The organism is Mesorhizobium sp. WSM4822 (assembly GCF_055811155.1).
Map to the genome: position 1 here is coordinate 1 of NZ_JBVVQM010000019.1, position 57671 is coordinate 57671.

The 57671-nt window shown below is 63.8% G+C and carries 47 protein-coding genes, 1 tRNA gene and 1 pseudogene (1 of these 49 running past the window's edge); 21 read left to right on the forward strand and 28 right to left on the reverse strand.

Annotation, left to right across the window (positions count from 1 at the left end; genetic code table 11):
- From AC0L3E_RS30965 to AC0L3E_RS30980, 4 genes are all read right to left on the reverse strand, one after another.
- Positions 1-281: FAD-dependent oxidoreductase (locus AC0L3E_RS30965; protein WP_473565056.1), on the reverse strand; the 281-nt coding region annotated here is incomplete at its 3' end.
- Between the two features lie 29 nt (positions 282-310).
- The gene (locus AC0L3E_RS30970) at positions 311-1912 is read right to left on the reverse strand and encodes an ATP-binding protein (protein WP_473606435.1); all 1602 of its coding nucleotides are present in this window, start codon (positions 1910-1912) and stop codon (positions 311-313) included.
- Entirely contained in the window at positions 1903-2595 is a 693-nt protein-coding gene (locus AC0L3E_RS30975) for a response regulator (protein WP_473606436.1), read from the reverse strand. The genes AC0L3E_RS30970 and AC0L3E_RS30975 overlap by 10 nt, the downstream gene beginning before the upstream one ends.
- A gap of 3 nt (positions 2596-2598) precedes the next feature.
- On the reverse strand, positions 2599-4137 hold the full coding sequence (locus AC0L3E_RS30980; protein WP_473606437.1) for a DUF4153 domain-containing protein: 1539 nt from the start codon (positions 4135-4137) through the stop codon (positions 2599-2601).
- A gap of 535 nt (positions 4138-4672) precedes the next feature.
- Between AC0L3E_RS30980 and AC0L3E_RS30985 the strand changes: the two genes are divergently transcribed.
- From AC0L3E_RS30985 to AC0L3E_RS30995, 3 genes are all read left to right on the forward strand, one after another.
- Positions 4673-5548 carry an HpcH/HpaI aldolase/citrate lyase family protein gene (locus AC0L3E_RS30985; protein WP_473606438.1) on the forward strand — a complete coding sequence of 292 codons (876 nt, stop codon included), beginning with the start codon at positions 4673-4675 and terminating at the stop codon, positions 5546-5548.
- Positions 5549-5599: 51 nt separating this feature from the next.
- Positions 5600-5806 carry a DUF1737 domain-containing protein gene (locus tag AC0L3E_RS30990; protein ID WP_127267290.1) on the forward strand — a complete coding sequence of 69 codons (207 nt, stop codon included), beginning with the start codon at positions 5600-5602 and terminating at the stop codon, positions 5804-5806.
- 180 nt (positions 5807-5986) lie between these two features.
- A complete protein-coding gene (locus tag AC0L3E_RS30995) occupies positions 5987-6256 on the forward strand; it encodes a GIY-YIG nuclease family protein (RefSeq protein WP_127267291.1) in 270 nt (89 codons plus the stop codon).
- A gap of 115 nt (positions 6257-6371) precedes the next feature.
- On the opposite strand, the pseudogene AC0L3E_RS31000 reads toward AC0L3E_RS30995, so the two are convergent.
- The 3 genes and pseudogenes from AC0L3E_RS31000 to AC0L3E_RS31010 form a co-directional block, all read right to left on the reverse strand.
- A pseudogene (locus AC0L3E_RS31000) lies at positions 6372-6484 on the reverse strand (metallopeptidase family protein); the annotation flags it as partial.
- 53 nt (positions 6485-6537) lie between these two features.
- Complete coding sequence (locus AC0L3E_RS31005) at positions 6538-6963, reverse strand: hypothetical protein (protein ID WP_127267292.1); 426 nt, start codon at positions 6961-6963, stop codon at positions 6538-6540.
- 7 nt (positions 6964-6970) lie between these two features.
- Positions 6971-7393 (reverse strand): metallopeptidase family protein, encoded by a 423-nt coding sequence (locus AC0L3E_RS31010; protein WP_023763026.1) that lies wholly within the window; start codon positions 7391-7393, stop codon positions 6971-6973.
- A gap of 183 nt (positions 7394-7576) precedes the next feature.
- Here AC0L3E_RS31010 and AC0L3E_RS31015 point away from each other — a divergent pair, with 183 nt between their 5' ends.
- Genes AC0L3E_RS31015 through AC0L3E_RS31025 form a run of 3 tightly spaced genes read left to right on the forward strand, consistent with a single transcriptional unit; the run spans position 7577 to position 13375 of the window.
- Complete coding sequence (locus AC0L3E_RS31015; RefSeq protein ID WP_473606439.1) at positions 7577-8614, forward strand: ImuA family protein; 1038 nt, start codon at positions 7577-7579, stop codon at positions 8612-8614.
- Positions 8556-10031, forward strand: coding sequence for a DUF6504 family protein (locus AC0L3E_RS31020; protein WP_473606440.1), 1476 nt, complete (start codon positions 8556-8558; stop codon positions 10029-10031). Before AC0L3E_RS31015 ends, AC0L3E_RS31020 begins: the two co-directional genes overlap by 59 nt.
- Positions 10028-13375, forward strand: a complete 3348-nt coding sequence (locus AC0L3E_RS31025; RefSeq protein ID WP_473606441.1) for an error-prone DNA polymerase — start codon at positions 10028-10030, stop codon at positions 13373-13375. Before AC0L3E_RS31020 ends, AC0L3E_RS31025 begins: the two co-directional genes overlap by 4 nt.
- Before the next feature lie 106 nt (positions 13376-13481).
- On the opposite strand, the gene AC0L3E_RS31030 is transcribed toward AC0L3E_RS31025, so the two are convergent.
- The 4 genes from AC0L3E_RS31030 to AC0L3E_RS31045 all read right to left on the reverse strand — a co-directional run bounded on the left by AC0L3E_RS31030 (position 13482) and on the right by AC0L3E_RS31045 (position 16084).
- Positions 13482-13718, reverse strand: a complete 237-nt coding sequence (locus AC0L3E_RS31030) for a Trm112 family protein (RefSeq protein ID WP_127381787.1) — start codon at positions 13716-13718, stop codon at positions 13482-13484.
- A 9-nt stretch (positions 13719-13727) separates the two neighbouring features.
- Positions 13728-14399, reverse strand: a complete 672-nt coding sequence (locus tag AC0L3E_RS31035; protein WP_023810888.1) for an LON peptidase substrate-binding domain-containing protein — start codon at positions 14397-14399, stop codon at positions 13728-13730.
- Between the two features lie 101 nt (positions 14400-14500).
- Positions 14501-15502, reverse strand: coding sequence for a thioredoxin (gene trxA / locus AC0L3E_RS31040; protein WP_473606442.1), 1002 nt, complete (start codon positions 15500-15502; stop codon positions 14501-14503).
- A gap of 84 nt (positions 15503-15586) precedes the next feature.
- Positions 15587-16084, reverse strand: a complete 498-nt coding sequence (locus tag AC0L3E_RS31045) for a prolyl-tRNA synthetase associated domain-containing protein (RefSeq protein WP_127271756.1) — start codon at positions 16082-16084, stop codon at positions 15587-15589.
- Between the two features lie 245 nt (positions 16085-16329).
- Between AC0L3E_RS31045 and AC0L3E_RS31050 the strand changes: the two genes are divergently transcribed.
- The 5 genes from AC0L3E_RS31050 to AC0L3E_RS31070 all read left to right on the forward strand — a co-directional run bounded on the left by AC0L3E_RS31050 (position 16330) and on the right by AC0L3E_RS31070 (position 21126).
- A tRNA-Gly gene (locus AC0L3E_RS31050) sits at positions 16330-16404 on the forward strand.
- A 362-nt stretch (positions 16405-16766) separates the two neighbouring features.
- The gene (locus AC0L3E_RS31055) at positions 16767-18644 is read left to right on the forward strand and encodes an adenylate/guanylate cyclase domain-containing protein (RefSeq protein WP_127267589.1); all 1878 of its coding nucleotides are present in this window, start codon (positions 16767-16769) and stop codon (positions 18642-18644) included.
- Positions 18645-18780: 136 nt separating this feature from the next.
- The gene (locus AC0L3E_RS31060) at positions 18781-20112 is read left to right on the forward strand and encodes a gluzincin family metallopeptidase (protein WP_473606466.1); all 1332 of its coding nucleotides are present in this window, start codon (positions 18781-18783) and stop codon (positions 20110-20112) included.
- Positions 20113-20139: 27 nt separating this feature from the next.
- Positions 20140-20736, forward strand: a complete 597-nt coding sequence (locus tag AC0L3E_RS31065; RefSeq protein ID WP_127267587.1) for a hypothetical protein — start codon at positions 20140-20142, stop codon at positions 20734-20736.
- A gap of 42 nt (positions 20737-20778) precedes the next feature.
- Complete coding sequence (locus tag AC0L3E_RS31070) at positions 20779-21126, forward strand: hypothetical protein (protein WP_473606443.1); 348 nt, start codon at positions 20779-20781, stop codon at positions 21124-21126.
- A gap of 47 nt (positions 21127-21173) precedes the next feature.
- Here the strand turns inward: AC0L3E_RS31070 and AC0L3E_RS31075 are convergent, their stop codons facing one another.
- Positions 21174-21962, reverse strand: a complete 789-nt coding sequence (locus tag AC0L3E_RS31075; protein WP_473606444.1) for a SapC family protein — start codon at positions 21960-21962, stop codon at positions 21174-21176.
- A 142-nt stretch (positions 21963-22104) separates the two neighbouring features.
- Here AC0L3E_RS31075 and AC0L3E_RS31080 point away from each other — a divergent pair, with 142 nt between their 5' ends.
- Entirely contained in the window at positions 22105-22599 is a 495-nt protein-coding gene (locus tag AC0L3E_RS31080; protein ID WP_473606445.1) for a DUF6916 family protein, read from the forward strand.
- Positions 22600-22897: 298 nt separating this feature from the next.
- Here AC0L3E_RS31080 and AC0L3E_RS31085 read toward each other — a convergent pair whose 3' ends face one another.
- From AC0L3E_RS31085 to AC0L3E_RS31110, 6 genes are all read right to left on the reverse strand, one after another.
- Positions 22898-23428 (reverse strand): GNAT family N-acetyltransferase, encoded by a 531-nt coding sequence (locus AC0L3E_RS31085; RefSeq protein ID WP_281061727.1) that lies wholly within the window; start codon positions 23426-23428, stop codon positions 22898-22900.
- Between the two features lie 18 nt (positions 23429-23446).
- Positions 23447-24757: a DUF8189 domain-containing protein gene (locus AC0L3E_RS31090; protein ID WP_473606446.1), complete on the reverse strand. Its 1311-nt coding sequence runs from the start codon at positions 24755-24757 to the stop codon at positions 23447-23449.
- A gap of 29 nt (positions 24758-24786) precedes the next feature.
- Positions 24787-25311 carry a phage tail protein gene (locus AC0L3E_RS31095; protein WP_127267582.1) on the reverse strand — a complete coding sequence of 175 codons (525 nt, stop codon included), beginning with the start codon at positions 25309-25311 and terminating at the stop codon, positions 24787-24789.
- Positions 25312-25321: 10 nt separating this feature from the next.
- Positions 25322-25828, reverse strand: a complete 507-nt coding sequence (locus tag AC0L3E_RS31100; RefSeq protein ID WP_256747740.1) for a phage tail protein — start codon at positions 25826-25828, stop codon at positions 25322-25324.
- 12 nt (positions 25829-25840) lie between these two features.
- The gene (locus AC0L3E_RS31105; protein ID WP_127267580.1) at positions 25841-26341 is read right to left on the reverse strand and encodes a phage tail protein; all 501 of its coding nucleotides are present in this window, start codon (positions 26339-26341) and stop codon (positions 25841-25843) included.
- Between the two features lie 193 nt (positions 26342-26534).
- Positions 26535-38204 carry a beta strand repeat-containing protein gene (locus tag AC0L3E_RS31110; protein WP_473606447.1) on the reverse strand — a complete coding sequence of 3890 codons (11670 nt, stop codon included), beginning with the start codon at positions 38202-38204 and terminating at the stop codon, positions 26535-26537.
- A gap of 257 nt (positions 38205-38461) precedes the next feature.
- On the opposite strand from AC0L3E_RS31110, the gene AC0L3E_RS31115 reads away from it, so the two are divergent.
- Both AC0L3E_RS31115 and AC0L3E_RS31120 read left to right on the forward strand, forming a co-directional pair.
- On the forward strand, positions 38462-39028 hold the full coding sequence (locus AC0L3E_RS31115; RefSeq protein WP_473606448.1) for an invasion associated locus B family protein: 567 nt from the start codon (positions 38462-38464) through the stop codon (positions 39026-39028).
- Between the two features lie 68 nt (positions 39029-39096).
- Complete coding sequence (locus AC0L3E_RS31120) at positions 39097-40341, forward strand: M24 family metallopeptidase (RefSeq protein WP_473606449.1); 1245 nt, start codon at positions 39097-39099, stop codon at positions 40339-40341.
- A gap of 238 nt (positions 40342-40579) precedes the next feature.
- On the opposite strand, the gene AC0L3E_RS31125 is transcribed toward AC0L3E_RS31120, so the two are convergent.
- The 5 genes from AC0L3E_RS31125 to AC0L3E_RS31145 all read right to left on the reverse strand — a co-directional run bounded on the left by AC0L3E_RS31125 (position 40580) and on the right by AC0L3E_RS31145 (position 46480).
- A complete protein-coding gene (locus tag AC0L3E_RS31125) occupies positions 40580-42016 on the reverse strand; it encodes an amidase (protein WP_473606450.1) in 1437 nt (478 codons plus the stop codon).
- A 201-nt stretch (positions 42017-42217) separates the two neighbouring features.
- Positions 42218-43309: a Gfo/Idh/MocA family protein gene (locus AC0L3E_RS31130; RefSeq protein WP_473606451.1), complete on the reverse strand. Its 1092-nt coding sequence runs from the start codon at positions 43307-43309 to the stop codon at positions 42218-42220.
- 263 nt (positions 43310-43572) lie between these two features.
- The gene (locus AC0L3E_RS31135) at positions 43573-44736 is read right to left on the reverse strand and encodes an ABC transporter substrate-binding protein (RefSeq protein WP_292704246.1); all 1164 of its coding nucleotides are present in this window, start codon (positions 44734-44736) and stop codon (positions 43573-43575) included.
- Positions 44737-44807: 71 nt separating this feature from the next.
- Entirely contained in the window at positions 44808-45656 is an 849-nt protein-coding gene (locus AC0L3E_RS31140; protein ID WP_128309601.1) for an ABC transporter permease, read from the reverse strand.
- Entirely contained in the window at positions 45653-46480 is an 828-nt protein-coding gene (locus AC0L3E_RS31145; protein WP_027037522.1) for an ABC transporter ATP-binding protein, read from the reverse strand. The genes AC0L3E_RS31140 and AC0L3E_RS31145 overlap by 4 nt, the downstream gene beginning before the upstream one ends.
- A 337-nt stretch (positions 46481-46817) precedes the next feature.
- Here AC0L3E_RS31145 and AC0L3E_RS31150 point away from each other — a divergent pair, with 337 nt between their 5' ends.
- Both AC0L3E_RS31150 and AC0L3E_RS31155 read left to right on the forward strand, forming a co-directional pair.
- Positions 46818-47762, forward strand: coding sequence for a MurR/RpiR family transcriptional regulator (locus AC0L3E_RS31150; RefSeq protein ID WP_127329262.1), 945 nt, complete (start codon positions 46818-46820; stop codon positions 47760-47762).
- A gap of 114 nt (positions 47763-47876) precedes the next feature.
- The gene (locus AC0L3E_RS31155) at positions 47877-49727 is read left to right on the forward strand and encodes a flavin-containing monooxygenase (RefSeq protein ID WP_473606452.1); all 1851 of its coding nucleotides are present in this window, start codon (positions 47877-47879) and stop codon (positions 49725-49727) included.
- Positions 49728-49820: 93 nt separating this feature from the next.
- Here AC0L3E_RS31155 and AC0L3E_RS31160 read toward each other — a convergent pair whose 3' ends face one another.
- Both AC0L3E_RS31160 and AC0L3E_RS31165 read right to left on the reverse strand, forming a co-directional pair.
- Positions 49821-51053: an amidohydrolase/deacetylase family metallohydrolase gene (locus AC0L3E_RS31160; RefSeq protein ID WP_473606453.1), complete on the reverse strand. Its 1233-nt coding sequence runs from the start codon at positions 51051-51053 to the stop codon at positions 49821-49823.
- A gap of 28 nt (positions 51054-51081) precedes the next feature.
- Positions 51082-51447: a RidA family protein gene (locus tag AC0L3E_RS31165; protein WP_027037525.1), complete on the reverse strand. Its 366-nt coding sequence runs from the start codon at positions 51445-51447 to the stop codon at positions 51082-51084.
- A 221-nt stretch (positions 51448-51668) separates the two neighbouring features.
- On the opposite strand from AC0L3E_RS31165, the gene AC0L3E_RS31170 reads away from it, so the two are divergent.
- A complete protein-coding gene (locus AC0L3E_RS31170) occupies positions 51669-52154 on the forward strand; it encodes a hypothetical protein (RefSeq protein WP_473606454.1) in 486 nt (161 codons plus the stop codon).
- Between the two features lie 9 nt (positions 52155-52163).
- On the opposite strand, the gene AC0L3E_RS31175 is transcribed toward AC0L3E_RS31170, so the two are convergent.
- Positions 52164-52421 (reverse strand): hypothetical protein, encoded by a 258-nt coding sequence (locus tag AC0L3E_RS31175; protein WP_127383179.1) that lies wholly within the window; start codon positions 52419-52421, stop codon positions 52164-52166.
- Here AC0L3E_RS31175 and AC0L3E_RS31180 point away from each other — a divergent pair.
- The 3 genes from AC0L3E_RS31180 (at position 52420) to AC0L3E_RS31190 (ending at position 55422) form a co-directional block, all read left to right on the forward strand.
- Entirely contained in the window at positions 52420-53217 is a 798-nt protein-coding gene (locus AC0L3E_RS31180; protein ID WP_473606455.1) for a COG4705 family protein, read from the forward strand. The two genes, AC0L3E_RS31175 and AC0L3E_RS31180, sit on opposite strands and share 2 nt — an antisense overlap.
- 160 nt (positions 53218-53377) lie before the next feature.
- Complete coding sequence (locus AC0L3E_RS31185) at positions 53378-54055, forward strand: winged helix-turn-helix domain-containing protein (protein WP_473606456.1); 678 nt, start codon at positions 53378-53380, stop codon at positions 54053-54055.
- Entirely contained in the window at positions 54052-55422 is a 1371-nt protein-coding gene (locus tag AC0L3E_RS31190) for a HAMP domain-containing sensor histidine kinase (protein ID WP_473606457.1), read from the forward strand. The genes AC0L3E_RS31185 and AC0L3E_RS31190 overlap by 4 nt, the downstream gene beginning before the upstream one ends.
- A gap of 165 nt (positions 55423-55587) precedes the next feature.
- Here the strand turns inward: AC0L3E_RS31190 and AC0L3E_RS31195 are convergent, their stop codons facing one another.
- Positions 55588-56016, reverse strand: coding sequence for an Lrp/AsnC family transcriptional regulator (locus tag AC0L3E_RS31195; RefSeq protein ID WP_292337749.1), 429 nt, complete (start codon positions 56014-56016; stop codon positions 55588-55590).
- A gap of 115 nt (positions 56017-56131) precedes the next feature.
- Between AC0L3E_RS31195 and AC0L3E_RS31200 the strand changes: the two genes are divergently transcribed.
- Positions 56132-57235 (forward strand): saccharopine dehydrogenase family protein, encoded by a 1104-nt coding sequence (locus AC0L3E_RS31200; protein ID WP_473606458.1) that lies wholly within the window; start codon positions 56132-56134, stop codon positions 57233-57235.
- A gap of 233 nt (positions 57236-57468) precedes the next feature.
- On the opposite strand, the gene lpdA is transcribed toward AC0L3E_RS31200, so the two are convergent.
- Positions 57469-57671 carry the 3' portion of a dihydrolipoyl dehydrogenase gene (gene lpdA, locus AC0L3E_RS31205; RefSeq protein WP_473606459.1) on the reverse strand. 1195 nt of this gene lie beyond the right edge of the window, so the window shows 203 of its 1398 coding nt (coding positions 1196-1398); its start codon lies beyond the right edge, outside the window — the gene reads right to left on this strand; it ends in the stop codon at positions 57469-57471.

Here is a 57671-nt window from a genome sequence, read left to right on the forward strand (position 1 = left end):
AGGATGAGGTAGCCGCCTTCGCGAAAGCCGATATCGGCGTCGGCGCCGAACTCTTCCTTCAGCCGCCGGAACAGCTTTAGCGTGAACTGCGACAGGCGGATGTTTTCCGGGATCGAGAATTGCTGGCGGATCGAGGCCATGGACAGCGTCGTTGCCGCATGCGCGAATTGCGGATCACGCTCGACCAGCGCGATCGTGCCGGAAAACCCTTGCTCACGCAGGTAATAGGCGACCGAGGAGCCGACGATGGCTCCACCGATGATGACGATGTCGTAGCGCATGTTCTCTCCGATCCGGCCGATGGTGTCCTTCACGCCACCGGCAGAATGATCTCGAAGCGCGTGCCGCGTTCGCTGTCAACCAGCGCGATCATACCATCATGCGCTTTCAGGAGGGCCAGCACGATGCCGAGCCCCATGCCGGTGCCGCCCTGCTCGCGCCGCGTGGTGAAGAACGGTTCGAAGATGCGCGCCCGGTTGCTCGGCGAAATGCCGGCGCCGTCGTCGCTGACCAGGATGCTCGCCTTGCCGCCGGCGCTCGTAGCCGAGACAGAAACCGCCGTCGCGCCGTGCCTGGCCGAATTGTCGATGAGATTGGCCAGCACGATAGCCGCGTTCTCGGCCGATATGCGCAAGCCGATTTCGCCGCCGGCTCCGACGCGAACCGCCAGCCTGTTGTCGACGGGCAGCAGCGCCAGCGCCGCACCGAGCGATGTGCTTTCGCCGCTCGGCGCCAGGTTTTCGGCGCGCGCCAGGTCGAGCAGGCGGCGAACCAGCAGATTGAGCCGTCCCGCATCGGTGACGATATTGTCTGAAAAGCGCCGCCGCTCCGTATCGTCCATCGCGTCACCGGAATCGCGCAGCAGTTCGGCCGCGCCCTGGATCGCCGTCAACGGCGATTTGAGCTCATGCGAGACATGGGTGGCGAACGTCTGGATGCTGTCGGAACGCGCCTGCAGTTTTTCGGCCATGTCGAGGAAGGCGGCGGAAAGCTCCGCCATCTCTCGCGTGCCGTGATGGTCGAGCGGCCTGATCGCCGCGCGGTCGCCGGCGGCGATGCGCTCGGTTCGGTCGATCAGCGCATAGATCGGCCGGCTGACGGTGCGCAGGAAAACCAGGCCGATGAGCAGCGTGCCGCCGAGAATGGCGATCGCCGCCAACGTCACCTTGCCGCGTTCGCCATAGAGATGTTTGATGATGTTGTTGGGCGTCCGCGACACATAGACGACGCCGGCGACCTTGCCGCCGACAGCGACCGGCAGGGCGACGAAGACACGCACCTTGGTGCCGCGGCTGACCGAATAGAGCGGTGGCGTCGGCTGGTCGGGAATGCGCAGCCTGAGCGCGCTGGCATAGCTGCCGGCAAGTGCTGTGCGCACCTCTTCGGCCGCACTGAGCGACTGGCCGACCTCGCCGCGCCCGGCAATGACGACGCCCCGGGGATCGAGCAGCCGGAAGCCGGCCAGCGTGGTTTTCTGCGTGGCGTCGAGAATACCGGACAGGCGCGCACCGATCGCCGCGAAGGCAGGATCGGCGGTGGCAGCGATCGCCGCCGGCCGGGTCGGCAGCACATAGTCGGAGGCGAGATCGAGTTGCGGCTCGATCGGCTTGTACAGCGGGCCCGGATTGACGCTTCGGCTTGAATCCCCGCCTGGCCCCGGCATCGGCGCGCCGAGCTTGTCCGCCGCAATGCCGGCGTCGCGCACATCCTGCGCATAGATGGCGGCGATGGCCGCCCCTTGCGCGATCAGCTCCGCTTCGGTCTGGCGGATCAGCTGGTTCTCGTAGAGGCGGAAGAAGAACAAGCCGACCAATGGCAGGGCCATCACCATGATCAGGATGGCGACGACGACCGTGGCAAGCCGTGGCCGCCACTTGCGGCCGCTCCATTTGCCGGAAGTCGTCAGCCGCATCGGCCGAGCCGGAAGCCGACGCCATGCACCGTCTCGATAACGTCAGGGCAACCCACTGCTGCCAGCTTGGCGCGGATGTTGCGGATGTGGCTGTCGACGGTGCGGCCGGCGACATGGATATTTGCGGCATAGGCGCTGGCCATCACCGCGTCGCGGTCGAGCACATGCGCGGGCCGCGCCAGGAATCCCTTCAGGATCGAGAATTCGATCCCCGTCAGGGCAAGCGCCTTGCCGTCGAAGCTGGCAGCATGACTGGCCGGCGCCAGAGCCAATTTGCCATGCGAAAACTGCCTGTTGTCGACCGGTTCGGCCGCCGCCGGGCGGGCGCGCCGCAGGATGACGTTGACGCGGGCGACCAGTTCGCGCGGGCTGAATGGTTTCGTCACATAGTCGTCGCCGCCCATTTCGAGCCCGAGGATGCGGTCGATCTCCTCGTCGCGCGCGGACAGGAACAGCACCGGCACATCGGATGTGTGCCGCAGTCGCCGGCAGACCTCCAGCCCGTCCATCTCCGGCATGCCGATGTCGAGCACGACAAGGTCGGGCGTCCGGCGTCCGATCGCCTGCAAGGCGGCGGCACCGTCGGCCACCCCTGTCGTTTTCATGCCGGCCTTTTCCAGCGCAAAGCAGATCACCTCGCGGATGTGCGGGTCATCGTCGGCGACGAGGATGTGATGCGGCATGGATCAGCGGCCCGGCATGGAAGGTTCGATAGCGGAGGGAATCACGAACGGCCCCTTGGTGTCGAGATATCGAAGCAGCCGCCAGTCGCGAAAGCTCCAGGCCCGCCAGTTCTGCTGGATAGTTCGATACCAGATTTCATCGCTGCCGCGCACGCCAGCCAGTTCGCGGACAGTGCCGGCCGCCGCCGTCTTGCCCTGTTGCTCGAGGAAGCGATCGAGTGCGGGAAACGCGCCCGGACCGAGCGAGTGAAGATACCAGGCGTCTAGGGGAATGCCCTGGCCGGTCATTTCGAGGGAATGGTCGACATTGTAGTTGGCGATCGTCGCTGCAAAATTGATGAAACAGCCGGCATAAAGCGTCAGAGATAACGTCAGAAGATTGGCGGAGAGCAGCCATTCGTTGGATTTTCTAAGCGCGATGCGGGCAATGATCAGGGCAAGGCCTGCTGCCACCAGCCCCATCCAGACAAAGGCGGCGACGCGCCAGTAGGTCAATGCATAGATGCCGACATAGAGGTCGAGCCGCAGGATCGACGAAATGACCAGCATGATGTTCTGCGCCACCCAGGCATAGACCAGCCGGCGGATGAACGGATCGGCCGAGGTGTCGCTGCCTGGCCGCAGCGCTGCCAGCACGAAGCCGGCGGCAAGCAGCGCGGTGACGATCAAGGGATAGGCGCCACGATGCGCGTAGGCCGCGTAGCTCAGCCCGTCGGGAAGGGCGGCCCCGCCCCACAGATAGGTGGCGTCGAGCGCCGTCTGCAGCGCAAACAGGATGTTGAAGACGATCAGGGCGCGCAGGATGGCGGCCTTGCCGAACAGGATGTCTTCGAGGGTGGTGATGGTTTTGTCGGCTTGAGCGCTGACGGCCGGCGCCGCGCGCGGGGTGCGACGAACCAGGCGCGGCAGGCGCGGTCGCAGAAAAGCCCAGACAGCGGCGAGCACGAACAGCCAGAAGGCAATCCGCGCCAGCTGGATAAGATCGAGCAGCCTCACGAGGTCGATCAGCGACAGCCAGTAGTCGATCACCGGATTGGCGGCGCCGAACAGCGCCAGGAAGACCGCGCCCAGCGTCAGCGGCATCACCCAGACAGCGATCGCCGCCAGCCGGATGCGCCGCCGGCCGAACCGCCGCGCCGTCCTGCGCCAGCGGATGAAGTCATTGGCGAAGCGGAACGGCGCCGCCAGCCCGAACAGCACGATCTGCCCGGCAATACGGGCGATGCTGTGCCGCAGCCGCCCGCTCAGCGAAAGCGCAAAGACGGTCAGCGCCGCCAGCGCGATCGAAACCGACAGGGTGCTGACGTTTTCAGCCAGCGGCAACAGCGCGACAAGCAAGGCGATGGGCTTGAGCCACACCCGACCGTCGCTGAAAGCCGCCGGATGCACGGCGACAACCGCGGCGGCAATCAGCAGGGCGAACAGGAAAACGGTTATCCCGGCGGGCTGGCCGTAGAACAGGAAATCCGCAAGTGCCGCCAGCAGGATGGCGACACCGAAGCGGCTGCAATAGCTCGGCGCGGCGGAGAGCAACGCTGTCATGATCGGGCTTTCCTGATGGCGTCCCGGCGGGTTGCCGGCGGGCTCTTGCGAACAAAGGGAATGAGGGTTGCGACGGGACACACGCGCGGCGCATCGACCAGCCACCAGTCTTCGCGGCGCAGCCGGTAAGGCAGGGACCATCGGGGTTTTGCTCGGTTTTGCATGCCCTCTGTTTGTCAGGCCGGCGGGGAAAGGTTGAGGTGGATCGGAGGAGGTTTTCCGCAGGCCTGTGCAGTTTTCGTGCAGGCAATTGTTGAGGTCGAATTCGCCATCTTTCTAACGTCGGCGCTGCCCCTCACCTGCCTGCCGGCATCCTCTCCCCGTAAACGGGGCGAGGAACGCTCTTGTCGCCGGTTTCGCCAATCTCCAGCGTCGCAAGAAAGGCGCCGGCGTTGCCGCCAGCTCCTCTCGCCCCGTTTACGGGGAGAGATGTCCGGCAGGACAGTGAGGGGCAGCACCAGCTTTCGCGATTGGCTCGCCTCAGGCACAGCCCTGCGCGCTTGCCTCACCCACCTACAAGCGGCATAGATCACCCATGGAAACCTATCGCCCGCGCCGCTCGGTGCTCTACGTCCCGGCCTCCAACGACAAGGCCTTGGCCAAGATCGCGCAGCTTGCCTGCGACGCAATCATCCTCGACCTGGAAGACGCCGTCGCTCCGGCCGACAAGATCGCCGCTCGCGAAAAACTGGCCGGCATTTTCGCCGGCCATTCCGAGAGACGCTGCGAGATGATCGTGCGCATCAATGCTCTGGCAACCGAATGGGGCGCCGACGACTTGCTGGCTGCCGCAAGCTGTGAGCCCGACGGTATCCTTCTGCCCAAGGTCGACACGCCGCGCGACCTGCTCGAGGCCGGCGATGTGCTCGACGACAATTTCGCTCCCGACAGCGTGAAACTATGGGCGATGATCGAAACGCCCAAGGCGCTGCTCAACATCGGCGCCATCGCCGAGCTTGGCCGCGACCCGGCCTCGCGGCTCAATTGTTTCGTTTCCGGAACGAATGATCTGGTCAAGGAGACCGGCATTCTGGCAACGCCTGATCGACGCTACCTCGTGCCCTGGCTGATGCAGATGGTGCTGGCCGCACGCGCCGGCGGCATCGACATGCTCGACGGCGTCTCCAACGATTTTCGCGACCTCGACGCTTTTGCCCATGAATGCACCGAGGCGGCCGCCATGGGGTTCGACGGCAAGAGCCTCATCCACCCGGCCCAGATCGAAGCCGCCAACCGCACCTTCGCGCCGTCCACGGAAGCGGTGGCCGAGGCGCGCTCGGTGAAGGAAGCCTTCGCGCTCGCCGAGAATGCCGGCAAGGGCGTGATCGCGCTGAACGGCAGGATGGTCGAGCGGCTGCACTTGGCGCAGGCCGAAAAACTGCTGGCGAAGGCAGCCGCCATCGGGTCATAAATGCTCGATGGATGCGAGCGGGCTATGGCTACTCACGACAGGAATTGAACAATGAAACTCTACCGCTTTCTGTCCGGCCCGGACGATGCCAGCTTCTGCCATAAGGTGACGGCGGCGCTGAACAAGGGCTGGCACCTGTTCGGCTCGCCGACCTATGCCTACGACAAGAAGGCCAAGACGATGCGTTGCGGCCAGGCCGTGGTCAAGGATGTCGACGGCCAGGAATACGGGCCCGATACCAAGCTGAGTGACTGGTAGGGGACAGCGCTGAGGACTCTCTCTTTCTTCGTCATCCTAGGGCGGAGCAAGGAGCGAAGCGACGCGGCGCAGACCCTAGGATCCATGCCGTGACATTGGCCGTAGAATGCGGCGGATCAAAATGGCGCTTGTGCGCGCATCAACGCTCGCTACCCTGAAACCACGACCGGCTACGTCTATATGACCGCGAGTCAGAACCGCGGCACCATCTATATCGGCGTCACCAACGATCTCGGCCGTCGAATGCCTGAGCACAAGGCCGGCCAAGGCTCGCGCTTCACGAGTCGCTACAGCGTACAGCGGCTGGTGTGGTACGAGGAATATTTCGACATTACCGATGCCATCCAGCGCGAGAAGTCATTGAAGCGCTGGCCTCGACAATGGAAGATCGAGCTGATCGAAACGGCCAATCCGGAGTGGTTCGAGCTCTTTCGTGGAACCGGCTGGTAGCCGCTCGGGTTTCTTGCACCGCCGGAGCATAGCATCGCCGTCACGGCATGGATCCTAGGGTCTGCGCCGCGTCGCTTCGCTCCTTGCTCCGCCCTAGGATGACGAAGGTGTGGGGCTACTCGGCCGCTTCTTCGAACTTCTCCATATCATCGTCCGACAGGCCGAATGGTGACCGATCTCGTGGATGTCGCCCAGCGTCTCTTCGTTCTCGGACCAGTAGTCAAGGATATCGACGGTCAGGAATGAGGGCCAAATACAGCGCTTGGTCGATCAGTAACCAGCTACGCCAGATTTTCCCAGGCGGCTCTGATTTCGTTGAACCGTGCGTCTGCGCGGCCCTCGACGTCATCGCAGCCGAAATAGAGGATCGATAGCGCTGCAAGGAGACCGGGATAGCCGGAGACGGAATCCATTCTCGTAAGGATTTCAGGAACCGGCAACCGCTTGCGTTCAATCATGGAGATCGCGCATTCCGCTGTCATAGGTGCCATCGGGTGGTCGAATTCGGAGAGCCAGAAATCGACCAGGGCAACGAGAGTGGCCGGTTCGATGGCAGCACTTGCGGGCAGATGGCAAAGCTCACTAAGTGCGAGGAAAGCGGCATTCGGCGAAATCCCGATGGCGGTTGCGATCAGTTCCCGGCTTTGTGAAATGTCGTGGTACGGCCAATTGCAATCGATCAGGTCGGCAAATTCTGCTTCCGTCATCTGAGTGCTACTCGGCCGCCTCTTCGATCTTCTCCATATCATCGTCCGACAGGCCGAAATGGTGGCCGATCTCGTGGATCAGCACGTGGGTGACGATGTCGCCCAGCGTTTCTTCGTTTTCGGACCAGTAATCGAGGATGGCGCGGCGGTAGAGCGTGATGCGGTTCGGGCCTTCGCCGGTCTGCGGGTTCCAGCGCTCGGCGATGCCGCGTCCCTCGAACAGGCCGAGCAGGTCGAAGGGCGTTTCCAGCGACAGATCGTCCATGATCTCGTCGGTCGGGAACTCGGCGATCTGGATGACGATCTCGCCGGTCAGCTTGCGGAAATCCTCCGGCAGATGGGCGTACGCCTCCAGCGCCAGGAACTCCATTTCGTCCATCGAGGGCGAGAGTTCGTCGTGCCAGGTGCGGGTCTTGTAGATGCGGGCCATGCTTTGTCCTTTGATCCCGGCATATAGGCTTTCGCACCGGAATCGGCAAATGAACGGGCCGATGCGCCTGCGCCATCCCTGCCGAGAGGAATAAATTCCCCATGACTCTGCTTGACTCCTGGGTCACCCTCTGGAATCTATAGGGAACATAACAGGAACAATTGTGAGTGGAAGCTGACCGTCATGGCGATGACCGCCGTGGCGCGGGAGACTGTTTTTGCCCTGCGCCGCCAGATCGCGAAAATCGAGGGAACGCTGCCCGAGCGCTTGGCTGCGCCGGCCGCCGCGACCTCCGATGCTGACGCCAGCACCGATCTCACAATCGTCCGGCGTGGCATTGCCGCGGCGTTGCCGGATGCGTTCCTGCCTATCGGTGTCGAGCGCCTCGACGCCGCCCTGAGCGGCGGCCTGCCGAAGGCCGCCCTGAGTGAAATCCATGGGCTGGAAACCCGCGATGCTGGGGCCGTCGCCGGCTTCGCTTTGTCGCTCACCAGCCTGATCCTCAAGCAAACGCCGGGGCTGCCGGTGCTGTGGATCGGCACATCGGAGATTTTTCGCGAGGCCGGCTTTCCCTATGCAAGGGGGCTTCACGCCTCATTCGGCATCGAGCCGGAGCAATTGCTGTTTTCCGAGGCGCCAAGGCTTGTCGATGCGCTGTGGGTCGCCGAGGAGGCGGCCCGGATGACGGCGCTTGCCGCCGTCATCCTGGAAATCCGCGGCAATCCGCAGCGGCTGGACCTGACCGCGACACGCCGGCTGCATGCAAGGACGCAAGCGGCCGGCCGGCCGGTGTTCCTGCTGCGGCAGGCGGCCGAACCCGAACCCACGGCGGCACCCGTCCGCCTCATCGTCGCCTCGGCGCCGGCGGTGCCGCGCGACACCATCGCCGGACCGCTGGCCGGTTCGATCGGTCGCCCGGCCTTCACCCTCACCATCGGCAAGAGCCGCACGGCCCTGCCTGGACAATTCACACTGGAGTGGAACCCCGATGAACGCGCATTCGACGAAAGAGCGGGCGACGAAGGAGCAGGTGGGGAAAGAAACCGGCCAAAGAATCCTGTCCCTGTGGTTTCCCTATCTGGCGGCGGAAAGGGTCCTGCGCCAGCGTCTGGGGCGGTCCTGGCGTTCCCGGCCGTCGGATCACCCATCCCACCCGCCGCTCGTGATCAGCCATCGAGACCGCAACGCGCAGCGCATCTCGGCCCTCGACGAGCGGGCTGAGGCCCTGCACCTGAAGCGCGACATGGGCATTGCCGATGCGCGCGCCATGCATCCGTCGATCGACATCGTCGAGGCCGATCCGGAAGCCGACCGCCGACTGCTCGAAGGCCTTGCCGACTGGTGCGACCGCTACACCCCGCTGGTGGCGCTGGACGGGACAGACGGCCTGTTTCTCGACGTCACCGGCTGCACCCATCTGTTCGGCGGCGAGCGCGCCATGCTGGACGACATCCTGTCGCGCTTCTTCCATCAGGGTTTCGATGTCCGCGCCGGGCTTGCCGCGACACCGGGTGCGGCCTGGGCGGCGGCACGCTTTTGCGGCGACCGCATCATTGTGTCAGGCGAGGAGGAAGCGCTGCTGGCACCCCTGCCCCTGGCCGCGCTGCGCATCGAGCCGGCGACCCGCACCAGCCTGGAAAGCGTCGGCCTGCGCACGGCGGGCGCCGTCATGGCGGCACCGCGCGCGCCGCTCGCCCGCCGTTTTGGCGCCTTGCTGCTCCTGCGCCTCGACCAGGCGCTTGGCCGTCTCGACGAAGCGGTGTCGCCGCGCCTTCCCGTCGCGCCGCTTTCGGTCGAACGCCACCTCGCCGAACCCGTCACCCTGACCGAGGACATCGAACGGCTGGTGGGCATGCTGGCGGCGACCTTGAAAACCGATCTCGAACGCCGCGGCGAGGGTGCCAGGACACTGGCGCTGCTGCTCTTTCGCGTCGACGGCGCCGTCAGCCGCATCGCCATCGGCACCTCGCGGCCGATGCGCGAACCCATGCTGATCCAGAAACTGTTCCATGAGAGGCTGGCCGCGCTCGAGCAGGATATCGATGCCGGCTATGGTTTCGATCTGGTGCGGCTCTCGGTGTTGGCGGCAGCCACCTTCGACATGCAGCAGGCTGATCTGACTGGTGAAACGATCGACGATGGCGCCGATATCGCGCTGTTCGCCGACCGCATCCGCGCCCGGCTCGGCGAGGGCGCGGTTCTCCGGCCGGTCGCGGTCGAGAGCCATCTGCCGGAGCGTGCTGTCGCCACGATCCCCTTCACCGAAGCGCCGCGCCGGACCACGCCGCCGAAAAAGCCCGGCAGGCTGCAGGCGCCACAAACCATTTTTCCGCCGGAACGGCCAATCCGGCTGTTCCGCTCGCCCGAACCCATCGATGTGCCGGCCACTGAAATGCCGGAAGGACCACCGCTGCACTTCCGCTGGCGGCGCGCGCTCTACCGGGTCACGCGCGCCGAAGGGCCGGAACGCATCGCCGCCGAATGGTGGCGGGAAGCGCCAAGCGACGAGGCGGCATCGACGCGCGACTATTTCCGCATCGAGGATGCCGATGGCCGCCGCTATTGGCTCTACCGGCAAGGTCTTTACGGCAACACGCAGGTACCGCCGCGCTGGTTCATGCATGGTGTCTTCGCATGAACGCGCTGACCGTCATCCCCTATGCCGAGTTCGGCATCCAGTCGAATTTCTCCTTCCTGCGCGGCGCCTCCAAGCCGGAGGAGATGGTGGTCGCGGCCAAGCTCCTGGGCTTCTCGGCGATCGGGCTTGCCGACCGCAACACGGTGGCCGGCGTGGTGCGCGCCTGGCAGCAGGCCAAGGTCGAAAAGCTCTCCTATCACCCCGGCAGCCGGCTGGTTTTCGGCGACGGCACGCCGGACATCCTCGCCTATCCCCAAGACCGCAAGGGCTGGGGGCATCTGTGCCGCATGCTGACGCAAGCCAATCTGCGCGACGAGAACGAAAAAGGCGCCACCCTTCTCCAGCGCGGCGACCTCCTCGAATGGGGTGACCTGATGTCGCTGGCGGTCCTGCCGGATCTGTCGGCGGGCGCGCAAGATAGTCTTCCCCTGCTTCGAGACCTCAAAGGCCGCTTCGGCAGGAACCTGCGGCTTGGCGTTTCGCCCGACTACGCCGGCAATGACCGTTTCCGCATCGAGCAGGCGGCAGCGCTTGCCGAGAGCGTCGGTGTTCCGCTGATGGCGACCAACGACGTTCTCTACCACACGGCCGAACGGCGCCCGCTGCAGGACGTGCTGACCGCGATCCGCCTCAACACGCCCGTCGCCGAGGTCGGGCTGCAACTCAGCGCCAATGCCGAGCGTCATCTGAAGCCGCCAATGGAGATGGCGCGCCTGTTCCGCAGGCATCCGCAAGCGCTGACCGAGACGCTGCGGTTTGCGGAAGAACTGACCTTTTCGTTGAGCGACCTTCAGTACAATTATCCGGACGAGCCGACGGAATCGGGTCTTGGCCCACAGGCTGAACTGGAGCGGCTGGCGCGGGAGGGAGCGGCCAACCGCTATCCGGCGGGTGTGCCGGATTCGGTGACCAGGCGCATCGAGGAAGAGCTCGCTTTGATCGAACGCCTCAACTATGCCCGCTATTTCCTGACTGTCTACGACATCGTCAAGTTCGCGCGCAGCAAGGATATTCTCTGCCAGGGACGTGGATCGGCCGCCAATTCGGTCGTCTGCTTCTGCATCGGCATCACCGAAGTAGGACCGGAAAAAATCGATTCGCTCTTCGAGCGCTTCATTTCCGAGGAGAGAAACGAGCCGCCGGATATCGACGTCGATTTCGAGCACGAAAAGCGCGAAACCGTAATCCAGTACATCTACGAGAAATACAGCGGCAAGCGCACGGCACTTGCGGCCGCCGTCATCAGCTATCGCGGCCGTTCGGCGCTGCGCGAAGTGTCGAAGGCGATGGGCCTGTCCGAGGATGTCAGGGCATCGCTTTCCGGCTCGATCTGGGGTTGGTCGACATCGGAGCTTGGCGAGAAGGAAGCCCGCGCCGGCGGCCTCGACCGCACCGATCCGGTGTCGAGGCACGTGATGGAGCGTGCCAATGAGATCATGGGCTTCCCCCGCCATCTGTCGCAGCATGTCGGCGGCTTCGTCATAACCAGGGACCGGCTCGACGAGATCGTGCCCATCGTCAAGACGGCGATGGACGAGCGCAAGATGGTCGAATGGGACAAGGACGATCTCGACGCGGTGAAGATCCTGAAAGTCGACGTGCTGGCGCTCGGCATGCTGACCTGCCTCCAGCGCGCCTTCACCTTGCTTACTGACCACTACCCAAAGGCGCGAGACAAATACGGCCGACCTTATGTGCTGGCCACCCTGCCGCCGGAGGATAGGCAAGTTTACAAAATGATCTGCCGCGCCGATACGCTTGGCGTCTTCCAAATTGAATCGCGGGCGCAGATGTCGATGCTGCCGCGCCTTGAGCCGAAAACCTTTTATGACCTTGTCATCGAGGTGGCGATCGTGCGGCCGGGCCCGATCCAGGGCGACATGGTCCACCCCTATCTGCGCCGCCGGCAAGGCAAGGAAAAACCCGAGTATCAAAAACCGGAGCTGGAGGCGATCCTCAGCAAGACACTAGGCGTGCCGCTGTTCCAGGAGCAGGCGATGAATATCGCCATCGTTGCCGGTGGCTTCAAACCGGGCGAGGCCGATGAACTGCGCCGCGCCATGGCCACCTTCAAGCGCACCGGCACCATCGGCAATTACCGCGACCGTATGATCAATGGCATGGTCGGCAAGGGCTACACGAAGGACTTCGCCGAGCGCTGTTTCAAGCAGATCGAGGGCTTTGGCGAATATGGCTTTCCCGAAAGCCATGCCGCTTCCTTCGCCCTGCTCGTCTACGCCTCCTGCTGGTTCAAGACCTTCTATCCCGACGTGTTCTGCGCCGCGATCCTGAATTCACAGCCGATGGGGTTTTACCAGCCGGCCCAGCTGGTGCGCGACGCAAGCGACCATGGCGTCGACATTCGCGACGTCGACGTCAATTTTTCGGTGTGGGATTGCACGCTGGAAAAGGCGCCGTTCGATCCGGCCCGCATCCTCCCGCGCCATGCCGAGATGCGCGGCGTCATCGAGACGAAGCATGCCGTCCGGCTCGGCTTCCGCCAAATCAAGGGCCTGTCGAAGGAGCGCATGGCGGCCTTCGTCGAACAGCGCGGCTCAGGCTACGTATCCGTCAGGGATGTCTGGCTGCGCTCCGGCCTCGATGTCGGCGACATCGAGCGGCTGGCGCAGGCCGATGCCTTCCGCTCGCTCGGCCTCGATCGCCGCGAAGCGTTGTGGGCGGTGCGTGCGCTGGACGGCAAGAGCGCCGCCGAAAGGCTGCCGCTGTTCGACCAGCCGGCGCTTCGCCTGCGCGAACTGGAGCCCGAGACGAAGCTGCCGAAAATGCCGCTCGGCGAGCATGTCATCCATGATTACCGCGCGCTCGGCCTGTCGCTGAAGGCGCATCCGGTCGCCTTCCTGCGCGAGCGACTCGACCGCGCCGGCGTCATCCCCAATGCGAACCTGCCTTTCGTGCCCGATGGCAGGCGCGTCTCCGTCGCCGGCCTCGTGCTGGTGCGGCAGCGTCCCGGCAAGGGCAACGCGATCTTCCTGACGCTGGAGGACGACAAGGCGGTGGCCAACGTCATCTTCTGGCAAAGAACCTTCGACCGTTACCGGCCGATCGTCATGGGCGCCCGGTTCGTCAAGGTCACCGGAAAATTGCAGTCGGAATCGGGCGTGGTCCACATCGTCGCCGAGAGGATCGAGGATCTGACGCCCTGGCTGACCGTGCTTCTGGAGAAGGTCAGCGGGGCCGCACCAGCGGTTCCTCCGAGAGACCTCGCCAAGGACGGTTCGGATCGCTCCAGCCCCGCCAAACAAAGCGCACCGATCCGGCAGGATCTCGCAACGCTGTCGGAAGAAGCGGAAAGGGTCATGCCCAAGGGGCGCAATTTTCAGTAGGCAAGGCCATGCCAAGAGCGGAACGAAAGCGGACGTCGGCGATCCTTCGCGCTCCCCGCTGTCCCGCCAGCCTTCGGCAAATTGGCGGGTATAAGAAACGTGCCCCTCAGCCCGACCCACCCAAGCGCGGCGGCGGGGCCAGCACATCCTCCACCGAAAGCGTCCGCGCCTCGGAGGGCAGCATGATCGGGATGCCGTCACGCACCGGATAGGCAATCTTGGCGACCCTGGAAATCAGTTCGCCGCGCTCTGGATCCCAGGCCAGCGGCCCCTTGGTCAGCGGGCAGGCCAAGAGTTCCAGCAGCTTGGGGTCGACCTTCTTCCCGTCACGTCCGTCCGCCATCGCGCCCTCTTACTGCAAACTCGAGCCAAAATCCTCATTCTCGCGCGCCAGTGCCATTTCGGTGATGGCGATCAGCGTCTCCGCCCGGGTCTTCAGGTCGGCTGCTTCGAGCAGCGCCTGTTTCTCGGCCGGCCCGTAGGGCGCCATCATCGACAGCGCATTGACCAGCATGGCATTTTCGGCGCGGCTGACGCTTTCCCAGTCGGCCTCCAGATCGTTGGCCTGCAGATAGGCGCGAAACGCCTTGAGCAGCGATGGCCGGTCGATCTCGTTGTCCGCCTGATCCTCGTCGAGATCGGCAAGGAAAGGCGCGGGCTTGCACTGGCGAAACGGCGTCTTGACCGTCAATTCGTGGGCGATGCGGAACCGGCACACGCCCTGCAGCGAAATCAGGTAGCGGCCGTCGCCGCTTTCGGAGAAGGCGATGATGCGCCCGGCGCAACCGACATTGCAGAGCTCCGGCTCGCCATCGCCGCGCAAGGCGCCATCGAGACTGGGCTGGATGACGCCGATGAGCCGCGAGCCGGCAATCGCCTCGTCCACCATCTGCAGATAGCGCGGCTCGAAGATGTTGAGCGGCATGCGGCCTCCCGGCAGCAAAAGCGCACCCTCGAGCGGAAAGATCGGGATCGTCGACGGCAAATCCTTGGCGAGCCGGTAATGCGCGTTTCCCGCTTGCACCATATTCCTCCGATCGCTTCACCAGAAGCGCGTCATACCAGCTAATCTGGCGCAGTCGTCGCCGACGCCAAGCCCGTGCGGCAAAACAACCGGCAGCCGGCTCAGGAGAACAGCAGCGCCGACAATTTGCGGCGCGCCGCCAGCGTCGCCTCGTCGGTCATGCCCCAGGCCTCGAACAGCTGCAGCAATTGCGTCCTCGCGCCATCCTCGTTCCAGGCCCGGTCGGCCTTGATGATGGCCAGCAGATTGTCGGCCGCGGCCGTACGGTCGCCGTTGGCGTTTTGGATCATGGCCAGATCGAAGCGCGCCTGGTGATCTCCGGGATTTTCCGCCAGCCGGCGCTCGAACTCGGCTGGATTGCCGAGAGCCGCCGCCTGCGCCGCAACCGCCATCCTGGCGCGCAGGGCTGCCAGCGGCGGCGCATCCTTCTTGGCCTCCGGGGCTGTTGCCAAAAGCGCCTCGGCGCCTTCCGTGTCGCCGGCGTCGAACAACAGTTCGCCCAGTCCGGCGATCGCCTCGATCGTCTCCGGCGCCTGCGCCAGGATGGCGTCATAAATGTCGGCCGCGGTCTGCATGTCGCCGGCGGCGCGCGCCTCAATGGCCGCGGCCAGGGCTTCAGCCACTGGCGGCGCGCCATTGTCCTTGCCGCCGACCTTGGTGATGAATTCGTTGATCTGGCTCTCCGGGATGGCGCCCATGAAGCCATCGACCGGCTGGCCGTCCTTGAAGGCGATGACCGCCGGGATAGACTGGATGCCGAGCTGGCCGGCGATCGAGGGATGGTCGTCGATGTTCATCTTCACCAGCTTGACCCTGCCGCCGGCGGCCTTGACCGCCTTCTCCAACTGCGGCGTCAACTGCTTGCAAGGCCCGCACCAGGGCGCCCAGAAATCGACCAGCACCGGCTGGCGGCGCGATTCCTGGATGACATCGGCGGCAAAGGCAGCCGTCGTCGTGTCCTTGATCACATCGGCGGGAGCGGCGGGCGCATCGCCAAGCGCGACTTTCGCCGGCGCCGGCGCGGCTCCACCATACTGTACCGAGGTGTTGTACTGGCCGCCATTGCCGCCAAAGGAGCCGCCGAACGGATTGTTGTCGCTCATCTCTCTACCCTTCCGTGGCGCCGCCGGCCGGCGGCCAGGCGCCCTATGCTTCAGACCATCTGACTCAAGCCATCCATGTGGCGATCACACGGAGACTTTCAAGATAGCAGCATCGTGCCCGGTTGCCTCGACGAATCTGATCAGGTCGCGCGCCGCGATCGATGTCGTCGCCTCATTGGTCAGCGGATGCCCATTGATGACCGCATGCTCCATCAAATCCTTGTCGAGCACGAGCTTGACCCTGTTTGCCGTGTCGTTGATGACGCCAAAGACCGTGACGGCGCCCGGTGTGACGCCGAGCAGCTCCATCAGCATCTCCGGCTTTCCGAAGGAAACCCGGCTGGCGGCGCCGATCACCTGGTGGATCTGCTTCAGGTCGACGACCGCGTCCTCGCCGACGGTGACCAGGAAGAAATTGTCCTTCTTGTCCTTCAGGAACAGGTTTTTCGTGTGCCCGCCGGCGATCTCGCCGCGCAGTGCCTGCGAATCGGCGACGGTATAGAGCGGCGGGTGGCGCTTCGTCGACGTGGCAATGCCGAGTTCGGCAAGAAAGGCCATCAAATCGGCTTCGGTCTTCGGCATCGGTTTCGTCCCGTTTCTCAAGCCAGCCGTTTACGGCCAATGGGGCAGCCGACACAAGACCGTCATGCGACATCATGGTGAGCGGCACCGCCCTTCGCGCTGGCGCCTCGCCGCCCGCCACTCACGCGCCCGCCGGCGGCTTGCCGGCCCCGCGCATCGTGTCGCAAAAAGCCTGCGATTTCCCTGTTGCAATCGCCGCGCTCTTCAGCCATATAGGCCCGGCTTGCGGCCAAGACGCCGCGCGAGCGGGTGTAGCTCAGGGGTAGAGCACAACCTTGCCAAGGTTGGGGTCGAGCGTTCGAATCGCTTCACCCGCTCCAAATCTTCTTTAGATTTGAAAAGCATAAAGGGCCCGGGTAACCGGGCCTTTTTGCTATCTGGCGCCGGGGAGCGGGGGGACGACGTTTCCAGCCGAAGCCGGGAACGTAGGGCTGCCCATCCGACCTGGGTGTTGAGCCTCAACAGGTTGTCCGCGCGTAGAGCGAGGCGGCTCCGGAATTTGCGTCGCGGGCGATCGATATGCCATGGATAATCGGCCAACGGCTTTCGCTTCCATTTCGCGACCATGACGGCCGAGACCGCGAATCGGGCGCGAGCGACCTCCAGCGGCGTTGGCGCCGAGCAGGTAAATCAGCTAGAACTAACTCAGGCGGAACAATTGTCTGCGATTTCAGGAGACGACATGTCCGAGGAGCATGTTGAGCGTCGGCTGGCGGCGATCCTGGCCGCGGATGTGGTCGGCTATAGCCGTCTTATGGAGGTCGACGAAGAGCACACGCTCAATCTCCTTCGGCAGCATCGACGGGAGTTCTTCGATCCGACCGTCACCAAGCACGGCGGGCGCATCTTCAAGGTGATGGGTGACGGCTTTCTGGTCGAGTTCGGCAGCGTAATCAATGCGGCGCGCTGCGCGGTCGAGATCCAGCGCGGCATGCCCGAGCGGAATGCCGGCATCCCCGAGGATCGGCATTTCAAGTTTCGCATGGGCATCAACCTTGGCGACATCATTGTCGACGGTGATGATTTCCAGGGCGACGGTGTCAATCTTGCGGTGCGGCTGCAGGGCCTCGCGATGCCCGGCGGCATTGCCTGCTCGGAAGCGGTGCGCCATGCGGTCGGCAACAAGCTGGGCGTCGACTTCGCCGATCAGGGCACCAGGACCGTCAAGAACATTGCCCAGCAGGTGCATGTCTACTTCGCCAACTGGGACCAGGGCGTGTCTTATGTCGAGACGCATGTTGCGGCCAGAACCGTCCAGACGCTGGTGCGGTCCGACAAGCCGTCGGTGGCGATCCTGCCATTCGCCAATCTTAGCGCTGATCCCGACCAGCAGTATTTCAGCGATGGCATCACTGAAGACATCATAACCGACCTCTCGAACGTCTCCGGCCTGTTCGTGCTCAGCCGCAATACAGTCTTCGCGTTCAAGGGCAGGACCGACAAGATGGAACGCATCGCCAGGGAGCTTGGCGTCGGCTACATTGTCGAGGGCAGCGTCCGCAAGGCGGGAAACCGGGTCAGGATCAATGCCGAGTTGATCGAGGGCGCCACGGACGGACACGTTTGGGCTGCCCGCTACGACCGCGACCTCACCGACATCTTCGCCGTGCAGGACGAAATCGCCAAAGCGGTCGTGGCGCAGCTCAGGGTCAAGCTCCTGCCTGAGGAGAGGAAAGCTATCGAGCAGGCGCCGACGGACAATGTGGAAGCCTATACGCATTACCTTCGAGGGCGCGATTACAGCCACATCGCGACCAGAGCCAACCACCTGATGGCCAGACAAAGCTATATCAGGGCCATTGAGCTCGATCCGGGATATGCCCGTGCCTATGCAGGTCTGGCGGTCTGCGACGTACGCCTTCAGTCGAACTACGGCTCACCGATCCATGTGGACGACATTCTCGCGACCGCGGACAAGGCCCTGGCCCTGGACGCGAATTTGGCCGAAGCGCATTCAGCCAGGGGCTTTGCCCTGTCCCTCGCCGATCGCCGTTCCGAGGCTGCGGCGGCGTTCGAACAGGCTCTTACGCTCGACGCCAATTGCCACGAGGCCAATCGTTACTATGCCGAGTTTTGCGTAACCGGCGGCCAGTTCGAGTTCGCCGCTACGTACTTCATGCGCGCGATGGAAATCAAACCGTCCGACTACGGCGCACCGGTGATGCTGGTGAACGTCTTTCGTACTCTCGGCCAACAGAACGACGCGGAGCTTTATGCACGAATCGCATTGGAGAGAGCTGAAGAGGAACTCCGTTTGCATCCCGAGAACGCCAATTGTGCCTGCCTAGGGGCTATCGTGCTGGCCTTCCTTGGTGAACGCGATAGGGCGGCCAAGTGGCTTGACCGGTCTCTGGCGATCGACCCTAACGATATCAACGTCCAATACAACGCAGCTTGTACCTATGCGTTGCTGGGGGAGTTCGAACGTTCGATCGACCTTTTGGAAGCGTGGCTGCCGCAGGCTGGCGCCGAGATGAGACTCTGGTTCAAGAACGATTCCGATTTCGCCTCTGTTCGTAGTCATCCTCGCTACCAGAAGTTGCTCCAGCTGCTGCAGTAGCGATACGCATTGTTCTTGAGTCAAATTGTCGCCGATAATCAAGAATCGGCCTTCAGGAAGATTTACCCGACAAACCAACGCCCTCGCCATCCCGCGGATATTATGTTATGCCACTAATATAACCGAGAGGTGGGGAATGGGTACCCGGTTCAGGTTGTTCGTTCAGCCTCCGTTCGAAGACCCTACGTCAAGTCCCGAGATCATTACGGTTTCTTCCCCGCGAGGCAGTGTCGGACCTGGCCCATCCGACGATCGTATGTATGTCGTCGAGCCGGCCGACAAGATGCGGCCCTATGGCGTCAACCACGGTCCGTTGGGCACGCCCTTCATCTCCCTGCCGCCCTGGACGCGAGCTATCCTCGATCCGGCCATTCCCGACGAGGAAGGCAACTTCGATCACTATCAGCCCTCGACGCCCGGCTTCGAAGCAGCGCACGCGTTCGGATGCGTGCGCTTCACGCTCGACGTTTGGGAGCGTTACATCGGCCAACCGCTCGTCTGGCATTTCCACGATCACCACGACCGTCTGGAAATCTCGATCCTGCCGGATTGGGACAACGCTCAATACGGCTATGGCTTCCTCGAGCTCGGCAGCCAATTCACGAAAGACGGAAGCGCGCTCCCCTTCAGCCTCGACTTCGATATTATCGCGCATGAGGTTGGCCATGCGTTCGTCTACAGCGTCCTCGGCATACCCAAGCCGGGAGCTGAGTTCCCCGAATATCTGGGCTTTCAGGAGGCCTTTTCCGACTGCGTTTCGTTGATCGCGGCCATGCATTTTCCATCCGTGATCGAAAACGTTCTGACGGTGACGCGCGGGAACCTCTACATCGCCAATCAACTCTCTCGCTTTTCGGAATTTTCACCGCACCGCCAGATACGCGAGGCCAACAACAAGCTGACGATGGCCGATTTCGCGGACGGCTGGACCGACGAGCATGCCTTGTCGCAACCTCTAACGGGTGCCGTCTTCGACATTCTGGTCGATGTCTTTCACGAGAGCTTGGTGGATCGAGGACTGATTTCGCCGGAGGCCGAAGATCTTGCCGACCTCGCCGAGATCTATCCAACCGCCGAGGCGCCGCTCCAGAAGGTCTTTGACCGCGATTTCACGCGCAATCCAGACGGTTTCGTCGAAGCGCTGCTCGACGCGCGCGATATCGTGGGTACCTATCTCGCCGAGACGCTGTGGGCTCTCGCCCCGGATTTCCTGGACTATCGTGACGTGGCGAGAACGATGCTCGCGGTCGACGACCGTGTGACCGGAGGAGAACTATCAAGCATCATCTTCCGGGATTTCGACCGAAGAGGGATTTTTCGCTACCGTGCCGGGCCTCGCCTGACGAAGCCAGACCGAAAGAGCCATGTTCATGAGGGTCGAACCGCTCGTCCACGGGATCAGGTGCGTCTCCCGGATATGAGCTATTTCGAGAAATATTGGATGTCCAGAAGTGGCGCCGAGCTTTGATCGACATTGCAGAGGATGGGGTGATCCATGATAACTGAAACCATTTTAAATACCTCGGCCATACACTTGTTCGGTAGAGTTCTTGAAGATTTGAAGCTGAAGAAGAGGATCGATGGGGGACGGCCTCCAAGACCTGGCAATAACAGATTCCTGCAGAACCAGATCGACGCCTCCGGCAGCCTGCTGGCAAGGATCTATGCATTCACCTTCGAGGCGCAGTTCTACGAGCTGGCCAGACCGACCATACTTCTTGTTCATGGGCCTGGCACCGCGGTTGATTATCCAGCTCCGGCGGACACCGATCTGAAGGTCATGAGCCGCGGTCCAAGCGACCCTGCCTATACCGGACTTTCATCGCAGATAGGCTCATTTGCCCGCGGAATGCAGGTCTGGGTGTACGACAAGAGTGACCTGACAATGCGGCTGGAGCTCGACACGGGAACGCTCGAAGATGTTCTGTTGGGTGCAGAGCTGGACCCGCATTCGTTTGGTCGGTCGGGTGGAGCAATGGGAAGATCTGGTGGTGCCATGGGGCGATCGGGCGGCGCCATGGGCAGGTCTGGCGGTGCGATGGGGCGGTCCGGTGGCGCCATGAACCGCAACGGGCGCGGCGATCTCGACTAGCGTTCCCGATTGTCATTTGAGAATGCCAAAGGGAGATGGATCATGGCAAGAGTAGATATAGTGCGCGTCGATACACCTGAAGGGAATGCTGTAAGAGCCGGAGAGCCGATTACTGTGAGCGTGACGGTCTCCCCGGACCGTGGCTGGTTTAACGACACAGAGTACTTGGTAATCGACTTTATTTATGCTGACACTTCAGACATAGCCTCATGTTTATTGATCAACGACAATGACACTAACATCGAAGACACAACAACAATTAACTTTAAGCTAAAAGCGGAATCCGGCGCTCTGGCCGGAGAATACTATGTTCGGATCACAAATAATTACTTCGAGGAGACCATCGTAAGCGGCCCTGAAGACGGAACTATCACTGTGTCCTCAAGTTAATCACTTGCGCTGTTGTGACGATCAATCTAGTGCGTGCCAGGGTGAAATCAGCTCGCTGGCCGCCCCGCCTTCCGCAGCGACGCCTGATGCACCAGCGAGGTCCAGCTGTTGGTCGAGGCGAGATGGCAATAGAGCAGGCCGAGCGCGCCTGATTTGCGCAGGTCGAGAAACGCCTCGTCGCTCAATTTGTTGAAGGCCGGCTCGTCGATCACCTGGAAATCGGTGAGGTTGAGCACCTCGCCGCCTTCCAGCGTCACCTTGCTCTGGCGTGGCGAAAACAGGCCGTGCGCATCGATCTTTTCGACCATCTCGCGGGTGGCTCGGAAGTCGATCTGGAACTGATTGCAGAAGGCGAGCGCCTGTTTGGTCGCTTCGGTTGGCTCGTTGCCGGTGAAGAACGGCAGGATCTTGTCATCGCGGGACGGCGCCAGCAACTGGTCGACGATGCGGTCGCTGGCCCGTTCGACGCACAGCGTCAGCCGGCCGGCCGATGTCGGGTCTTCGGCAAGGATGAAGGGATAGCGGCGGACATAGGCGGGGATGTAGTGCGGCGCGGTCCATTTGCCTTCGGCATCGACGAACAGGTTCTCGTTCTGACGCACGCCGGTGATGATCACCGGCGCCTTGCCCGGGCCGATGAAGACGATTGGGTAGGAGCGCATCGCCGCCGGCATTTCCGACGCCACCACCGGAATGGCGTGCGCCGAGCGGGCGAAGCCGAAATCGCTGCGCGCGGTCAGGCCCAGCGAGCCGTGCCGCGCCGGGTTGAGCGCCTCGGGCCTCGAATAGAACAGCGGCATCGCGTCGCCCGTCACTTCCGTCTTTGCATCCGCCATCATCCGTCTCCCGCACGCCCATCAGGCTGCCAATGGTCCCGAAGCCGGGATCTATGCTTGTTTGCGCTGATCTTGGGTCGAAAGGAACCCCGCGCAGGAACAAAGTACTACAGCGTCTCTCGCGCGCATAAAAGGACAGGCGGTGCTGTATTTTGGGATTGCGGCGGTCGATTGTCTTGGGGAACACGACCGCCAGCCTGCCCGCCTCTGGACAGCTTGCGGCGAAGCGGCGACAGTGCCTCCACTGGAGCAATTCCAGGAAAAGTGTGGAGCGGTTTTCCCCTGGCAATTGCGAAGAAACAAAAGCCGGATCGGATCAGCGATCCGAACGCTGAACCGCTCCGGCGGACAGATTGAGGCAAACGGGATGGCGTCGGTATCTGATTTCAAGCAGGGACAAACCTTCACCATCGAAGCCGGGGGCCAGCAAATCCCGCTCGAACTGAGCGCGGTCAAGCCCATCGCCGCCAGCCCGCGCCCGGGCGGCGGTTTCTCGCTGCTGTTCAAAGGCCCGCGCGACATCGCACTGCCGCAGGCGACCTATCTTTTCACGGGGGAAAGCGGCAGCCACGAGATCTTCATCGTGCCGGTCGCCGCCGATGCGACGGGGCGGCTGTACGAGGCGGTGTTCAATTAGGACCCAGTTTTGGGCTGCATGCAGGCCTATCGCATCGTGACAGGGCCTAATGCGACAATCCTTGCCGCCGGCGCCGCCCCTCACTGTCCTGCCGGACATCTCTCCCCGTAAACGGGGCGAGAGTGGCTGGCTGCGACGCCGGCGCCTTTCTTGCAACGCTGGAGATTGGCGAAATCCGCGATGAAAGCGTCCCTCTCCCCGTCACTGTAGGGGAGAGGATGCCGGCAGGCAGGTGAGGGGCAGCGCAAACGATGACCATAGACAATGATCGCATCTGCCAACAAATCGGTTCCGACGATCATAGATCGTCGCCCCCCGGCGGCGCACAGGCCATCAGGTCATAAACGCCCTTGTCCTCGACGACCGCGAAGCCGAGCGCGACATAAAGCCGTCTCGCCGGATTGTGCTTCTCGACATGGATCGACGCTGATTTGCCGGCTAACCATGCCTCGTCGATGAGGTCGCAGAGCAGCGCGGTGCCGTAACCCTTGCGGCGATGATGCGGCAGGAAGGCGATGTCGATGATGCGGTGCTGGGTTGGCCAGCGCTCGATATAGAGTCGGCCGATGTCTTCGCTATCGCGTTCCACCACCAGCCAATCGGCCTCGGGATAGTGTTTTCGGTAATGCGCGTGCTGGGCCTGGAACTGCATGCCGAGGAATTCGGCCTTCTGCGCCTCGCTCCACGACGTCACCGCGAGTTCTTCGAAGCGGGTCGAGGCATAGAGCCGCGACAGGAACGGCAAGTCCGCCTCCACTGCCGCACGAAAGCGGAGCCCGGCCGTGTCAGACCGGGGCCAGACCGGACGGGCCTGCTTGCCTTCCGCCACGCTGCCGGAAATCAACCGTCAGACCGGCGGCGTCAGGTCGCGCACGACGACGATCTGCTTGAGATTGTTGTCGGTCAGCGACGTCCAATTATACTCCCATTCGGAACTGTCGACGCCCATCTGGTTGATCGTCCACAGCCCGTTGGTGCCGTCCGGCATGAGCGCCAGGCTGAACAAAGCGAGCCGGCCGTCGGCATTGTAGTTGAGCGTCAGGCGCGTCGAGCGAAGGGATGCGCCGAAATCGCGCCATCCCGACCAGTTCTGGGTATAGGCATCCCATTGCGCGTTGAATTGGAGGAAGTGCTGCTGGTCGGCCGCGACCAACACGATATCGCCATCGCCCTGGATGCCGGCGGCAAGCGCCTGGTTGGGCGCCCTGGAGTAGCCGGGTGTCGCCCACTGCGTCCACGTATCCGATCCGGCGGGCATCTGGCGCGTGTGCAGCACCTGGCCGTTCTGGGTCAGGGCGAACAAATTGGTGGCGCCCAATGGACCGATGACCGGCGCCATCTCGATGAAACCACCTGTCTGGGTCGTGTCGATCTGCACCCAACCCGTCCAGTCGGCGGCCTTCAAGGCCTGCGCCTTCGCCTGTTGGCAGCGATAGAGATGCAGGTTCGAATTGATGCCGAACAGCGCGATGCGGCCGTCACCCTGGCGTATCGCCGAAACCGTCACCAGGCCGCCGGGGATCTGGATCCAGTCGCTCCACGGTTTGGCCGGCGGCGTCAGCACGTCGACGGTGACGACGATCGGTGTCGTCGTGCCGGGCGGCGTGATGGTTTTCTGCACCTGCACGATCTGGTCCGGATTCTGGTAGATCCACCAGATGCGGCCCTGATTGTCGGTGACGAAGACCTCGATGCGGCCATCGGCATCGCGCGCCATCGAAAGCTTCTGATAGGAGGTGGCGCCGGGCGGCGTGCCGATGCTGATCGGCGCGGTCCATTTCTCGACCGGGCCGATCTGGTTGGAGTCTTCGGTGATGAAGGACAGATCGGTGGTTCCCGATGGCTGCGCGACCACGGCGACACGGCCGTCCTTGGTGAGGCCCGCCGTCATGATCACCCAGGCGCCGGGCGCGATGAACGACCAGGCCGAGGGCCATGGCCCGTTCGGCGAAAGCTGCGCCTTCTGGATCAACTGCCCCTTGGCGGAATCGATCCCCACCACCATCAGCCGCGACAGTTCGAAAAACGACGTGCCGGCCGGCTTGTGCTGGAAAATGGGTGGAGGGCTGGACGGCGCCGGGCGGGCCCTGGAAGCCGCTTTCGGCGCCGGCGTCTTCGCTGCGGGGACCTTCGACTTCGGTTCTGCGTTCTTAGCCATCGTACGGTCCTGCCCTTTCGGTTCGGAATTCAGCTTCTTGGCGGGAAGACGCCCTGCAGCGCGATGCAGAAATAGCAGGTGAGATAGGGCTGCATGTTGTTGTGCGGCTGGTCGCCGCCGGCAGGGGGGAGCGCTTGAGGGCTCATCTGCGTCAGGTTGGCCGCCGGGGTATAGATTGTTGCGTTGGTGGATTTGGCCAGGCTTCGCGTCGAGGACGGCGCATTGAGTTCGCCCAGGTCGATGTCATGGTCGCGCATTGCGTGGGTGTGGTTAGGAATCTCCGATTCGAGCAGGCTTACCGTTTCCGTACCGTCGGTCTCGCCGAGATCGTGCAGCGAAAGCCCTGGTCCTTGCCCCGGGTGCATCGGCAAGCGGCCCTGAAGGTCGGGCAAGGCAAAATTGCTTTTGCCATTGCCGCCATAGGTCGTGCCCAGCAACGAGAACAATGCCGTGTTCTGCGACAGCGGCAGCAACTGCCCGTCGCACCACGCCCAGCCCCTGGGCGCGAAATAAAAGGGGAAGATTCGGATTTCGGCGACGAACGGGTCAGCCATGATGTCCCTCTCAGGTCGGCGACGGAAAGATGCCGAAAAGTGAAATGATAAAGCTGATGCAAAGATACGGCTGGAAATTGTTGTGCGGCTGGCTGCCGCCAACGGCTGTTACAGCCTGCTGGGCCATGTCGGTATCGGTCGTGTCCTGGATGTAGGGCAAGGCGCCACCGCCAATCTGTGCAACGACCTTCCCGCTGGGACTGGTATCTTGACCAATGCTCAGGGACGCGACCATCGGATGGCTGTGTGACGGAATCTGGGAAATTGTCAGATTGACTTCCTCTATGCCTCCCGTCTCCGCAAGGATGAAGCCGCTGCCCTGATGGAGCGGAACACGGCCTCGCAGGTCGGGCAGCGCGAAGGTGCTCTGGCCATCGCCGCCATAGGTCGTGCCAATCAGCTGGAACAGTGTCTCGTTCTCCGAGATCGGCAGAAGCTGTCCCTCGCAGAACATCCAGCCGGCCGGGGCGAAATTGCCGGCAAACATGCGTATCTCACCAATATAAGGCTGTGCCATGATCGCGCCTCCTTAATTCGGCGAAGGGAAAATGCCCTGCAGGGCAATGCAGAAGCTCAGCGTCAGGAACGGCTGCATGTTGAGATGTGCCTGACTGCCGCCGACACTGGTAATTGTGCTCGGGCTCAGCGTCGTCACGTTCGCGAAATCGCTATACAGCCGCCCCGGAACCACCCCCAAAACGTTCCCCGCACCATCCTGGCTGCTACCGGTGTTTGTGCTTGCCTGCGCAAAGTGAACGTGTGTCGGTATTTCGGAAATCGACAGCGTATGGCTTTGCTCGCCACCGCGCTCGCCTAATGTGTGACCGCTCCCAACGTGGATCGGGATACGTCCCCTATAATCGGGCAGCGCGAAATTGACTTGGCCGTCACCGCCGAAAGTGGTTCCGAGCAGTGAAAATAATGCCTGGTTCTGGTTGATCGGCAAAAGCTGCCCGTTACAGAGCGCCCAACCCTTGGGTGGGAAGACAAAGGACATAATCCTGATTTCCGATAGAAATGGCTCGGCCATGTCTCGCGCCCTCATTAGATATCAGAAGAATACACAGAACGACATAAAAGTCTACTTGGCTTTCTAACAAACCAAGTACTTTATAAAATAATAGACAGTATTTAAATAACGAGAGGCGCAGGAAGGCAGTGCATGCCCAGGGTTGTAGATCGTCGCACCAAATGGTGGCCTTTCTACCTCATCAACGTCGCCATCATGGGAACGGCGGCGTGGCAAGCCCGGTAAATCCGCTCGTTTGCGCCGTCGCGGTAGATGCAGAAACAACTGTATTGCGGCCGTTCAGATAGGCGGCCACGGCAGCGGTATCCATGGTGCCCCCAGCGTAGCCGCTAAGGTTGAACGTCCCGGTGAAGCGTTGACGTACCCGGATGTCGCCGCCCGCCATGGTGCCGCCAAGCGAATGCGTGAAGGTGTTGGCCAGAGCGCCGGCGCCGCCTATGTTCAGGTCGACGGACGAACCATCGCCAGAGGGCGACGCGACTTCTGACTGGACGAAAATGCCAGCAACTGCATCTCCGGTCCCATCCAGTTTGATGTCAATCGCGTTGCCGGTTATCTGGGCCAGGATGCTGCCGGCGCCGTCCTGTCCGGCCTGGACAAGGATAGCACGTTGCGTACCGGCATAGTCGATGGAGTTGTTTTTGATTCCGACCCGCATGGCGCCGCCGCCGGCATTGAATACGGATATGCCATCAGCTGTCAGCCCGTTTGCGACCGTGATGGTGTTGCTTTCAAGTCGAGCGTCAAAAGTAAATCCGTTGTCGAACGCCGACCCGAGCAGGCTCACCACGACGAAGTCGCCCGCCGCCGTGCTGCTCAGCGTGTTGCCGGTGGCGACGAGGCTCACATCGCTGTTGTCCCCGGCGCTGACGGACAGCTGATCGTTGTTGCTGCTCGAAGTGCTGTTGATGACGTTCAGGTTCATTGTGGAGTTGTCGAATGCATCGGCGACGATGCCACCGCTGAAGTTGTTGCTCGAATTGGCACCCGAGAAGTTGATCGTGGCGTTCGACGTTCCACGGATGCCGAACAGATACCCGCTGCCAAGCACGGCGCCAGTCGAGCTGCCGCCTGAAATCGTCAGCGCGAGCGTGCCGGACTGGGTCTGCAGCTGGAAGTTGTCGTCGCCGCTGCCTGTGATCGTGGTGTTGGTGACCGCGCTGGTGCCGGACATGTTGTAGAAATGGATGCCATCTTCGTCCGCTCCATTGCCCGCATTCGATATGCTGCTGTTGCTGAGCGTGAAGTTCGAAACGGTATTGCCGTTGATGCCTTGCTCGGCGCCGCCCGAAATGGCGATCCGGTCCAGCGTCGCCGTAGAGACGTTTTGAAGGTGGATGGCCGCGTTGGTCGTGAGGTTGTCACCAGTCGAAAGCCCCGAATTGTCGGCATCGAGATCGTCGGTGCCGGCATTGGTGAAATTCATGTTCTTCAACGTGATGTTGCTCGCGCTGATGAAACTGGCGCCGCGCCCGGTTGTGTTCTGAATTGTGCCGCCCGAGCCGGCGGTGGTGCCGACACCTGTAACGGTCAATCCACCCGAGCCCGTATTGTTGAGCACGATGCCGTTGGTGCCGCCATTCGCCGAAATGCTCTGGAAATTCAGCCCGCTGGCGCCGATCGTCGTGTTGACGACGTTGAGCGCCGTGCCTGTGCCGGAGGTGATCGTGTTGCCGGTGCCCTGCACCGTCACCGTGCCGCCGCCGGTCGCGTTGAAGCCGTCGCCGCTGCTCGATGTGTTGATGGTCAGCGTGTTGGTGAAATTGATGTTGGTGCCGTTGGTGCCGCCATTGCCGATCAAGTTGATGCCGTCGCTCGAGACCGTCGACGACACCGTTCCGTCAAACGAGATCGTGCTGGCCCCGCCGGCGGTGCCGGTGTGGTTCTGGACGTCGATCGCGGTGGCGTTGGCGGTGTGGGCAATAGTGCCGTTGTAGTCGATATTGGCCGAGCCGCCCGAAACCAGGAACGCCGTACCCGTCGCGCCGCTGAGCGCGCCGCCGCCGAGGTTGACCGTACCGGTGACGTTGGTGAGCGCGACATTGTTGGCGCCGCCGCCTGAGGTGGTCGAGGTGAAATTGATGCCGGCGGCGATGCCGTTGAGGTTGACGGCCCGGTTGGCGGTCGTGCTGATCGAGCCGGTGGCGACATTGACCGTACCGCCGTTGGTCGCGGTGAAGGCCGTTGTGGCGCCGCCCGTCGTGATGGTGAGGTTGGCGAAGCTGACGGTCGAGGCCTGGCCGCCATTGTCGATCGATACAGGGGTGCCGCCGTTGCTGGTGAGATTGACCGCGCCCGAGAAGCTGACCGTGTTTGCTCCCGTTGCGCCGGAGATGGCGATGCCACTGGACCCGATGCTCGTCCCGACCGTGCCGGCAAAGCCGAAGCTGCCGCCGGTACGATTCTGGATGCGGACAGCGGTGCCGCCGAAGTTGGCGATCGAACTGGTGCTGTCGAAGTTGAACACCGCATCGCCGCCGACCACCGACAGACCGCCGCCGCTCGAGAAGTCGACATTGGTGCCGGTGACCGTTCCGGAGGCAGCGCCAAACTTGATGCCGGTCCCGGCCGCTCCCGTTGAGAAGAGGGAAAGATTGGTCAGCGTCGTCGTTCCGGTGGCTCCGGTGCCGAAGTCGATGTCGGTGGCTGTGACGCTCGAGATCGTCATGTTGCGGATCGTGGCGTTCGCCGTTCCGGAGGCGCTGATGCCGATCGCGGCATTGGCGCCGGTGCCGTCGTTGCCATTGATGGTAAAGCCGTCGATGACATTGCCGCTGGCGCCGAGCGTTAGGGCGCTGGCGCCGTCGGCGCTCGTCAGCGTGGTGGTGCCGCCGGGCGTCTGGTCGGCGATCGAGATGGTGTTGGAGGCGAGCTGGATCGGCAGCGGCACCGTCAGCGCCAGATTGATGTTGCCATTGTCGAAGCCGCGCACCTGTTCATTGGCCAGGAGCAGCAGCGTGTCGTCGCCATTGGTGCTGGCCGCGGTGATGACGCCACCATCGTTGACGAGGACGATGATGTCGCTTGCCGCGGCGTTGAATTCGGCGTCGGCCAGCGTCGCCAGATTGCTCTGGTCGCGGCCGCTGCCGTCGCCGGTCGACGCCGCCCCGACGAAATAGATCTTGCCTATGCCGAAGCCGAGGCCGGGGCTCGACTGGAACTTGACATCCTGGAAGTTGTAGGTGCCGGCGACCGGCGCGCTGGATGCGTCGATGCCGACATTGGCATTGATGGTGGAGGTCTGGTCGGTCGTCGATTCGCCGTCGCCAAAGGTGAAGTTGAGATTCGTCGCGCTGTTGAGGAACACGCCGGTGTTGACGCCGGCAATGCTCGAGCTGGCGCCGCCGGCTGCGGCATCACCGAGGCGCACCACCTGGCCGCCAATGGCGCCGCGCAGGTCGACGCCGATCGAGGCGCCGGTGGCGGACGCGTTGGTGACATCGAAATCGTTGGCCGTCACTGCCGCGTTGATGGTCGCGCCGTTGAGATCAAAGGCCACGGCCCCTGGGCTGTTCAGCCCAATGTCGAGATCGCTGAAGGACAGTGCGGCACCGAGCGTGCCGGAAACATCGACGCCACGCGAGATGATGCCTTGCAAATCGACCGTGCCGAGCGCGATGGCGCCGCCACCCGAGGACGCGACATTGTTCAGTGCAATGCCGATCGTGGCGTTGCTGGTCGAAATGCTGGAGAAATTCACTCCGCCGGCGCCGACCGTGACACCATCGAGATTGAGCGCGGTGCCGGTGCCGGTGGCCGTGATTGTGTTGCCGGCGCCCGTTACGCTGATCGTGCCGGCGCCCGAGGCGAAGAAGCCTTGCGTCGACCCGTTGGTAATCTTCAGCCCGCCGCCATCGAAATTGGCCACTACCGGGCTGCTGTTGCCGGCCATGAAAACGCCAGCGAGCGCGGTGCTATTGACGGTGTAGCTGGCGCCGGAAATGTTGTAGGTGCCACCGGTGTTGTTGACGATGGCGATGCCGGTGCCGGTGCCGATGAAGCTGTTTGAGGTGCCTGTCACCGTCACGATGCCGCCGGCATTGTTCTGCAACAGTATGCCGTCGGCGCTCGACGTCAGATTGCCACTGAGAGAGACGAGGCCGGCGCCGGCGAGCCGGTCCTGGACAATCAGCGCCGTTCCCGTCCCGGTCGAGTTGGTCACGGTGCCGGCGTAGCTGACAGCGACCGTGCCGCCAGCGACCACGAAGGAGCCGTTTGCTGCACCTGTCAGCGCACCGGTCCCAAGGCTGACGGTGCCGGTGACACCGTTCAACAATACATTGATGTTGGCGCCGCCGGACGAGGTCGAGTCCAGCGCGATGTTTGCGGCAGTACCCTGGAGCGTCATCGCTACGCCAAGGGTGGAATTCAGCGTCTCGGCGCCGCTGGTGGCGCTGATGTTGATCGCGCCGTTGCCTACCATAATGCCGTTCCCGGTCGTGGTGTCGATGGTCATGCCGCCGGTGAAGCTGGTCGTACCATCGATCTGAATAATGCCCACGCCGGCCGCGGTGTCGATATTGGCGAGGCCTGAAACATTGAGCGTGCCGCTTGCCCAGTTGATGCCGTTACCCGCCGTCGCGACGTTGTTCACCGTGAGCGCGCCGAAATTGAAGGTGCCGGTGTTGCCAGGGCCCGCACTGATGCCGGCGCCCGTTGTGCCGGTGATAGTCGTCGCCCCGGTGACGGTGAAGGTGCCGGCGACGCCGTCGAAGATGATGCCGCTGGCGCCGCCGCTGGCGGTGACGCTGTCGAAATTTACGCCGCCGGCGCCGAGCGTGCCCTGCAGCGACGCCGCCGTTTGGCCGGTGGCGTTGATCGTCGTCGAGCCGGCATCGGCGATGGTCAGGACATTCAGCCCGGAGAAGTCGAGGCCGGTGGCGGCGGAGGTGGTGATGTCGAGGCCACCGTTGAAATTCACGGCGCCGGCGGCGCTGCCGCCCGAAATCGAAACCCCGTTGCCGCCGGCGATCGTCACCTGGTCGGTGAAGGTCACCGCACCGCCGGTGCGGTTGGCGATGCTGATGCCGCCGCCGGTCAGCGTTCCGGCCGGCCCGCCATTGGGCAGGAAGCCGCGCGACACCGAGATGGTGCCGGTGCCGCCATTGACGTTGAGCAGTGCGCCGGCAACGTTGATGTTGTTGTTGATGACAGACAGGTTACCATTGAGACCGGTAACCTGGACGGCGGTCTGGCCCGCCGCCACATTCGAGATCGTCACGCCTTCGATCGTGATGCCTGCGGCATTGCTGAAGCCGACAGCGCCCTGGTCAATGAGGAAGGCGGAACCGGTGGCACCGCTGAAGTCGAAGGCGGTGTTGCGCACGGCATTGTCGCCGAGCAACTGCATGAGGTTGGCCGTGCCGTTGACCACGGCCTCGTCGCCGGTGACGTTGCCGCCGGTGGCGCCGAGATTGCCCTGGACATTGGCGGGCTGGATCGTTCCGGTCGAAACGACGCCGCCGTTGCCGAAGCCGGCAATGGTCTGTCCGGAATCGAGCGTGAAGGTCGTGGCGCCAAGGCTGATCGTGCCGACGAAGGCGAAGTTCTGCGCGCCGGTCAGCGCGTCGGCCGCGGCGAGCGATATGGTATTGACGCCCACGCTGAGGTTGCCGGTTGTGCCCGCGGCAACGAACCCGCCCGACTGCGAGACCAGGATGACTGAACCGGGCGCCGTCGCCAGATTGGCGCTGCCGGTGAAGAACACGTCGTCGAAATCGTAACTGCCCTTGGTCGGGTCGAGGCCGACCGTATTGACGGTGTAGCCTCCAGACGCCGCGGTGATGAAGGATTCCAGGCCGTCCGTCGAATCGCCGTCGCCGAAGGTGAAGATGGCGTCGGCGGTGGTCGCCGTGGTGAGGCCCGACGACAGGTCGACGCCGATGCCGACATTGTCGATCTTCGAACCCTGCAGAAAGCTGATGACCTTGTTGCCAGTGGTCGACGACAGGTCGATGCCGCGCGAGGTCAGGTCGCCGGTGCCGGTGATCGTGGTCAGGCCGAAATCGGCGGCCGTTGACGACCCGCTGAAGTCGATGCCGGTCTGGTTGGCGCCCGCGCCAAGCGTCACGTTGGTCGTGCCGAAGGTGACGTCGGCATTGGTGCCGGCGAAGTTGATGCCGGCCGGGCCGACGGTCGAGCCCATCGTCACGCTGGTGGTGCCGAAGGTGACTGCGCCAGCATTGTTGGTGATGTCGATACCATTGCCTGTCGCACCCGACACGGTCACCGTCCCGAAGGTCGCCGATGCGGTGCTGGCGACATTGGCGACGGACAGGCCGGTGGCCGCGGCATTGGTGATCGACAGCGGAGCCGTGACGTTCAGCGTCGCGGTGCCGGCAAGACCAGTGACGACCGCGCCACCGCCGCCCACCGCTGACAGTGTCGAGCCGATGAAGCCGATCGCGCCGCCGACCGGGGGCAGCGACGAGCCGATCGCGAAAAGATTGCCGGTGCCGGTCGAGGTGATGCTGCCGTCGAAGGTAGCCGAACCGCCGGTGGTACCGTCGACCTTGACCGCCGTGCCCGGTGTGCCGGCGGAACTGGCTATGTTTGCCGAGACCGTGATCGCCGCGCTGCCGCCGAACACGACGACGCCGTCGCCGATGCCGGAATTGGTGATGGTGCCGCCGATCCCGATCGTGCCAGTGTTGTTGGCCAGGCTGACGTCGGCGCCCGAAACCAGCGTCGTCACCAAATTGTTGACCGTGACATTGGCCGAGCTATCCTGCACCGCGAAGCCCAGTCCATTGGCGACAACGGTGTCGATCTTCGTCGTGCCGTTGAAGGTAACGGCGTTGCTGACATTGGTCAGTCGGATGGCATCGCCATTGACGCGGTTGATGTCAACTGCGCCGAAAGTGACATCGCCACCTGCGGTGTTCTGGATGACGATGCCGCTCGAAACGATGCCACCCGAGCCGTCCACGGTGACGCTGGCGAAATTAACACCGGCCGTGCCGATGGTCATGCCGGTGCCGCCGATCTGGATACCCCTTTCGAGGACGCCGGCGCCGGTTGCCACGGTGTTGGTTCCCGTCACGCTCAGCGTGCCGCCATCAATGGCACTGAAGGCAAATCCGCCATCGGTGGTGAGGTTGAGCCCGCCGTTGAAGTTGATCGTGCCGCCGGTGTTGCCGGTCAGGTCGATGGCATTGGCGAAACCGGTGTTGGCGGTGATCAGGCCGCCGAAGGTGGCGGTGCCGCCGGTCATGGCGTTGATCTTGACCGCGCTTGCAGCGGCGGTCTGGTTGATGGTGCCGTGGTAGGTGACGTTTGGCGTCGCCGTATCGATGTTGAACGCGATGCCCGTCGTGCCGGCGATCGAGCTTGCCGCGTCGAAGGTCATCGTGCCGGTGGAGCCGCCAACGATGCCGACGCCAGCGCCAGCGCCGGTGATATCGAAATTGGTGAAGGTGCCTGTGCCGCTGTAGTTGCTGAGCGACAGGGCGATGCCGCTGACGCCGCCGATCGTGGTGTCGGTGAAGCTGGCCGACGACGACGAATTGGCCACCAGGATACCGTTCTGCGCCGCCTGAATGTTCAGATTGGTGACGCCGATCGCCCCCGACGCGCCCATCAGGTTGACACCGCTGACGGCGCTGCTGATCGTTACGCCGTTGATGGTCAGGCCATTGACGCCCGAGCCGTCGATCGCCGCGCCCGAGCCGGCATTGCTGACGGTAAGGTTCTCGATGACGTTGCCATTCGCCACGTCGATAGTGCTGCCAACCGCATTGTTGAGCGTCGCCCCGCCATTGCCGAAGGGGTCATCTTGCACCTGCGTGCCACTGATGACATTCGTGCCGGTGACATTGGCGGGCGGCGAGCCCAGGTCCACGGAAGCGCCATTGGCGAAGGATACGATCTGCTGGCCGTCGGCAAGCGTGAAGCCGTCGGCATCGGTATCGATGTTTCCGGCCCCGTTGTTGACCAGGACGAAGATCGTGTTGGCAGGGGCCGCCAGCGCGTCCGCCGCGGTGGCATTGATCAGGTCGTTGACGCTGGAGCCGTCGCCTAGGCCCGTGTTGGCCGAACCCACGAAAACGACGTTGGCAATGTCGAACAGCTGCGGACCGTTCAGCACCGTGGTGTTGAAGGCATAGCTGCCGCTGCCCGGCGACAGGCCGCGCATATCGAGCGACGCGCTCGTGCCTGTGATCGAGCCAACCCCGGACGCGCCGAACACGAAGGTCGTGTTGGCGGTGGTGCCGGACGCGCCATGCGTGCCCATCTGGACGCCGGTGCCGGCTGAAATGACGCCGGCGCCGATCGTCACCGAGCCGCCGGCGGTGCCGGAAAGGTCGATGCCTGTCGACGTGCCGGCGCCGGCAATGTCGAGCGAGGTGGCGGTGAAGGTCGAGTTGCTGCCCGACAGGTCGAGCCCGGTCTTGGCCGTCGGCAGGCCGGTGATGTCGATATTGCCAAAGCCAATCGCGCCGTTGGTGCCGAAAATGTCGATTGCATTTTGACCCGGCTGGTCGATCGCGACATCACCGAACGTGATGGCACCGGAATTGGCGGCCAGTATGATACCAGAGCCAGTTGGAGCTGTGACGGTGACCTTGCCGCCAAAGCCAACCGTTGCCGAGCTGTTCTGGATGAAGATGCCGTTCGAGGCGTTCGAAATGGTCGTCGTGCCAGCGATATCGAAGCTGCCGGTGACGTTCGAGAGGCTGACACCGGTCCCGATGCCGGTATGGCTGAGGCTGGTCAGCGTGACATCGAGCCCAATCTGGGATGCGCTGAATCCGTTACCGCCGTTGCCGGAGATAATTCCGCCCGTGGTTGAAAGCGAGCCGGAGCCCGTCGATGTGGCGTCAACGCCGCTGCCGCCATTGTCCTTCGCATCAAGCGTCTCGAAGGCGTAGGTTCCGTTGCCGTTGATCAGCAAGCCATCGGTATTGCCCGACAGTGTCGTCGTGCCGTTGAAGGTGTAGGTGCCATCGCCCTGGATCGAGAGGCCGGCGCCGGCATTGACCACCGACGTCAGGTTTGTGGCGGTAACGCTGTTGGTGCCATCGAACAGCACGCCGTTGAGACCTGCTCCGGAAACGGACAGGCCCGAGATCGTCACCGCGCTTACGCCGCTGCCATGAACGCCATTGGCGCTGCCGCCTGATATGTTGAAATCAAGCAGCGAGCTGTTGTTGGCAAGCGTCACGACATCGCCGGCGCCGGAATTGGTCAGCGTCGCCGCGCCGCTGGGGTCCGAGATGACTGCATCGTGCTCGACATTTTCGCCTGTGACGTTCACCGGAACGCCGCCGAGCGAGAAGGTCCGCCCGTTGCCGAACGAGGCCAGCGTCTGGCCGGCGCTGAGCGAGAAGCCGCCCGAGGCGTCGATTGCGGTGCCGTCGTTGACGAGCACGAAGATGGCGTCGCTGTCGGTGTTGCCATCGGCGGTGCCGACCGCAGCCAGGTTCGCCAGCGAGGAGCCGTCGCCGCTGCCCGTCGCCGACGAGCCAACGAAGATGACATTTTGCTGGTCGAACAGCTGCGGACCGCTGAACGCTGTCGAGCCGAACGCATAGTGGCCGAGCGTCTGGTTCAGGCCGCGCGCGTCGAGCGAAGCGGTGATGCCGGCGATCGAACCGCCGCCGAAGGTGAACTCGGCGTTGGCCGAATTGGCGGGCGACCCCGCTAGGCCGAAGCGCACGCCGGTATCGACCCCGGCGATGACGCCGCCATCGGTGATGGTGATCACGGCGCCGCCGACGCTCGGCGAGGTCAAGTCGATTCCGATCGAGCCTGCAGCACCGGTACCGGTGATGTTGAGCGACTGCGCGGTGAAATTGGTCTTGGATCCGGAGAAGTCGAGGCCGGTGCCGACACCCAGCCCGGAGATGACGATGTTGCCGGCGATCACCGCCGCATTGACACCGGCAAACGAGATGCCGTCGGCGCCGGGGTTGGTGATGCTGATGTCGCCGAAGCGGATCGTCGCCGGCGAATCTGAAATGGCGATCGCCGGCCCGGTCGTGTTGGAGATCGTCGTCGCACCGTTGACGGTGAAGCTGCCCGCGACATTCTCGAGCTCGACGCCCGACGTGCCGCCGCTCTGGCTGATCGAGTCCAGCACCACATGGGCGGTGATCGGATCGATGAAGACGGCGGTGCCGCCATTGCCCGATACAGTACCGCCGGTGGTGGTGAACGTGCCGCCGGTCGACGTGCCCTGCACGGTGATGCCGCGGTCGGTATTGTCCTGCGCATTGACGATGGCGAAGGTGTAGGTGCCCTTGCCGGTGATATCGAGACCGTCGTCGAGATTGCCCTGCAGCAGCGTCGTGCCGGTGAAATTGTAGGTGCCGTCGCCGTCGATGTGCAGGCCGTCGAGGCCGTTGCCCGTGGCTGTGAAGTTGGAGCCGGTGATGCCGGTCGAGCTGCCCGTGAAGTCGGCGCCGTTGCCGCCCGCACCGGTGACCGTCACATTGGTCAGCGTCCCGCCGGTGATGTTGTTGCCGAAGATGCCGTCGGCGCCGCCGGTGATGGTTATGCCGTTGAGCGTGTTGCCGTTGCCGAGCGTGATGACGGGGTTGGCGACGTTGGTGCCCTGGATCGTGCCGTCGCTGCCGCCCAGGTTGAAGGTGCTGGTGCCGCCGCCGAAAAGCCTGGCGGTGACGCTTTCGCCGCCGCCGATGACGGTCTGTCCGTTGGCAAGCGTCACCCCGCCGGTCGTCAGATTGCCGTTGCCGCCAAGCGCGACGACAAAGCCGTTCGCGCCCGACTTGGTCACGGCGTCGTCCAGCGTCGTCGGGTCGGCCAGCGTGCCGGCGCCGGCGAGGCCGCCATCGGCGAAATAGAATTTGCCGAAGGCGGCATTGGTGGCGGCGTTGATCGCGACACGCGTCGTCGAGCCGCCGGTCAGCGTCTGCGACTGGACGCGGACGCCGATATCGCCACGCACGCGCTCGTTGACGCGCTTGCGCAGGCCTTCGCTGACCGGATAGACCGGCTCCGGCCCGCTGTCGGCTCCATTGTCCGAGCCGCTGCCGGGATTGAACGGGATGTTCAGCCGCACACTGCCGGCGAACTGGGTGTCGTCGCGATTGTCGTTGCGGACCTCGCCGGCGAAGACCAGTTCCGTGTTGCTGCCGAAGACATCGCCGATCGTATACTCGAACCCAGCCTTGGCGCCGGTGACGCTGCCGTCGTCGCCATGCGGATCCTCGAAATGATAGCCGCCAATGTCGAGCCGCAGCGAGTGCTTGTCGGGCAGGTTGACCGGCACTTGCGCACCGATCTCGCCCTCGATGCCCCACGCCGCGTAGTCGCGATGGTCGAGGACAGAGATCTGCTCGATCAGCTGGTTGCTGACCATCGACAGGGTCGAGCTGGTCGAATGATCCGTCGAATCGCCCTTGATCGGCAGGTAGACGTTCACATGCGCATCGAAATGAGGCGTGATCGCCTCGGCGCCCAGCGTGACCGCGGTGAACTGGGTGGAGTTGTAGTTCTCGAGGTTGAGATAGGCGTAGCCGCCGATCATCAGGTCGGGGTTGACGATGCGGCGAATGCCGAGGCCGACATCCTGGCCGGAACCATCCTTGAAATCGTGCTTGGCCCGGACATCCAGGAACAGCACGGATTCGGCCGTCTGCTTGAGCGGGATGAAACCTTCGAGCGCGGCGTTGCCGCCATTGTTGTCGGCGCCGATGATGGCGCGGATCTGCGGCTGCCACAGCCCGTTGGGATCGCCATGGGCGGCCATGCCTGAAAGGGCGAGCGCCAGCGTCGTCAGCGCCGTCGTCTTCCAGAGATGCCTGGCGATTCGCGAACGGCGATAGCCGGCGCGAACGTGGAAATCCTCCCCACGCGCCGCTATCTCACCAACTTGCCGAGAAGTCTCGGTAGTTCCCATCCCTGGCGAGTCCTTCGGGGACTACACGCGCCCCGTGCAAACTCTTACTCGAATTCTATTGTATAGCGAGTCTCTGACGCTTCGATTTCTGAGGGCTTCCTGCAAAATTGTTCGCTGTATCCGAAAAGTCACAGTAATTTCGCCGGCTTGCTTGCCTCCGGCTCGGCTTTCGAAACAGTCGCGAGTGTTGTATCAAGCCCTGCCCGGGAGAATACCGGGCGCGGCGAGGAAACATGCAAGGCATCCGGCAAAACAACATGGCACCTACTTTAGTGAAGCCTAATTTGCTTGGCGCGGCCGCGGGGCTGGCCGCCCTGTGGCTTGGTCTGACGGCCGGCCCAGCCCTTGCCGAAGATGCCAAGCCGGCCCAGCCAAAGCCGGCTGAAAGCAATGCAAAACCGGCCGATGCCAATCCGTGGTCGGTGAACTGCTCCAGCGGTTCGGCGACCACCGAGCTTCAGTGCCAGGTGTCGCAGAACCTGACCGAGGCCAAGACCGGGCAGCGCGTGCTGACCGTGACCGTGCGCCGCGACAACGGCAATGGCAGCCTCGCCATGCTGCTTGCCCTGCCGCACGGCCTGTTCCTGCCGTCCGGCGCCTCCTTCCAGATCGACCAGGGCCAGAAGACGACGATTGCCATCCAGACCAGCGACCAGAACGGCGCCTATGCCGCCACGCCGCTGTCGGCGGATCTCATCAAGGCCATGAAGTCCGGGACCAATCTGAACATCGGCATGGAATCGGTCACCCGCAAGCCGGTCACCATCCCGGTGTCGCTGGCCGGCTTCACCGCCGCCGTCGCCAAGCTGGAATCGATCAAGTAGCTGCTGTCAGCGGCTTGATTGTGCGCACCCGGAATGCTCCGTTGCCGCTTCGGACAGTGGAGAAACCCATGACAGGCTTTGTCGATCGCCAGCGCGCGGCGCAACTGATGGACCGCGCCGGCATTGAGGCGCTGGTGCTGTGCGCGCCCGAGGCTTTCCACTATGCGACCGGCGCCTCGATCGGCCCGTCGGGACTGTTCCGGCGCGCCGGCGCCGGCTTCGTCGTCATCCCCGCGGGCCAGGACCTGCCGATGGGCGTCGTGGTGGCGGATTTCAATGCGGGACAGCTGCAACTGGCTCTGTCGGATGCCGTCATCCGCAGCCACCCGATCTGGATCGAAACCGCCACGCTTGACGCCTCGACCGCAGGGCAAGGGCTGGCGCAACGCGTCGAGGCCGGCCTTGCCTCGTCTGGCCGGGCGCCTGGTTTTTCCCGGCCTGCAACATTCGAACTTGCCCGTTCCGTCCGCGAACTGAAGGAGATCCTGAGCGGGTTCGGACTTGAGCGCGCAAGGATCGGCGTTGATCTCGATTTTATTCCCGCCGCAGATCTCTCGGTCATGCAGGCGCTGCTGCCGGGCTGCACGATGGTCGACGGCTCGGCCGTGCTCGACAGGTTGCGGGCCATCAAGTCGCCGGGCGAGATCAACCTGCTGCAGCAAGGCATCATCCTGTCCGAAGCCGGCATGGAGCGGCTGCAGGTCGATGCGATGGCCGGCATGCGTCAGGCCGATCTCATTGCGCTCTATCGGCAAGGCGTCGCCACGGCCGCGGCCGGACTGGCCTATCCGGTCGCCACAGCCGAATATGTGACGCTCGGCGCGAAGGCCAAAAGCACCGATGCGAAAGCCATGCCTGGCGATCCGCTGAAGTGCGACATGGTCTGCACGGTCGGCGGCTACGCCTCCGACATGTCGCGCAATTTCACCTTCGGATCGCCATCCGCCGAGCAGGCCGAACTGCACGCGATCGCCGAGCGGGCCTTTGACGACGGGCTGGCCGCGCTTGTTCCGGGAGCCACGCTCGCCCACGTGCATCGCGTCGCCACCGACAGCCTGGCGCGGCAAGGGCTGCGCACCTACCGCCGCGGTCATTTCGGCCATGGCGTCGGCCAGTCGGTCTTCTCGGAGCAATGGCCGTTCATCGCCGCCGACAGCGATGTCGTCATCGAAGCCGGCATGGTGCTGGCCTTCGAGATCCCGCTCTACATAGACGGCCTCGCCAGCTTCAATCTCGAGGACCAGTTCCTGATCACACCGGATGGGCCCAAGCCGATGAACCGCCTGCCGAGGCGGCTGGAGAGGATTGGATAGCGAGGCTGGTGGAGGGTGCTTGCCGTTTTCACCATCGCACTCTACGGCGCCCCCCTCTGCCCTGCCGGGCATCTCCCCCTCAAGTGGGGAGATTGACTGTTTCGGCGTCGGTCTTCGTCTTTCAACGTCGAAAATTGGCGAAGGTGGTTGTGACAGCCGATCTCCCCACTCGAGGGGGAGATGTCCGGCAGGACAGAGGGGGGCGCTACGGAACTCGGCGGTGCGTGCCTCGCAGCAACTAACCACTCACCGCCGGCCTTCTCCCCCTCCACGGCATCTCCTGCTCCAGTTGCGCCGACGCAGCCAGCACCGTTGCCTCGTCGCCGTAGCGGCCGACCAGTTGCACCCCGATCGGCACGCCGTCTTTCGACCAGCCGAGCGGCAGCGAGATCGCCGGCTGGCCGGAGATGTTGAAGGGGAAGGCAAATACCGAGTCCGCCCATTTGGCGTTGTAGCGGTCGATATCGGTTTCCGACATGTCGTAGTAGCCGAACGGGCGGGGCAGCTGCGTCAGGGTCGGGGTGATGAAGAGATCGTAGGCGCCGAGGTCGCCGACGATGTCGCGGCCGATCTGCCTGAGCTGCTCGACATCGGAGATGTGCCTGGTGCCGCTGGTCGAGCGGCCGCGCTCGATGATTGCCCAAGTCACCGCCTCGACATCGCCTGGCGTCACCGGCCGCCCCACCACCGTCTCAAGGTAGTCGAACGTCGCCGCCGTCTGCACGCAGGTCATGTTGGTGTAGGTCGCCCAGACAGCATTGGCGTCGAGCGGCATATCGTGCTCCTCGACGTCGTGGCCGAGCCGCTCGAGCGCAGCCACGGTTGCCAGCACCGCCGCCTTCACCTCCGCATCGATCGCCGTGCCGTTGGGTGGCGTGACGGAAAAGCCGATGCGCAGCTTCTTTGGCGCCCGTGCCGACAGGCTGAGCCAAGAACCATCGGGCACCGGCGGCGTGTAGGGATCGCCGGGCAGTGCGCCGGCAACCGCATCGAGATAGGCCGCGGTGTCGCGCACGGTGCGCGAGCAGCACAGGAAGTACGCGCCGCCATACCAATAGTCGCCGAACGGCGCGAGGCTGACACGGCCGCGCGACGGTTTCAGCCCGACGATGCCGCAGCAGGAGGCCGGGATGCGGATCGAGCCTGCGCCATCGCTGGCCTCGGCGATCGGCACCATGCGCGAAGCGATGGCCGCGGCAGCGCCGCCGCTCGAGCCGCCGGGCGTGATGCCTTCCTTCCACGGGTTCTTCGTCACACCGTAGAGTTTTGGCTCCGTGGTGATCGACCAGCCGTTCTCCGGCGCGTTCGACTTGCCGACCAGCACCAGCCCGGCCGCCTTCATGCGGCGAACCACCTCGGTGTCGAAATCGGCAACGACATCCCTGAGGTAGAATGAGGAGTTGGTGTTCGGTGCCCCGGTCCAGGACGAGGCCAGCTCCTTGAGCAGGAACGGCACGCCGGCGAAGGGCGCTGATGTGTCGACCGTCTCGGCCTGCGCCCGCGCCATGTCGTAGAGGCGATGGATGACCGCATTGAGCGCCGGGTTGAGCCGCTCGACCAGCGTGATCGCCGCCTCCACCAGTTCCCCCGGTGAAACCTGGCCGCTGTGCACCAGGCCGGCCAGGTCGAGCGCGTCGGACTCGGCATAGGTTTTCAGCAGACTGTCGGTGACCATGTCTCTCTCCCGTCGTTCGTTGATCTTGCCAACGTTGGCGCCGCCCCTCATCCGCCTGCCGGCACCTTCTCCCCGTATAGTGACGGGGAGAAGGGAGACGCTCCAACGCTGACGACCCCCTCTCCCCGTTCTTCACGGGGAGAGGGTAAGGGTGAGGGGCAGCGCCGGCCTGAAACGATTGCCGCCAGCAGCCGGATTGCGTCAGGCCAGGTCGATGGTCCGCCCCAGCGCGATGCTCTGTTCGGCGGCCAGCACGATGCGCAGGCTGTTGACCGCCGCATCCATCTGCTCGGTCAAATCGAGATCCTCGCGGATAGCGCGCAGGAAGAAGGCCTGCTCGCGGTCGCAGAGCTCCTGATGGCCGGGCTCGTCCTCCATGCTGACGATCTCGTCGGGCTTCGAGAAATTCTTGTCGCCGTCGACCGCGGCATAGTGGATCTTCAGGGCATCGGTCTTGGTGTGGCGGTCGATGTCGGCGGAGTTCGAAACCTCTGCCAGTTCGGCAGCACTGTTCGCCTGCTGGCCGGCGACGATCGATACCGCGCCCTTGGGGCCGACGACGTCCTTCACGAAATAGGCCGTCTCGCTCATCATCGGGCCCCAGCCCGCTTCGTACCAGCCGACCGAGCCGTCATCGAAGGTGACGTGCAGGTGGCCGTAATTCTGCTTGTCGGCTTCCGCCCAGAGCTTGGCGCCGATGCCATGCACACGCACCGGCTTGGCGCCGGTCAGCTGGCACATGACGTCGACATAGTGGACGCCGCAATCGACGATCGGGATCAGCGAATCGATCAGGTTCTTGTGCCAGTGCCAGGCGCTGCCGCTGCTCTGCTGGTTGAGGTTGAGCCGCATCACCAGCGGCTTGCCGAGCGTCTTCCCGACCTCGATGAACTTGATCCATGACGGGTGGACGCGCAGGATATAGCCGAGCACCAGCTTGCGGTTCTTCGCCCGCGCCGCCGCGACAACCTTCTCGGCATCCTCATTGTTGGTGGCGAGCGGCTTTTCCATGAACACATGGCAGTTGGCGGCGATTGCCTTCAGCGCATATTCGGCGTGGGTGTTCGGCCAGCTGTTGATCGACACCGCGTCCGGTTTTGTTTCCTTCAGCGCCTGGTCGAAATCCTCGTAGAGTGGGTAGCCGGCTAACTCTCCCGGAATCTTCGTGTTGCTCTTGATCGAGCGGCTCATGATGCCGACGATCTCGAAACCGTCGAGCCGGTGATACGCGCTGGCATGCGACGCACCCATATTGCCGAGACCCACCACCAGCACTTTTACTCTGTCGGACACCGCTGCCTCCCAAATTCTTGATTGAATCTTGGGCGGCGCTGTTGCCGTCGCCCGCATGTTTATCCAGGACAATCACCTTAGGTTGGCGCCGCCCCTCATTGCCCTGCCGGGCATTTCTCCCCGTATAGTGACGGGGAGAAAGGGCTGGCCGTAATGTTGGCGATTGGCGAAATCATCAACGACAGCGTCCCCTCGCCCCGTTTACGGGGAGAGGATGCCGGCAGGCAGGTGAGGGGCGGCGCTGACCTGGACAATTGCCAGCCCTACTTCACCGCCGAATCGAACAGATGCGCCTTGATCTTCTCGACATCGAGCGCGGCAAAACCTTCCGACAGCTTGACGCCGTCGGCATCGGCCTTGACCTTGGCCTTGTCGAAATCATTGGCCGGGCCGATCAAATCGTTGGTGCAGACATCCTCGGCCTTCACCGGAGCGGTGATCTGGCCGATCTTGTGGATCTCGTCGAAGAAGCCCTGCCAGCTCGCCATGTCGTGCGAGCCCCAGCCGCCGCGTTTGTCCATGTCGCCGCGGAAGACGTTGATCTGCTGCAGGATCGAGGTGGTGCCAAGCTCCGGCCCGAGATTCTTGGCCAGCGTCGGGAACTGCTCGAACACCGCTTCGACCGCCGCGCGGGGATTCTGGTAGCCGAATTCGAGGCCCATCGCCCAGCCGCGCAGGTACTTTTCCAGCAACGCCTTCTTGTCGGCGTCCTCCAGATCGGCGGCGCGCACGACGAAAGTATTGGCCGGCAGCTTTGAGTTCTGCACGCCGAGCCAGTATTCGAAGTCGAGCCCCTTGGCGATCCATTCGGCGCGCAGGCCTTCCCACGACAGGGCAGCGTCGCCCTGGCCGCCGGCAAGAGCCGTGCCCCATGTCGGCCAGCCGGCCTCGACATATTTGACCTTCTTGATGTCGACGCCCTGCGCCGCCAGCAGCGGGTCGGTGATCGACTGCCAGGCGGCGGAGCCGAGCAGGATGGTCTTGCCTTCCAGCTTCTTCAGATCGTTCGATCCCTCGCCCTTGCGGAAGGCGATGCTGAACGTGTCGCGGGCGCCCATATGGAACACCGACTTCAGCTTCATGCCGTTCTGGATGGCGAAAGAGAACACGCCGGGCGACGGGAAGCCCATATCGGCCTGGCCGACATCGACGAACTTCACCGTCGCGGTGCCGTCCGACGGCCCCGGCTGCATGTCGGTGTCCAGCCCATCGAAATAGCCGGCCTTCTTGGCTGCCCAGTAGGGATAGTCGTCGAGCACTTCGAGCGTGCCGCGCGGCGAGATCCAGGTGAATTTTCCGTAGGGTTCGGCCCTGGCCTTGAGGCCGGTGGCGCCAAGCGCCGTCGCGGTCACCAGCCCGGCGCCGGTCACCTGCAGGAAAGTGCGGCGGCTGATCCCCGCCGGGTTGGTCGAGAAATTATTGGTCATGGCATTCCCCTTTTTTGTTTGATGTCAGTCTCTTGCCGCCCGCCTCCCGGGCGCCGTCTGTACTTTTGTGTTCAAGCCTCCCAGCTCGCCCATTTCTTGCCGATCAGGAAGAACAGCACGTAGATCAGGATGCCGAGCGTCGACAGGATCAGCACCACGGCGAAGAACTGCGGCATCTGGATCATCGACGAATAGGTGGTCAGCCGGTTGCCGAGGCCGAAGCCGCCGCCGACCATTTCGGCGCCGACCGCGGTCAGCAGACCGAAGATGGCGCCGATCATCAGCCCGACCAGGATCATCGGCAGCGCCATCGGCGCGCGGATCTTCCAGAATATCTGCAAGGTGCTGGCGCCATAGGAGCGCGCCAGCGCGATCTTGGCGCTGTCGACGCGGCGAAAGCCGGTGGCGGCATTGATCATCACCATCGGCCCGGCGGCCAGCGCCACCGCGATGATGCGCGGCGTGTAGCCGAAGCCGAAGCGCAGGATCAGAAGCGGCACCAGTGCCAGCATCGGCGTGGTGACCAGTAGCAGGATGTAGGGCGCGACGATCTTCTCGGCGAACGGAAACTGGGTGATGACGGCGGCCAGCACCAGGCCGACGATCGCGCCGATGGTGAAGCCGGACACCAGCTCGACCAGCGTGTAGCCGAGATGCGGCGCGATCAGCGGGAACTCGTCGAACAGCGCATAGGCGATCGAGCTCGGCGGCGGCATGATGTAGAGCGGCACGTGGAACAGCCGCAGCGCCAGTTCGATGCCGCCGATGATGATCACCGCCACGGCAAGAATGGCCGCCACCTCCTTGCCCGACTTGATGCCGGGGCCGCTGGCGAAGGCCGACAGATTGGTCAGGCTGACCTCGTGGCCGTCGGCAGACTTGGATTTGGAGAATTCCGGAATGGCGTCGCCTCCGCTCACGGCCTGATCCTCACGATCTCGGCGCTCGGGCGCTCCGGCGCTTTTGGCCGCGTGCGTTCGCCGACAATGTCCATCTTGATACGGTTGGTGAGGTCGAAGACCTCTTTCGTCGCCATGATCTCCAGCGAGCGTGGCCGCGCAAACGGCACGCGATATTCCTTGGCGACGCGGCCCGGCCGGGCGCTCAGCACCACGACCCGGTCGGAGAGGAAGATCGCTTCCTCGATCGAGTGGGTGATGAAGACGATGGTTGTCTTGGTGTCGAGCCAGATCTCCTCGACCAGCCGGTTCATCTCCTCGCGGGTGAAGCTGTCGAGCGCGCCGAACGGCTCGTCCATCAAAAGCACCGAAGGCTTCAACGCCAGCGCCCGCACGATCGCCGCGCGCTGCTGCATGCCGCCGGAAAGCTCGCGCGGAAACTTGCCGCCGAAGCCGTCGAGACCGACACGGTTCAGCAGATGCGCGATCCACGCCCGGTCCGGCTTCTCGCCCTTGATCTCGAAAGGGAAGCGGATGTTGGCGTCGAGATTGCGCCACGGCAGGAGGTTCGCCTCCTGGAAGACGATGCCGATATCGGGATGCGGACCGGTGATCGCCTTGCCATCAAGCCGGATCTCGCCGCTGGTCAGGCTGTGCAGGCCCGACATCGACCACAAGAGCGTGGTCTTGCCGCAGCCGGAAGGGCCGACGATCGAGACGATTTCATTGGCGCTGACATCGAGGCTGCAGCGGTCCAGCGCCAGCAGGTCGCCGGAGGCCGTGTGATAGATCTTGGTCGCTGCCTGCACGCCAAGCTTCGGCTTTTTTGCATCGCCCGTATTCATCTGCCCCCCGGGAAGATTGCGCGATGATCCATTGGCTCATCCCCAGCGAAAATCAGTCTGTAACTATCCTACTTTCCTGTCAAGCACCGACGATGGCCACCGTATCAGGAAAATCGATTAGTATGCCTATCTGCTTGTTTTAATATCGGTTTTGCGGCCTTGAAATGCATGTTGCTTTCCTACATACTTCGGAACTGACACGGATCGGAGAGGACCGGAGGAAGGTGATCTTTACCCTACGACACGCTGCGGTTGCGATGCGGTCGGGCGCGTGGAGCCAGGGCGTGCAAACATGCTAAGACGGCAGCCTAGCAACCCAGGGAAAGACCAGGACCCCATGAACGAAGCTGGCAGCCAGGACGAGCCTGTTCCAGGCCCCGATACCGAGGGGCGCGATCCTGTCCGGCGCATTCCCGACATCATCTCGCTGGTCAAGGATTCCTACAGCGAATTGCGCCCGGCCGAACGGCGTGTCGCCGATGTCGTGCTCGACGACGTCAAATATGCCGTCGACGCGTCCAACGCCGCCCTTGCCCAGCGCGCCGGGGTCAGCGAACCGACGGTGACCCGGTTCTGCCGCGCTATCGGCTGCGAGGGCGTGCGCGACTTCAAGCTGAAGCTGGCGCAGAGCCTCGTCGTCGGTGCGCTCTATCTGGCCAAGTCGCCCTCCGTCAGCAATGACAATGGCATGCCGTTCTGGAACGCCGTATTCGGCGAGGCGCGCCGGGCGCTGCAGGAGGCCGAGCGGCAGCTCGACCCGGCGCAGCTGCAGAAAGCCGCCGATCTGATCGCCAAGGCGCGCCAGGTCACCGTGTTCGGCCTCGGCGGCAGCTCCTCGGCGCTGGCGCAGGAAACCCAATACCGGCTGTTCCGCTACGGCATCACCGTCAGCGCCCAGTGCGACCCCTATCTGATGCGCATGACCGCCTCGACGCTCAAGCCGGGCGATCTGGTGATCGCCATTTCGGCGACCGGACGCACCCGCGAGGTGATCGAGGCCGTCGAGCTCGCCAAGCACTACCGCGCCAACGCCATCGCCGTAACCGCGCCCGACACCGAACTCGCCCGCGCCTGCGACGTCAGGTTGACGGTGGCGGTCCCGGAATATCCCGACACGCTGAAGCCGACGGCCTCGCGCTTCGCCTTCCTGGCGGCGATCGACCTTCTGGCGGTGGCCTCGGCCTACAAGCTCGACGGTTCGGCCCGCGAGACCGTGCGCCGCATCAAATACAACGCCCAGATCCACCGCACCGGCAAGGAGATGGAGCCGCTCGGAGACTAGCTCCCTTCTCCCCGTTCACGGGGAGAAGGTGCCGGCAGGCGGATGAGGGGCGGCGCCGAGTTCAACAATTGATGGTCCCAACTTGGATTGGGCGCATGCACAAAGAGGAAAGAAATGCTCGAAATAGCACCGACGAAAAAGGCAGCCGCATGGCTCGAATCCCTGGCGCAGGCGCTCGCAGCCGGCGACGCTGCGGCGGCGAGCAACCTGTTCGTCGACGATTGCTACTGGCGCGATCTCCTGACCTTCACCTGGAACATCACCACAATGGAACGCCGCGAGGCGATCGCCGACATGCTGGCGACGACGCTGGCGACGGCCAAGCCGAGCGCGTGGCAACTGACCGGCGAGGCGACCTCGGACGATGGCACCATCGAGGCGTGGTTCAGCTTCGAAACCGCGGTGGCCAGGGGAGAGGGCATCATGCGGCTGCGCGACGGCCGCTGCCGCACGCTGTTCACGGCAATGACGGGCCTGAAAGGCTTCGAGGAGCGCAAGGGGGCGGGGCGGCCGCTTGGCGTGCGTCACAAGGCCGATCCAAAGCGCGAGACCTGGTCGGAGGCGCGGGCGCGCGAGACGCGCGAACTCGGCACCGAGGAACAGCCCTACTGCCTGGTCATCGGCGGCGGCCAGGGCGGCATCATGCTGGGGGCGCGGCTGCGCCAGCTCGGCGTGCCCACCATCGTCATCGAGAAGAATGCGCGGCCGGGCGATTCCTGGCGCAACCGCTATCGCACGCTCGTGCTGCACGATCCGGTCTGGTACGACCATCTGCCCTACATTCCCTTCCCCGAAAACTGGCCGGTGTTCACGCCCAAGGACAAGATGGGCGACTGGCTGGAAATGTACACGCGCGTCATGGAGCTCAATTACTGGGTCGCCACCAAATGTCTCAGCGCGTCCTATGATGAGGCCGAAAAAGTCTGGACCGTGGTGGTCGACCGCGTCGGCCGCCAGATCACGCTGAAGCCGAAGCACATCGTCTTTGCCACCGGCGCCTACGGTCCGCCACGGCGGATCGATCTGCCGGGCGCCGACCGGTTCAAGGGCGAGTTGCTGCACTCCAGCCAGTATGCCAGCGGCGACAGATTCCGCGGCAGGAAGGTGGCCGTCATCGGCGCGGCCAGTTCCGGCCATGACGTCTGCGTCGACCTCTGGGAAAGCGGCGCCGAGGTCACCATGATCCAGCGCTCACCGACGACGGTGGTCAAATCGGACACGCTGATGGAAGTCGGTTTCGAGATCTTCTCGGAAGACGCATTGGCGCGCGGCATCACCACCGAGAAGGCCGACATGATCGTCGCCTCGACGCCGTTCGCGCTGGTGCCCAAGGGCCAGCGGGCGCTTTACGAGGTGATCAAGGCGCGCGACGCGGCCTTTTACGACCGCTTGCGCGCCGCCGGCTTCGCCATCGATTTCGGCGACGACGAGACCGGCCTTCTGATGAAGGCCTACCGCACCGGCTCCGGCTACTATATCGATGTCGGCGCTTCCGACCTGATTATTGACGGCAAGATCGGCATCCGCAGCGGCGTCGCCATCAAGTCGCTGACCCCGAGCGGCATCCTGTTCGACGACGGCAGTGAACTCGCCGCCGACGCCATCATCGCCTGCACCGGCTATCAGTCGATGAACGAGACGGTGGCTTCGATCGTCTCGCGCGAAGTCGCCGACAAGGTCGGCCCCTGCTGGGGGCTTGGCTCGGGCGTCAAGGGCGACCCCGGACCCTGGCAAGGCGAGCTGCGCAACATGTGGAAGCCGACCGCGCAGGAAGCGCTGTGGTTCCACGGCGGCAATCTGGCGCTGTCGCGCTTCTATTCGAAATATGTGGCGCTGCAGATCAAGGCGCGGATGGAGGGCATTGAGACGCCGGTTTATGGGAAGCCGAGCAATTCAGGCGCTGCTGATCTCCCCCCTCGAGGGGGAGATGTCGCCGAAGGCGACAGAGGGGGTGGCCGCGCGTAGAGCGCCAGCCTCCATCTGCCGCAAGGAGGTCGCATCCAGTCGAACCGACCCCCTCTGGCCTGCCGGCGATCTCCCCCTCAAGGGGGGAGATGGCTAATCGTGCCGATGCCCGAAATGCCTCGCCGCAACCTCGACATGCGTATGCGACGCCTGCGCCACGAAACGCTCGGTCTCGTTGTGATCAGCCGCCTCGTTCGGCCACCAGGTGCCGCCAATAACGATGCCTTCCGACACCAGCCTCTGGTCGGCGACCAATGACGCGCCGACCGCGTCGACGAAGGTGAAGCGGCCCGGGCGCTGCCGGAGCACAGCGACATCGCCGACAGTGCCCACCGCCAGCGTGCCGAGATCAGGCCGCGCGATCGCCCGCGCCGGCGCTTGCGTGGCGGCGCGCAGGACCTCGACCAGCGGCATGCCGAGCGCCAGCAGCTTCGACATGCAGACCAGTATGTCGAAGGCCGGCCCGTCGACGCAGTAGAGATGCACGTCGCTCGAGATCACGTCCGGCGCCAGTCCTTCCTCGAGCATGGCGCGGGCAACGGCGAAATCGAACGAGCCCATGCCGTGGCCGATGTCGAAGATGACGCCGCGCTCGCGCGCCAGCCGCATGTCGGGCCGCACCGCGCCGGAAGCAAATACCGGCGCATTGGGAAACGGCCGGAAGCAGTGGGTGAGAATGTCGCCCCTGCGCAGCCGCGGCAGCACTTCCGAGCGGCCGGGCGGCGGCTCGTCTATATGCGCCATCAGCGGCAGGCCGGCCTGGTCGGCGGCCTCCAGCGCCAGATCCACCGGGGCGATGCCGCTGGTGCCGCCGGCATGCTTGCCGGAGCGGACTTTTACGCCGACCACGACATCGCGGTGCTCGCGCGCGGCTGCGACCACCTCGCGCGGTTCGCAGAGCCTGAGGTCGCTGCACTCGCCGACCGACACCGTCTGCGAGAAGCCGAAGATGCCGGCAAAGGAAATGTTGACATAGGCCAGGATGCGGACCTTCGAGCGCTCCATGACGTGGCGGCGGAAGCCGAGGAAATTGCCGGCGCCCGCACTGCCCGCATCGATGAAGGTGGTGGTGCCGCTCTTGGCGGCCAGCCGGTCGGCATCGACGCCAAGCGACGTGCCGCCCCAATAGACGTGGCTGTGCAGGTCGACCAGGCCCGGCGTGACGATGCAGCCGCCGGCATCGACGATCTGCGCTGCGCTGTCCGCCGGGATATCGGCATCGACAGCGGCGACCCGGCCATTGGCGATGGCGACATCGCGCGGCGCGTCGAGGCCAGCGGCCGGATCGATCAGCCGTCCGCCCTTCAGCAGGAGGTCGAATTGCATTGCGGTCACCTCCGCTTCGTTGCTTTGCCTACAGAGGCCGGTAGGCGACCGCCTCGACCTCGATCTTGATGTCGATCATCAGCCGCGATTCGACCGTGGTGCGGGCCGGCGGGTCTTTGGGGAAATGCCGGGCATAGACCGCGTTGAAGGCGCCGAAATCGCGCGCATCTTCCAGCCAGACCGTGGTCTTCACCACATCGTCCATGGTGCAGCCGGCCAGCGCCAGCGCGGCCTTGATGTTGGCGAGCACCTGCTCGGTCTGTTCCGATATGCCGCCCTTGACCACGATGCCGTCGCTGCCGACGGGAACCTGGCCCGAGACATAGACGAGATCGCCGGCCCGCACGGCTGGCGACAACGGCACATGCGATGTTCCAAAACACTGTTTCGGCAAGAGACAAGCCTCCTCTGATGACAGGACGGGGTGCCATGGCAGCGCCCGCTTCGATCGACATTTACGCCGATCGGGGCGATCCTCATAGGGGCCTTGTTGGAAAGCAACATTCTTCGAAATCCGTGTTGCTTTATTACAAGAGCGCTTGCATCGTACGCGCTGACGGGCGGCTTGGAAGCCGCAACGTACAGACGCATTTGCCAGAGCGGAGACACCCAGCGATGACTTACGACAAGAACCCGTTTCCATCAGGCGATGCCGATCGCCACGCGCTCTGGGAAATGCTGGTGCGGCGCGACATCGACGCTTTCATCGGCCAGGACTGGGCCATGGTCGAGGATGATTTCGTCGCCGAGAGCTTCTTCGGCATGCACGCGCATTTCCTCAGCAATGCCGACGCCTGGCGGCTGCAGTTTCCAAGGCTGGACATCTACCGCGACGAATGGCTGCGCCAGGCCAAAGAGACGGCGGCGACCAAATTCGCCGAGCCGCTGCGCGAGGCGCTGTTTCGCGTCACCAACATGCGCGACATCGACGTCGACGGCAACCGCGCCGTGCTGCACAAGAAATTCGACGGCTCGGTTGCCAAGGCGGACGGCAGCGTCGACCGCTTGAAATGGCAGACGCTGTATTTCTGCAGCAAGGTCGGCGGCAGCTGGAAGATATCAGGCTTCGTCGGCTACATGCCGCATCCGCTCGGCAGCTAGAACCACCGATCACCAGAGCGCAGGATGGGTCGGGCCGAACGTGCGGCCCGGCACCGCGGCCGCCATCAGCGAGCCGTTGAACAGCGATGGCGGATGCAAGGCGCCGCATTCCATCAAACGCATCGCCAGACATTGGCAATGCCTTTTGCGCCCATTCTTACGAATTTGTATGCCGCCGGACAGGCCGGTGTGAACTCGTTTGTTCACGATGCGCGGGGCGGATCGCAACCGCCCCGCCGCAACCGTCGACCTCTGGACTTCAGCCATGCTCGCGCCCAACAGGCAACAACCCGCCGCACCGAGCCATAACAGGGTTCCCGACGTCACCCTCGACTTCTGGCTGGTCAAGCTGATGGCGGTCACCACGGGCGAGACCGCGGCGGATTATCTTGCCGACACGATCGGGCTTGGGCTGACCGTCACCTCGCTGATCATGACCGGCATCCTGATCGCGGCCCTTGTCCTGCAGTTTGCGCAGAAGCGTTACGTGCCGTGGGCTTATTGGCCGGCGGTAGTGCTGATCAGCATCGTCGGCACGCTGGTGACGGACAACCTCGTCGACGGTTTCGGCGTGCGCCTGCAGACGGCAACCATCGCCTTCTCGGTCGCGCTCGCCGCGACATTCGCGGTCTGGTACGCCAGCGAAAGGACGCTATCGATCCACAGCATCTTCACCACCAGGCGCGAGATCTTCTACTGGCTGGCGATCCTCTTGACCTTCGCGCTCGGCACCGCTGCCGGCGACCTCGTCGCCGAAAGCTTCGACATGGGCTACCTCACGACGGGGCTGCTGTTCGGCGGTGCCATCGCGCTGATAGCGCTCGCCTACTGGCTGCGGCATCTCGACGGCATCCTGGCCTTCTGGCTCGCCTATATCCTGACGCGGCCGCTTGGCGCTTCGTTCGGCGACCTGCTGTCGCGGTCGGCCAGGCACGGCGGCCTGGGTCTCGGCACCATCTTCACCAGCCTGCTCTTCCTTGGCTGTATCTTTGCGCTTGTCCTGCACATGACCCTGAAGGAGGCAACCGACGAGGCGGACGAACTGTTGCTGGACCTGGACTAGGTGCAGGGCGGATGCGCTAGCGTTGACAATTGCCGAAAACCCCACCGCTTCGGCCAATCTTGAACGTTCTAGCGCCACCATACCTGCGCCTTCGTGACATCCTAGGAACAAGCCCGTGCCGGTGATAGCCTCTCCACCTCGGCAAAGGACCGGACCTTTCATGCGACTGCTTCTCGTCGAGGACGACCACAGGACGGCCGACTATATCGTCAGGGGACTGACCGAGGCCGGCCATACCTGCGACCTCCTGCGCAATGGACATGACGCGCTGTTCGCGGCGACCCGGGGCAATTACGACGTGATCGTCGCCGACCGGATGATCCCCGGCCTCGACGGCCTGTCGATGATCAAGGCGGTGCGCGCCGCGGGCGTACGGACGCCCACGATCTTTCTCACCTCCGTCGGCGGCATCGACGATCGCGTCGAGGGGCTGGAGGCCGGCGGCGACGACTATCTGGTCAAGCCCTTCGCCTTTTCCGAACTTCTCGCCCGCATCAACGCGCTTGGCCGGCGGCCGGCGGCGCAGGAGCAGAAAACCGTCCTGCGGGTCGCCGACCTCGAAATGGACCTGATCATGCGGCGGGTCACGAGGCAGGGTCAGCCGATCGACCTGCAGCCCAGGGAGTTCAGCCTGTTGGAAGTGCTGATGCGCGGCGAAGGCCGCGTCATCACCCGCACCATGCTTCTGGAGCGCGTCTGGGATTTTCATTTCGATCCCAGGACCAGCGTCGTCGAGACCCATATCAGCCGGCTGCGGGCCAAGGTAGACAAGCCCTTCGAAACCCAGCTCATCCACACCGTCCGCAACACCGGCTACAGCCTGCACGCGCCGTCATGACCGGAACATGGTCCCGCCTGCTGCGCAGCACGCCGTTCCGGCTGGCCCTGACCTTCGCCTTCCTGTTCGTGCTGGCCTTCGTCCTGTCTGGCGCCATCGTCTACCAGATGATGAGCGCCGATCTTGCCGAGCGGCTCGACGACACCATCAAGGAGACTTACGCGGTCGTCGCCGCGACCTATGCGGAGAATGATCTCAAGGAGCTGGTCGAGACCGTCGGCAGCCACTCCCTGCGCAGCCCTAGGAAGGAGCAGCTGTTTTCGCTGACCGACGCGACGGGCAATCGCCTGGCCGGCAACTTCACCGCGGCAGGGCTTCCCGACGGCTTCTCGATGTTCGACACCGAAATGCCCGGCGTGCCGCCCGGCGCCGAGTACCGCGCCTATTCCGGCCCCGTCGGTGGCAACATCCTGACCGTCGCCTTCAGCCTTTCCGAGACGGAGGAGCTGGAGAGGATCTTGCTGATGAGCTTTGGCTGGGGAACCCTGATCATCACCGGGCTGGCGGTCGCCGGCGGCGCCCTGCTGGCCTCGCGGGTCCAGCGCCGTCTCGACGGCATCGCCGCCACCATGGTGGATGTCTCGCATGGACGGCTGGACACCCGCATTCCGCTGACCGGCAAGGGCGACGACATCGACATCGTCTCCAGCCAGGTCAATGCCGCGCTCGACCGCCTGTCGGCACTGGTCGAAGGCATGAAACAGGTCAGCGCCAACATCGCCCACGACCTGAAGACGCCGCTCAACCGGCTGCAGATGATCCTCGACACCGCGTCCGAAAAGAACCTGTCAGGTCAAAAGGTCGCCCGCGAACTGGCCGACGCGCATGCCGAAAGCCTGCAGATCAACGAGACCTTCGATGCCCTGCTGCGCATCGCGCAGATCGAAGCTGGCGCGCGCCGGGCGCGGTTCACCGATGTCGATCTGGGCGAGGTGCTGCAGACCATCGCCGAGATCTATGCCGATGTTGCCGAAGACGACGGAAAGTCGCTGTCGTTGGCGCAACCACAGGAAACGACGGACCGGATCCATGGCGATCGCGAGCTGTTGACGCAGATGTTCGCCAATCTGGTCGAGAACGCGCTGCGCCATTGTCCATCGGGCACGACGATAAAGCTGTCGGTGGCGCGCCAGGACGAACGCGTCGTTGCCGGCGTCGCCGACAACGGTCCCGGCATTCCCGCCGACGAACGTGAAAAAGTGTTTCAGCGGCTTTATCGGCTGGACCATAGCCGGTCGACGCCAGGCAGCGGGCTGGGTCTCAGCCTTGTCCGGGCAATCGCCGATCTGCACGGTGCGTCGATTACGCTCGAGGATTGCCGGCCCGGGCTTGCGGTGGCGGTGAGTTTTCCGCTGGCGATGGATTAGAGGCCGATCTCCCCCCTTGAGGGGGAGATGTCGCCGAAGGCGGCAGAGGGGGGTCGCCTCGCGTGAAGCGCCAGCCTCCATCTGTCGCAAGGAGGTCGCATCCGGTCGAACCGACCCCCTCTGGCCTGCCGGCCATCTCCCCCTCGAGGGGGGAGACCAGCAGCTTCACCGATCAATCCGCGTCGACAGGATGATTGACGACAGGGTCCGCTCGACCCCATCCATGGCGCCGATCTGGTCGAGCAGCATGTCGAGGTCCCGGATCGACGGCGCGTCGACGATGACGATCATGTCGAAATTGCCGCTGACCGAATGCAGCGTCCGGACCGGCGCCAAAGCTCGCAGGCCGCGCACCACCTTGTCGGCGAGCTTGGGCGTCACGGTGAGCAGTACATGCGCCCGCACCAGCCCCTGCTCGTAGTCCGGCGCCAGCCGCACGCCATAGCCTGATATGATGCCGCGCTGCTCCAGCCGTTCGATTCGGCTCTGTACCGTTGTCCGCGAGACGCCAAGCCGCCGCGCGAGCTCGGCGGTCGAGGCGCGCGCATTCTCGCGCAGCAGGGAAAGCAGGGCCTGTTCGGCGTCACTGAGCATTTCGACGATTCCTCTCGGCGGACTGGCCAATAGATGGTTTCGTTTCGAACAAAACCACGCTTCCATTCGACGGGCAAGCTGCGAATCTGGGCTCACAATCAGTGAGGGATCGGTCATGAAGAAAATTGTCGTTGTCGGCGCCGGAAAGATCGGCTCGGCCATTGCCGAGATGCTCGCCGCCACGGGGGATTATCAGGTCACGCTCGTCGACCGCTCGGCGGCACAGCTCGCTTCCGCCGAACTGCCGGCCACGGTTGCGACGCTGGAACTCGACATCGAAGCCGCCGGCACGCTTGAAGCCGCACTCGCCGGCAAATTCGCGGTGCTCAGCGCCGCTCCCTTCCATCTGACCACCCGCATTGCGGAAGCGGCGGCAACCGCCGGCGTGCATTATCTCGACCTGACCGAGGATGTCGTCTCGACCCGCCGGGTCAAGGAACTGGCGCGTTCGGGCAGAAGCGCCTTCATTCCGCAATGCGGCCTGGCGCCGGGCTTCATCTCGATCGTGGCCAACGATCTCGCCAGCCGTTTCGATTCGCTGGAGAGCGTGCGCATGCGCGTCGGCGCTTTGCCGCAATATCCCTCCAATGCGCTGAACTACAATCTGACCTGGAGCACCGACGGCGTCATCAACGAATATTGCGAGCCCTGCGAGGCGATCGTCGAAGGCGAGCTGGTCGAGGTGCCGCCACTGGAAGAGCGCGAGGAGTTCTCGCTCGACGGCGTCACCTACGAAGCGTTCAACACCTCCGGCGGCCTTGGCACGCTGGCCGAGACGCTGAAGGGCAGAGTGCGCACGCTGAACTACCGCACCATCCGCTATCCCGGCCACGCCGCGATCATGAAGGCGCTGCTCAACGATCTCGGCCTGCGCCACCGCCGTGACGTGCTGAAAGACATTTTCGAGAGCGCCCTGCCGGCGACGCTGCAGGACGTGGTCATCGTCTTCGTCACCGTCTCCGGCCGCAAGAACGGCCGCCTGCTGCAGGAGACCTACGCCAACAAGATCTACTCCAGGCGCATCGGCGATCAGGTGCGCAGCGCCATCCAGATCACCACCGCCTCCGGCATCTGCGCCGTGCTCGACATGCTCGCCGACGGCAGCCTGCCGGCCACGGGCTTCATCAAGCAGGAAGACATCGCGCTCGACGCGTTTCTGGCCAACCGCTTCGGCCGCGCCTATGCGCAGCATGAGATGGTGAGCCGGCTGGCGGGGTGATCAGCGTCTCTCTCTTGTGAGAGGCTGGCGGGACAGTGCCCCCCTCTGCCCTGCCGGGCATCTCCCCCTCTAGGGGGGAGATCGGCTGTCATCTTAGATTTCGCCAATTTTCAAAGTCTTGGAAGAGGCGGGTTGCCCGAAACTGCTGATCTCCCCCCTTGAGGGGGAGATGTCCGGCAGGACAGAGGGGGGCGAGTGTCCCGCCAGCATCACCGCCTTTGCACTATCACGAATCAAACATGCAGCGCGTGCCCCAGCGCCTTGAGCGCCGCTTCCTGGAATCCCTCGCCTTGCGTCGGATGGGCATGGATGGTGCCGGCAATGTCCTCCAGCCTGGCGCCCATCTCCAGCGCCAGGCCAAAAGCCGCCGCCAGTTCCGAGACGCCCTGCCCGACCGCCTGGATGCCGAGCACCAGATGGTTGTCCGCGCGCGCGA

What these genes read in the sequence shown, in the direction of transcription:
- AC0L3E_RS30970 (WP_473606435.1), bottom strand. Translation starts at nt 1,912, where the DNA reads ATGCGGCTGACGACTTCCGGCAAATGGAGCGGCCGCAAGTGGCGGCCA.
- AC0L3E_RS30975 (WP_473606436.1), bottom strand. Translation starts at nt 2,595, where the DNA reads ATGCCGCATCACATCCTCGTCGCCGACGATGACCCGCACATCCGCGAG.
- AC0L3E_RS30980 (WP_473606437.1), bottom strand. Translation starts at nt 4,137, where the DNA reads ATGACAGCGTTGCTCTCCGCCGCGCCGAGCTATTGCAGCCGCTTCGGT.
- AC0L3E_RS30985 (WP_473606438.1), top strand. Translation starts at nt 4,673, where the DNA reads ATGGAAACCTATCGCCCGCGCCGCTCGGTGCTCTACGTCCCGGCCTCC.
- AC0L3E_RS30990 (WP_127267290.1), top strand. Translation starts at nt 5,600, where the DNA reads ATGAAACTCTACCGCTTTCTGTCCGGCCCGGACGATGCCAGCTTCTGC.
- AC0L3E_RS30995 (WP_127267291.1), top strand. Translation starts at nt 5,987, where the DNA reads ATGACCGCGAGTCAGAACCGCGGCACCATCTATATCGGCGTCACCAAC.
- AC0L3E_RS31005 (WP_127267292.1), bottom strand. Translation starts at nt 6,963, where the DNA reads ATGACGGAAGCAGAATTTGCCGACCTGATCGATTGCAATTGGCCGTAC.
- AC0L3E_RS31010 (WP_023763026.1), bottom strand. Translation starts at nt 7,393, where the DNA reads ATGGCCCGCATCTACAAGACCCGCACCTGGCACGACGAACTCTCGCCC.
- AC0L3E_RS31015 (WP_473606439.1), top strand. Translation starts at nt 7,577, where the DNA reads ATGGCGATGACCGCCGTGGCGCGGGAGACTGTTTTTGCCCTGCGCCGC.
- AC0L3E_RS31025 (WP_473606441.1), top strand. Translation starts at nt 10,028, where the DNA reads ATGAACGCGCTGACCGTCATCCCCTATGCCGAGTTCGGCATCCAGTCG.
- AC0L3E_RS31030 (WP_127381787.1), bottom strand. Translation starts at nt 13,718, where the DNA reads ATGGCGGACGGACGTGACGGGAAGAAGGTCGACCCCAAGCTGCTGGAA.
- trxA (WP_473606442.1), bottom strand. Translation starts at nt 15,502, where the DNA reads ATGAGCGACAACAATCCGTTCGGCGGCTCCTTTGGCGGCAATGGCGGC.
- AC0L3E_RS31045 (WP_127271756.1), bottom strand. Translation starts at nt 16,084, where the DNA reads ATGCCGAAGACCGAAGCCGATTTGATGGCCTTTCTTGCCGAACTCGGC.
- AC0L3E_RS31055 (WP_127267589.1), top strand. Translation starts at nt 16,767, where the DNA reads ATGTCCGAGGAGCATGTTGAGCGTCGGCTGGCGGCGATCCTGGCCGCG.
- AC0L3E_RS31060 (WP_473606466.1), top strand. Translation starts at nt 18,781, where the DNA reads ATGGGTACCCGGTTCAGGTTGTTCGTTCAGCCTCCGTTCGAAGACCCT.
- AC0L3E_RS31065 (WP_127267587.1), top strand. Translation starts at nt 20,140, where the DNA reads ATGATAACTGAAACCATTTTAAATACCTCGGCCATACACTTGTTCGGT.
- AC0L3E_RS31070 (WP_473606443.1), top strand. Translation starts at nt 20,779, where the DNA reads ATGGCAAGAGTAGATATAGTGCGCGTCGATACACCTGAAGGGAATGCT.
- AC0L3E_RS31075 (WP_473606444.1), bottom strand. Translation starts at nt 21,962, where the DNA reads ATGGCGGATGCAAAGACGGAAGTGACGGGCGACGCGATGCCGCTGTTC.
- AC0L3E_RS31090 (WP_473606446.1), bottom strand. Translation starts at nt 24,757, where the DNA reads ATGGCTAAGAACGCAGAACCGAAGTCGAAGGTCCCCGCAGCGAAGACG.
- AC0L3E_RS31095 (WP_127267582.1), bottom strand. Translation starts at nt 25,311, where the DNA reads ATGGCTGACCCGTTCGTCGCCGAAATCCGAATCTTCCCCTTTTATTTC.
- AC0L3E_RS31100 (WP_256747740.1), bottom strand. Translation starts at nt 25,828, where the DNA reads ATGGCACAGCCTTATATTGGTGAGATACGCATGTTTGCCGGCAATTTC.
- AC0L3E_RS31105 (WP_127267580.1), bottom strand. Translation starts at nt 26,341, where the DNA reads ATGGCCGAGCCATTTCTATCGGAAATCAGGATTATGTCCTTTGTCTTC.
- AC0L3E_RS31110 (WP_473606447.1), bottom strand. Translation starts at nt 38,204, where the DNA reads ATGGGAACTACCGAGACTTCTCGGCAAGTTGGTGAGATAGCGGCGCGT.
- AC0L3E_RS31115 (WP_473606448.1), top strand. Translation starts at nt 38,462, where the DNA reads ATGGCACCTACTTTAGTGAAGCCTAATTTGCTTGGCGCGGCCGCGGGG.
- AC0L3E_RS31120 (WP_473606449.1), top strand. Translation starts at nt 39,097, where the DNA reads ATGACAGGCTTTGTCGATCGCCAGCGCGCGGCGCAACTGATGGACCGC.
- AC0L3E_RS31125 (WP_473606450.1), bottom strand. Translation starts at nt 42,016, where the DNA reads ATGGTCACCGACAGTCTGCTGAAAACCTATGCCGAGTCCGACGCGCTC.
- AC0L3E_RS31135 (WP_292704246.1), bottom strand. Translation starts at nt 44,736, where the DNA reads ATGACCAATAATTTCTCGACCAACCCGGCGGGGATCAGCCGCCGCACT.
- AC0L3E_RS31145 (WP_027037522.1), bottom strand. Translation starts at nt 46,480, where the DNA reads ATGAATACGGGCGATGCAAAAAAGCCGAAGCTTGGCGTGCAGGCAGCG.
- AC0L3E_RS31150 (WP_127329262.1), top strand. Translation starts at nt 46,818, where the DNA reads ATGAACGAAGCTGGCAGCCAGGACGAGCCTGTTCCAGGCCCCGATACC.
- AC0L3E_RS31155 (WP_473606452.1), top strand. Translation starts at nt 47,877, where the DNA reads ATGCTCGAAATAGCACCGACGAAAAAGGCAGCCGCATGGCTCGAATCC.
- AC0L3E_RS31160 (WP_473606453.1), bottom strand. Translation starts at nt 51,053, where the DNA reads ATGCAATTCGACCTCCTGCTGAAGGGCGGACGGCTGATCGATCCGGCC.
- AC0L3E_RS31170 (WP_473606454.1), top strand. Translation starts at nt 51,669, where the DNA reads ATGACTTACGACAAGAACCCGTTTCCATCAGGCGATGCCGATCGCCAC.
- AC0L3E_RS31180 (WP_473606455.1), top strand. Translation starts at nt 52,420, where the DNA reads ATGCTCGCGCCCAACAGGCAACAACCCGCCGCACCGAGCCATAACAGG.
- AC0L3E_RS31175 (WP_127383179.1), bottom strand. Translation starts at nt 52,421, where the DNA reads ATGGCTGAAGTCCAGAGGTCGACGGTTGCGGCGGGGCGGTTGCGATCC.
- AC0L3E_RS31185 (WP_473606456.1), top strand. Translation starts at nt 53,378, where the DNA reads ATGCGACTGCTTCTCGTCGAGGACGACCACAGGACGGCCGACTATATC.
- AC0L3E_RS31190 (WP_473606457.1), top strand. Translation starts at nt 54,052, where the DNA reads ATGACCGGAACATGGTCCCGCCTGCTGCGCAGCACGCCGTTCCGGCTG.
- AC0L3E_RS31195 (WP_292337749.1), bottom strand. Translation starts at nt 56,016, where the DNA reads ATGCTCAGTGACGCCGAACAGGCCCTGCTTTCCCTGCTGCGCGAGAAT.
- AC0L3E_RS31200 (WP_473606458.1), top strand. Translation starts at nt 56,132, where the DNA reads ATGAAGAAAATTGTCGTTGTCGGCGCCGGAAAGATCGGCTCGGCCATT.